The sequence below is a fragment of the Chryseobacterium pennae genome (assembly GCF_003385515.1).
Taxonomy (GTDB): domain Bacteria; phylum Bacteroidota; class Bacteroidia; order Flavobacteriales; family Weeksellaceae; genus Chryseobacterium; species Chryseobacterium pennae.
On sequence record NZ_QNVT01000036.1, the window covers coordinates 1 to 55140 of the forward strand.

Annotated in this window: 52 protein-coding genes and 4 tRNA genes; 36 read left to right on the top strand and 20 right to left on the bottom strand. The window is 35.9% G+C overall.

The features are described from left to right. Nucleotides 1–281: 281 nt before the first annotated feature. The 3 genes from DRF65_RS25375 to DRF65_RS25385 all read right to left on the bottom strand — a co-directional run bounded on the left by DRF65_RS25375 (nt 282) and on the right by DRF65_RS25385 (nt 561). Nucleotides 282–355 (bottom strand) — tRNA-Arg (locus DRF65_RS25375). 31 nt (nt 356–386) lie between these two features. Next, nucleotides 387–461: transfer RNA gene (locus DRF65_RS25380), tRNA-Pro, on the bottom strand. Between the two features lie 13 nt (nt 462–474). Then, nucleotides 475–561: transfer RNA gene (locus DRF65_RS25385), tRNA-Ser, on the bottom strand. A gap of 137 nt (nt 562–698) precedes the next feature. Between DRF65_RS25385 and DRF65_RS25390 the strand changes: the two genes are divergently transcribed. The 4 genes from DRF65_RS25390 to DRF65_RS25405 all read left to right on the top strand — a co-directional run bounded on the left by DRF65_RS25390 (nt 699) and on the right by DRF65_RS25405 (nt 5282). Beyond that, nucleotides 699–1724: an N-acetylmuramoyl-L-alanine amidase gene (locus DRF65_RS25390; protein WP_115973503.1), complete on the top strand. Its 1026-nt coding sequence runs from the start codon at nt 699–701 to the stop codon at nt 1722–1724. 72 nt (nt 1725–1796) lie between these two features. Further along, entirely contained in the window at nt 1797–3197 is a 1401-nt protein-coding gene (gene aspA / locus DRF65_RS25395) for an aspartate ammonia-lyase (RefSeq protein ID WP_115973504.1), read from the top strand. Nucleotides 3198–3270: 73 nt separating this feature from the next. Continuing rightward, nucleotides 3271–4125: a glycosyltransferase gene (locus DRF65_RS25400; RefSeq protein ID WP_115973505.1), complete on the top strand. Its 855-nt coding sequence runs from the start codon at nt 3271–3273 to the stop codon at nt 4123–4125. A 110-nt stretch (nt 4126–4235) separates the two neighbouring features. Beyond that, the gene (locus tag DRF65_RS25405; protein WP_115973506.1) at nt 4236–5282 is read left to right on the top strand and encodes a hypothetical protein; all 1047 of its coding nucleotides are present in this window, start codon (nt 4236–4238) and stop codon (nt 5280–5282) included. A 39-nt stretch (nt 5283–5321) separates the two neighbouring features. On the opposite strand, the gene DRF65_RS25410 is transcribed toward DRF65_RS25405, so the two are convergent. The 7 genes from DRF65_RS25410 to DRF65_RS25440 form a co-directional block, all read right to left on the bottom strand. Continuing rightward, nucleotides 5322–6800, bottom strand: coding sequence for a lipopolysaccharide biosynthesis protein (locus DRF65_RS25410; RefSeq protein ID WP_115973507.1), 1479 nt, complete (start codon nt 6798–6800; stop codon nt 5322–5324). Nucleotides 6801–6809: 9 nt separating this feature from the next. Then, nucleotides 6810–7604 (bottom strand): FkbM family methyltransferase, encoded by a 795-nt coding sequence (locus DRF65_RS25415; protein ID WP_115973508.1) that lies wholly within the window; start codon nt 7602–7604, stop codon nt 6810–6812. A gap of 336 nt (nt 7605–7940) precedes the next feature. Further along, entirely contained in the window at nt 7941–8609 is a 669-nt protein-coding gene (locus DRF65_RS25420) for a DUF2461 domain-containing protein (protein WP_115973509.1), read from the bottom strand. 100 nt (nt 8610–8709) lie between these two features. Further along, nucleotides 8710–9939: an ABC transporter permease gene (locus DRF65_RS25425; protein ID WP_115973510.1), complete on the bottom strand. Its 1230-nt coding sequence runs from the start codon at nt 9937–9939 to the stop codon at nt 8710–8712. A 20-nt stretch (nt 9940–9959) separates the two neighbouring features. Continuing rightward, nucleotides 9960–10709, bottom strand: a complete 750-nt coding sequence (locus DRF65_RS25430) for an ABC transporter ATP-binding protein (RefSeq protein WP_115973511.1) — start codon at nt 10707–10709, stop codon at nt 9960–9962. A 55-nt stretch (nt 10710–10764) separates the two neighbouring features. Beyond that, a complete protein-coding gene (locus DRF65_RS25435; RefSeq protein WP_115973512.1) occupies nt 10765–12033 on the bottom strand; it encodes an efflux RND transporter periplasmic adaptor subunit in 1269 nt (422 codons plus the stop codon). 3 nt (nt 12034–12036) lie between these two features. After that, a complete protein-coding gene (locus DRF65_RS25440; protein ID WP_115973513.1) occupies nt 12037–13347 on the bottom strand; it encodes a TolC family protein in 1311 nt (436 codons plus the stop codon). Nucleotides 13348–13574: 227 nt separating this feature from the next. On the opposite strand from DRF65_RS25440, the gene DRF65_RS25445 reads away from it, so the two are divergent. From DRF65_RS25445 to DRF65_RS25480, 8 genes are all read left to right on the top strand, one after another. Next, entirely contained in the window at nt 13575–15281 is a 1707-nt protein-coding gene (locus DRF65_RS25445; protein WP_115973514.1) for a DEAD/DEAH box helicase, read from the top strand. Nucleotides 15282–15432: 151 nt separating this feature from the next. Then, nucleotides 15433–16071 (top strand): DUF47 domain-containing protein, encoded by a 639-nt coding sequence (locus DRF65_RS25450; RefSeq protein ID WP_115973515.1) that lies wholly within the window; start codon nt 15433–15435, stop codon nt 16069–16071. A gap of 23 nt (nt 16072–16094) precedes the next feature. Next, on the top strand, nt 16095–17237 hold the full coding sequence (locus DRF65_RS25455) for an inorganic phosphate transporter (protein ID WP_115973516.1): 1143 nt from the start codon (nt 16095–16097) through the stop codon (nt 17235–17237). A gap of 103 nt (nt 17238–17340) precedes the next feature. After that, nucleotides 17341–18312, top strand: a complete 972-nt coding sequence (locus DRF65_RS25460) for a polyprenyl synthetase family protein (RefSeq protein ID WP_115973517.1) — start codon at nt 17341–17343, stop codon at nt 18310–18312. Between the two features lie 74 nt (nt 18313–18386). Continuing rightward, complete coding sequence (locus DRF65_RS25465; RefSeq protein ID WP_115973518.1) at nt 18387–19340, top strand: GSCFA domain-containing protein; 954 nt, start codon at nt 18387–18389, stop codon at nt 19338–19340. After that, nucleotides 19337–19864, top strand: coding sequence for a DUF4269 domain-containing protein (locus DRF65_RS25470; protein ID WP_115973519.1), 528 nt, complete (start codon nt 19337–19339; stop codon nt 19862–19864). The genes DRF65_RS25465 and DRF65_RS25470 overlap by 4 nt, the downstream gene beginning before the upstream one ends. Nucleotides 19865–19867: 3 nt before the next feature. Then, the gene (locus DRF65_RS25475) at nt 19868–20638 is read left to right on the top strand and encodes a TatD family hydrolase (RefSeq protein WP_115973520.1); all 771 of its coding nucleotides are present in this window, start codon (nt 19868–19870) and stop codon (nt 20636–20638) included. Then, nucleotides 20638–21804 carry a hypothetical protein gene (locus tag DRF65_RS25480; protein WP_115973521.1) on the top strand — a complete coding sequence of 389 codons (1167 nt, stop codon included), beginning with the start codon at nt 20638–20640 and terminating at the stop codon, nt 21802–21804. The genes DRF65_RS25475 and DRF65_RS25480 overlap by 1 nt, the downstream gene beginning before the upstream one ends. A 37-nt stretch (nt 21805–21841) precedes the next feature. Here the strand turns inward: DRF65_RS25480 and DRF65_RS25485 are convergent, their stop codons facing one another. From DRF65_RS25485 to DRF65_RS25505, 5 genes are all read right to left on the bottom strand, one after another. After that, on the bottom strand, nt 21842–23143 hold the full coding sequence (locus tag DRF65_RS25485; protein WP_115973522.1) for a DEAD/DEAH box helicase: 1302 nt from the start codon (nt 23141–23143) through the stop codon (nt 21842–21844). A 334-nt stretch (nt 23144–23477) separates the two neighbouring features. Continuing rightward, nucleotides 23478–23966, bottom strand: a complete 489-nt coding sequence (locus tag DRF65_RS25490; protein WP_115973523.1) for a DUF6438 domain-containing protein — start codon at nt 23964–23966, stop codon at nt 23478–23480. 163 nt (nt 23967–24129) lie between these two features. Beyond that, the gene (obgE, locus tag DRF65_RS25495; RefSeq protein ID WP_115973524.1) at nt 24130–25113 is read right to left on the bottom strand and encodes a GTPase ObgE; all 984 of its coding nucleotides are present in this window, start codon (nt 25111–25113) and stop codon (nt 24130–24132) included. 65 nt (nt 25114–25178) lie between these two features. Continuing rightward, nucleotides 25179–25757 (bottom strand): adenylate kinase, encoded by a 579-nt coding sequence (locus DRF65_RS25500; protein ID WP_115973525.1) that lies wholly within the window; start codon nt 25755–25757, stop codon nt 25179–25181. 123 nt (nt 25758–25880) lie between these two features. After that, the gene (locus tag DRF65_RS25505) at nt 25881–26435 is read right to left on the bottom strand and encodes a phosphoribosyltransferase (RefSeq protein ID WP_115973526.1); all 555 of its coding nucleotides are present in this window, start codon (nt 26433–26435) and stop codon (nt 25881–25883) included. Nucleotides 26436–26630: 195 nt separating this feature from the next. On the opposite strand from DRF65_RS25505, the gene DRF65_RS25510 reads away from it, so the two are divergent. Then, nucleotides 26631–28223 carry an ABC-F family ATP-binding cassette domain-containing protein gene (locus DRF65_RS25510; RefSeq protein WP_115973527.1) on the top strand — a complete coding sequence of 531 codons (1593 nt, stop codon included), beginning with the start codon at nt 26631–26633 and terminating at the stop codon, nt 28221–28223. A 69-nt stretch (nt 28224–28292) separates the two neighbouring features. Here the strand turns inward: DRF65_RS25510 and DRF65_RS25515 are convergent, their stop codons facing one another. From DRF65_RS25515 to DRF65_RS25535, 5 genes are all read right to left on the bottom strand, one after another. Further along, nucleotides 28293–28865 carry a hypothetical protein gene (locus tag DRF65_RS25515; RefSeq protein WP_115973528.1) on the bottom strand — a complete coding sequence of 191 codons (573 nt, stop codon included), beginning with the start codon at nt 28863–28865 and terminating at the stop codon, nt 28293–28295. A 16-nt stretch (nt 28866–28881) separates the two neighbouring features. After that, nucleotides 28882–29400: a HEAT repeat domain-containing protein gene (locus tag DRF65_RS25520; RefSeq protein ID WP_115973529.1), complete on the bottom strand. Its 519-nt coding sequence runs from the start codon at nt 29398–29400 to the stop codon at nt 28882–28884. 11 nt (nt 29401–29411) lie between these two features. Continuing rightward, nucleotides 29412–29675, bottom strand: coding sequence for a zinc ribbon domain-containing protein (locus DRF65_RS25525; RefSeq protein WP_115973530.1), 264 nt, complete (start codon nt 29673–29675; stop codon nt 29412–29414). A gap of 237 nt (nt 29676–29912) precedes the next feature. Then, on the bottom strand, nt 29913–30593 hold the full coding sequence (locus DRF65_RS25530; RefSeq protein WP_115973531.1) for a helix-turn-helix transcriptional regulator: 681 nt from the start codon (nt 30591–30593) through the stop codon (nt 29913–29915). A 265-nt stretch (nt 30594–30858) separates the two neighbouring features. Continuing rightward, nucleotides 30859–31791, bottom strand: coding sequence for an alpha/beta fold hydrolase (locus tag DRF65_RS25535; protein WP_115973532.1), 933 nt, complete (start codon nt 31789–31791; stop codon nt 30859–30861). Nucleotides 31792–32431: 640 nt separating this feature from the next. On the opposite strand from DRF65_RS25535, the gene DRF65_RS25545 reads away from it, so the two are divergent. The 23 genes from DRF65_RS25545 to DRF65_RS25655 form a co-directional block, all read left to right on the top strand. Then, nucleotides 32432–33718 carry an adenylosuccinate synthase gene (locus DRF65_RS25545; RefSeq protein ID WP_115973534.1) on the top strand — a complete coding sequence of 429 codons (1287 nt, stop codon included), beginning with the start codon at nt 32432–32434 and terminating at the stop codon, nt 33716–33718. A 159-nt stretch (nt 33719–33877) separates the two neighbouring features. After that, nucleotides 33878–34168 (top strand): hypothetical protein, encoded by a 291-nt coding sequence (locus tag DRF65_RS25550; RefSeq protein WP_115973535.1) that lies wholly within the window; start codon nt 33878–33880, stop codon nt 34166–34168. 197 nt (nt 34169–34365) lie between these two features. Beyond that, complete coding sequence (locus tag DRF65_RS25555; RefSeq protein ID WP_115973536.1) at nt 34366–35205, top strand: hypothetical protein; 840 nt, start codon at nt 34366–34368, stop codon at nt 35203–35205. 163 nt (nt 35206–35368) lie between these two features. Next, nucleotides 35369–36142 carry a ParA family protein gene (locus DRF65_RS25560; RefSeq protein ID WP_115973537.1) on the top strand — a complete coding sequence of 258 codons (774 nt, stop codon included), beginning with the start codon at nt 35369–35371 and terminating at the stop codon, nt 36140–36142. Between the two features lie 70 nt (nt 36143–36212). Then, nucleotides 36213–37103 (top strand): ParB/RepB/Spo0J family partition protein, encoded by an 891-nt coding sequence (locus DRF65_RS25565; RefSeq protein WP_115973538.1) that lies wholly within the window; start codon nt 36213–36215, stop codon nt 37101–37103. Beyond that, on the top strand, nt 37104–37745 hold the full coding sequence (locus DRF65_RS25570; protein ID WP_115973539.1) for a DUF5683 domain-containing protein: 642 nt from the start codon (nt 37104–37106) through the stop codon (nt 37743–37745). 58 nt (nt 37746–37803) lie between these two features. After that, a complete protein-coding gene (gene dapB, locus DRF65_RS25575; RefSeq protein WP_115973540.1) occupies nt 37804–38505 on the top strand; it encodes a 4-hydroxy-tetrahydrodipicolinate reductase in 702 nt (233 codons plus the stop codon). A gap of 123 nt (nt 38506–38628) precedes the next feature. Further along, nucleotides 38629–40278 (top strand): signal peptidase I, encoded by a 1650-nt coding sequence (gene lepB / locus DRF65_RS25580; RefSeq protein ID WP_115973541.1) that lies wholly within the window; start codon nt 38629–38631, stop codon nt 40276–40278. Nucleotides 40279–40335: 57 nt separating this feature from the next. Beyond that, entirely contained in the window at nt 40336–40953 is a 618-nt protein-coding gene (locus DRF65_RS25585; RefSeq protein WP_394337830.1) for a WbqC family protein, read from the top strand. An 80-nt stretch (nt 40954–41033) separates the two neighbouring features. Then, entirely contained in the window at nt 41034–42707 is a 1674-nt protein-coding gene (locus tag DRF65_RS25590) for a S8 family serine peptidase (protein ID WP_115973542.1), read from the top strand. A gap of 226 nt (nt 42708–42933) precedes the next feature. Then, nucleotides 42934–43425, top strand: coding sequence for a lipocalin family protein (locus DRF65_RS25595; RefSeq protein ID WP_115973543.1), 492 nt, complete (start codon nt 42934–42936; stop codon nt 43423–43425). Between the two features lie 25 nt (nt 43426–43450). After that, complete coding sequence (locus tag DRF65_RS25600; RefSeq protein ID WP_115973544.1) at nt 43451–44140, top strand: OmpA family protein; 690 nt, start codon at nt 43451–43453, stop codon at nt 44138–44140. A gap of 108 nt (nt 44141–44248) precedes the next feature. Next, nucleotides 44249–45136 (top strand): decaprenyl-phosphate phosphoribosyltransferase, encoded by an 888-nt coding sequence (locus DRF65_RS25605; RefSeq protein ID WP_115973545.1) that lies wholly within the window; start codon nt 44249–44251, stop codon nt 45134–45136. After that, a complete protein-coding gene (locus tag DRF65_RS25610) occupies nt 45133–46452 on the top strand; it encodes an FAD-binding oxidoreductase (RefSeq protein ID WP_115973546.1) in 1320 nt (439 codons plus the stop codon). The genes DRF65_RS25605 and DRF65_RS25610 overlap by 4 nt, the downstream gene beginning before the upstream one ends. Further along, nucleotides 46452–47177 carry an SDR family NAD(P)-dependent oxidoreductase gene (locus DRF65_RS25615; RefSeq protein WP_115973547.1) on the top strand — a complete coding sequence of 242 codons (726 nt, stop codon included), beginning with the start codon at nt 46452–46454 and terminating at the stop codon, nt 47175–47177. Before DRF65_RS25610 ends, DRF65_RS25615 begins: the two co-directional genes overlap by 1 nt. A gap of 3 nt (nt 47178–47180) precedes the next feature. Further along, the gene (locus DRF65_RS25620) at nt 47181–47768 is read left to right on the top strand and encodes an HAD family hydrolase (RefSeq protein ID WP_115973548.1); all 588 of its coding nucleotides are present in this window, start codon (nt 47181–47183) and stop codon (nt 47766–47768) included. A gap of 24 nt (nt 47769–47792) precedes the next feature. Further along, nucleotides 47793–48266 carry a hypothetical protein gene (locus DRF65_RS25625; RefSeq protein ID WP_115973549.1) on the top strand — a complete coding sequence of 158 codons (474 nt, stop codon included), beginning with the start codon at nt 47793–47795 and terminating at the stop codon, nt 48264–48266. 2 nt (nt 48267–48268) lie between these two features. Then, nucleotides 48269–49444, top strand: a complete 1176-nt coding sequence (locus DRF65_RS25630; RefSeq protein ID WP_115973550.1) for a cysteine desulfurase family protein — start codon at nt 48269–48271, stop codon at nt 49442–49444. An 83-nt stretch (nt 49445–49527) separates the two neighbouring features. Continuing rightward, the gene (gene trxA / locus DRF65_RS25635; protein ID WP_047099031.1) at nt 49528–49845 is read left to right on the top strand and encodes a thioredoxin; all 318 of its coding nucleotides are present in this window, start codon (nt 49528–49530) and stop codon (nt 49843–49845) included. A gap of 132 nt (nt 49846–49977) precedes the next feature. Further along, nucleotides 49978–50051 (top strand) — tRNA-Asp (locus DRF65_RS25640). Between the two features lie 250 nt (nt 50052–50301). Continuing rightward, entirely contained in the window at nt 50302–51525 is a 1224-nt protein-coding gene (locus tag DRF65_RS25645) for a site-specific integrase (protein WP_115973553.1), read from the top strand. Nucleotides 51526–51675: 150 nt separating this feature from the next. Then, nucleotides 51676–53088 (top strand): sacsin N-terminal ATP-binding-like domain-containing protein, encoded by a 1413-nt coding sequence (locus DRF65_RS25650; protein ID WP_115973551.1) that lies wholly within the window; start codon nt 51676–51678, stop codon nt 53086–53088. A 158-nt stretch (nt 53089–53246) separates the two neighbouring features. After that, nucleotides 53247–55140, top strand: a 1894-nt coding sequence (locus DRF65_RS25655; RefSeq protein WP_115973554.1) for a type VI secretion system Vgr family protein, incomplete at its 3' end; no start/stop codon positions are given.

The window sequence follows — 55140 nt, forward strand, 5'->3', positions numbered from 1 at the left end:
AAAATCAAAAACTTTAGATTACAGCTCAGAGGAGTAAAAGATAAATCTTTTTTTCTTTTTAGATTAACCAAACTTTTTGCGTAATCCACAACTTTTGGTACTGATCCGTTTATTCTTTGGACTATTGTGTATTGATACCTTCCTGCATTATCGTGTATCACTTTATTTTGCAGATTTGCAAAGCCTTCTGAGTTGAGTTTGATCTTTCTATTTTCTTAAAAAGGCTGGTTTGAAAGAAAAATAAAAACAAAAAACCTCATCATAAAAATGATGAGGTTTTGTGAGCGCGAAAGGATTCGAACCTTTGACCGTCTGCTTAGAAGGCAGATGCTCTATCCAGCTGAGCTACGCACCCATTTGTAATTTTGAGAAAATTACTAAAACAGTCGGGGCGGCAGGATTCGAACCTGCGACCTCCTGGTCCCAAACCAGGCGCGATGACCGGACTACGCTACGCCCCGAAAATAATAAAAGCGGAGAGTAAGGGATTCGAACCCTTGGTACCGTTTCCAGTACGCATGTTTAGCAAACATGTCCTTTCGGCCTCTCAGGCAACTCTCCTTTATTATTGTATTTTTTAAAGATCTTTGTTCCGTTATTGCGAGTGCAAATATAGAATAGATTTCTTTATTTACCAAATAAAATTCAAGAATTTTTTGTGTATTTTTGAGGTAATAAATTGATAAAAAACCAAACTGATGCGTAAGACATTATATATCATCGGATTAAGCACTTTAGTTTTTTCATGTGCTTCTCAAAAAAATGTAAAAAAAAATACGTACCAAACGAAAAATCCAGTGGTACAGCCAAAACCAGTAGCTAAAACTCAAACACCAGAAGCTCCAAAACCAAAAATTGTGAGCGATCATGGAGTAGACTTTTTTACTACTAATATAGCAGACCCAGCAAAAAATGATAATACGGCAAGTTATGGTTCTATTGTATCTGCAAAACCTGTAGGATATAAAGTGGTGAAAACTTATTTTCCTGCCATGGCACAGAATTTCAGACAGCGTTATCTGATCATGCATTATACTGTACTTCCTGATGACAAGTCCATCACTGTTCTTACCCAGCCGGGAGTAAGTGCTCATTACCTGGTAAACAATACCGGAGATAATGAAATCTATCAGTTGGTAGATGAGAATAAGCGTGCTTATCATGCCGGAGTAAGTTCATGGAGAGCTGACAAGAATCTTAATGATACTTCCATAGGAATTGAAATTGTAAATCCAGGCTTTACTACTGATGCAACAGGTAAAAGACTTTTCGTTCCTTTCAGTGATGCACAGGTAAGAAAAGTAGCAGCGTTGGCAAAAGATATTGTGACAAGATATCAGATTCCGGCTACCAATGTGATTGGCCATGCAGATATTGCACCTACAAGAAAGCAGGATCCCGGGCCAATGTTCCCTTGGAAAAAATTATATGATGAATACCAGATAGGAATGTGGTATGATGAAGCAGCCAAACAAAACTACTTCGATCTTGCACAGACAGAGCTTCCGGCAAAATATAATGATACAGTCTTCATTTTTGCTATACAGACTGCATTACAGAAATTCGGTTATGGAATAGAGCTTAGCGGAAAATGGGATGATGCTACCAAGAAGACGATTGAAGCTTTCCAGTATCATTTCCGTCCACAAAATTATGACGGAATTATGGATGCCGAAACATGGGCTATACTGCAAGCTTTAAATGTAAAATATTCAGTAAAATAATTCAAATTAAAGCGCATCGGATCGATGCGTTTTTGCTATCTTTAAACGATCAAAAACAGTAAAATATCTGTAATGGAAAATTTCAGAAAAGAAAGTGATCTATTAGGCGAACTGAACGTGCCTTTAGACGCTTATTATGGAGTGCAGACCCAAAGAGCAATCAACAACTTCAAAATTTCCGGACAACTTCTGTCAGCGTATCCGGATTTTATCAAAGGACTGGCTTTCGTAAAGAAAGCAGCCGCAAAAACCAACTATGAATTAGGACTTCTTGATGAAAACCTATATTTCAAAATTGCAGAAGCATGCGATGAGATCGTAGCAGGAAAATACCATGAGCAATTTCCGGTAGATATGATACAGGGAGGAGCAGGAACTTCAATCAATATGAATGCGAATGAAGTAATTGCTAACATTGTATTGGGAAAATTAGGAAAAAATAAAGGCGAATATGAGTTTTGTTCACCTAATGATCATATCAACCTTTCACAGTCAACCAACGATGCTTATCCTACCGCAATCAAAATGGGATTGCTGCATATGAATATCGGTCTGGTAGAAAGACTGGAGAAAATCATTGAAGCTTTCCGTGCAAAAGGACAGGAGTTCCATGATGTTATCAAAATGGGACGTACACAGCTTCAGGATGCTGTTCCTATGACATTAGGACAGGAGTTCGAAGCATATGCTGCTACACTGGAAGAAGATATTTCCAAACTGAATAATAATGCAAGCCTTTTCGTAGAAGTAAACATGGGAGCTACTGCCATAGGAACAGGACTGAATGCCCCGGTTGGATATGCTACACTTTGTGCTAAAAATTTAGCTCAGATCACAGGATTCCCGATTGTTTCCGCACCTAACCTTGTAGAAGCTACACCGGATACAGGATCTTATGTGATTTATTCTTCAGCGACGAAGCGTCTTGCAGTAAAATTATCAAAGATCTGTAACGATTTAAGACTGCTTTCATCAGGACCAAGAGCTGGACTGTTCGAAATCAACCTTCCGCCAATGCAGCCGGGATCATCTATTATGCCAGGTAAAGTAAATCCGGTTATTCCTGAAGTGGTAAACCAGGTTTGTTTTAAAGTATTTGGAAACGATCTTACAGTAACCTTTGCCGCAGAAGCAGGACAATTGCAGCTTAACGTAATGGAGCCGGTACTTTCTCATGCTATTATGGAAAATATCAATTTCCTTTGCAATGCACTAGATACCCTTCGTGATAAATGTGTGGTAGGAATTACTGCCAACAAAGAAGTATGTCTGAATATGGTAAAACACAGCATCGGAATTGTTACAGCATTAAACCCTTATATCGGTTACAAACAATCCACACAGATTGCCAAAGATGCATTGGAAACCGGAAAAAGTGTATACAATCTTGTTTTAGAAAGAGGAATTCTTTCTCAGGAAAAACTTGATGAGATCCTTGATCCGAAAAACATGCTGAAGCCGCACAACAAGTAAAATAAAACAATGAGTGGTAAATGATGTGAAAGCACCATTTATCACTTATTATTCATCATTTATAAAATAATCCGTGAGGTTTTTAATTATTATTCCTGCCCATAACGAAGAGCAGAACCTCTCATTCACTCTGGATTCCCTGCAACAACAAAGTAGTAAGGGCTTTAAGGTAGTAATCGTTAATGACGGTTCCATAGATGCTACTCCTGAGGTGATCAGGAAATATACAGAGACTGATTCCCGTTTTGAAACAATAAACCTTCAGAAATCAGAACATCAGCCTGGTTCAAAGGTTGTTCATGCCTTTAAAAATGGTTTGCAGACACAATCTGTAAATGAGTTTGATATCATCTGTAAATTTGATGCTGATATTATTCTACCTGAAAACTATCTGGAAACTGTAAAAGAAGCTTTTGCTAATAACCCTGAATATGGATTGGTAGGAGGTTTACTTTATGTGGAACAGGAGGGGAACTGGGTGTACGAAGGAAACTCCAATAAACATCATGTAAGAGGACCTATGAAAGCTTACCGAAAGGAATGCTTTGTTCAGATGGGTGGTTTAAGGGAAACATTAGGTTGGGATAATATAGATTCTATTGTATTGGAACATTTGGGATGGAAGGAAGTGGTCCTGCCGGAACTCCATGTAAAACTCATCAAAGTAAAAGGAGCCGATTATACCATCAAACCGGCTGATTATTACGGCCGTTATTTCTATTTTTTAGGATTAAACAGGTTTCTGGCTTATATAGCCTCTTCAAAGGAAGCAATGAAAAGCAAATCGCCATCATTCTTTTTTGATATTGTAAAATCCTATGAAGCTTGTAAGTCAAGAAAACTGGAGCTTAAAATTACAAAAGAAGAACAGAAGGTAGTCAATGATCAGCGTTGGAAAATGCTGAAGAAAAAATGGCTGAAAATATAATGCTGTAATCCAAAATAAACATCAATAGGAATGGACTTTAGCCCATTCGCAATGAAAAATAAAAATTAAATCGGCTTTAGCCAAAACCTAAAAATAACCGCTATCAGCTAGTGAAAAAAATAGCCTACATAGAAATAGACACCCACGCAGAAATAGCACAGGCTTTCATAAATATTATGGAAGGATCTCAGAATTTCAGTGTAGATTATTATTTTTCAAAAAAAATTAAAGATCAGATCGGCGAAACAGAATCAAATGTTTTTTTGTCTGATAGTTCTATGATTTTAGATCAGCTTAAGACCAAAGAGTATGATTTGGTTATTGTAGGAACCGTTCACCGTTTCTTTAATACATTTCTTGCTGTAACAAATAAATACAATACAGCTGTTATTACCCATAACCTCAATTTTACCAGGGCTTCAAAATTTGATTTGATCAAAAGTGTATTTAAAGGAGATGTTATCTACCGGATGAAGTTGTGGTTAAAAGAAGGGTTGCTGTATGCCACTAAAGTATATCAGGAATCAAAATCCCTGATGGTGCTGGATGAAGCATTGACCTCTGACAGACATCAGTTTTTACCTCTTTTTTATGCCAGAGACTTTGTGAAATCTAAGAATGAAAGTCTTATGATTGTCATCCCCGGTGGTGTTTCACAAAAGAGGAGAGATTATAACCATATTTTCACTACTATTCAGCAGATCAGAACAGATCAGAAATGTGAATTTATTTTTCTTGGAAAGGCTAAGGATAAAGAATTGAAAAAGCTCGAAGATTTATCTTCAAAACTGCCGGAGAATATTTCTGTAACCTATTTTTCAGAAAGGGTTTCTGCAGAAGATTTTGAGAAGTGGATGAAGAAAGCAGATGTGCTTTGGTGCCCGATTCAGCAGGGGACGGAATTTTTCAGCATACAGGAAACATATGGACAAACCAAGATGACAGGAAACCTGGGTGATTCAATTGCCTATGGGAAACTGGCTGTTTTTCCAAAGAATTATCCTTCAAAACTGAATTTCATTGTACCTGAAAAAGAGAATATTCTCGAACAGCTGAAAGAGCTTGCCGAAACTCATTTCGATTTTCAGAAAAGTTACGGTAGGGCAGAAGTTCAAACAAAAGTAGAACAGTTATTAAACGGTTTTATTGCCGGTTAAAAAACTGCATTTTTGTTCCTTTATTTTTCTTTCTAAGTTTTATTTAAACTTAAAAATACTCTTAATAAACTTTGCATTCAGGTAATCCTCGATCGGGAAAATTTTTGTAAAATAGTTTCCGATATAAATTAATGCAAGAACTACGGCTGGCTTATAGATCAGATTGATGAAGTTGTTGTCAAAATTAGGCAGAACAATTGCTACAGTAATCGCCAGGGTACAAATGATAGATACGAAGATCATTTCAATAGTTAATGGTGAAACTTTGAAAACAATGTAGTTGAATAAAATTTTAAGAACATTATAGATGGTAAGGGAAATAGCTGTAGATAAAGCAATTCCGATAAGCTTCAGATCAGTGTTTTTGATGAAATAGAAATTCAGTCCAATTGTTAATCCTGCCAATAAAAGCATTAACAGAATATTGAATCTGTAATACTTTGAAAGAGAGATGATATTCCCGTTAAATCCTGTTGCCAGATCAATTAAAACTGCAGAGCCCCAGATCCATACAACCGGTTCGTATTCTCTTAGCATAACACCGTTTTTAGGCATAAACTGAGTTAGGTAAGGAAATCCAACCATAATACAGGAAAACAATACAGCTCCCAGAAAATATAAGGTTAATGATGTTTTTTTATGAAACTTATCAAGGCCTTCCATATCACCATCGGCAAGATGCTTACTGATAATAGGGGCCGAAATATTAAATAACCCCAATTGTGGAATGGAAATTAAAGAGATAAGAGCATACAGTACCGAATAAATACCATTTTCTTCCATGCCCATAAATTCTCCAATCATAAAACTATTGATTGCCAGATAATTTCCAAAGGTCCCCAGAAAACCAAAAAAACTGTAGTTTAAAAACTCCTTCCAGAAATTATTCTTTTTAAAATAATCTGTGCTGATATCAAAATGAATTTTCTCAAGCTTATTCGTGTAATAAATATATCCGAAAAGCATTAAAGTAAACATTCCGAAGAAAAAGGCTAATGCTATATTCTGAGACAGAGCAAAATAAGAGAAAAGACAGAAAGCTCCCAAATTGGCTATTTTAGGGAAGAGATTGTCAAAGATATTAGAAACAACAATTCTTTTATAATTAGACGTGTATTTATTGAAAATAGCACAAAGAGATAAAACCAGAATAAGAGGTAGGATAATTCCCTTAATTTTCCAGGCTTCCGAATGCATGAACTTGGGATAAAAGTAAGGAAGAATAAAAAATACAATAGAAAATATCAGGAAGTTAATTAAAATCGTAACAAGCGATAGGGAGAGCATGTTCTGATTTTTACCGTCTTTTTGTAAAGAATGAAAAAATTTTACATTAGCGTATGAAATTCCAAAAACCACAAAAGGAACAAGCATTTCTGCAGTCTGCATACTGTAGCGGAGTTTTCCATAAAATTCAAAATCATTTGGAAAAATGAATATTGCAGAAACTGTGCCCAGCAAAAAACCAATATAGCCAATAATGGAATATTTGAAGCCTTGTCTCGCTACTACACTCATAAAGTTGTTTTAAGGGTTTTTAGGTATAAAAATAATATTGTTGATGTACTGAGTTTTATTTTTTTCGTCGTTTGTATTTTGTAATAGAATATCCTCTGTAAGTGGCTCAAGGGTAAAGCTGTTCCTGTTCAGGTATTTCACTTCATATCCCCAGCTTGCTACTTCAGAGATTTCATTCCATATTGGTGTTTGGTGATGCCTTTGTTCCATCTCAACCATTAAGGTAGGCATAAACTGTCTGATGGTTTCTTTTGCTCCCGAAAGAGTTTTTATTTCATTCCCTTCAACATCTATTTTAATAAAATCTAATCTGTTGAAGTGCTCAAGGGCTGCCCATTCGTCCAGTTTGATAACCTTTACTTTCTCAGTATAGCTTTTCTCTTCGCCTTTTTCTTTGTAAGCAGTGTTCAAGGTTCCACGGGAAGCAATCGTTTTTCCGTTGATAATGGGAACTTTGAATTCCGCTATTGTATTTTCGTCAGAAAGAGCCAAAGGAAGTACCCGCATTGTAGGGAATAGTCTTTTCAGTCTTGTATAAAGCTTTTTATTAGGTTCGAAAGCATAGATATGCTCATGATTTAATTTGCTTTCCAGCTGATATAGAAAAGTTCCTACGTTGGCACCAATGTCCAGTATTACAGCACTTTTGGGAAGGTATTCTTTGATCCATACCAGTTCCGGTTCTACATTGCGTTCCGAAAAATTATCTTTATTAAGATGGTTTAAGGTCTTAAAGTATCTTTTTTTATAAAAATCCGGACTTATATATTGTAGTTTTTCTGCAATTTTTTGGTATAAAGACATCCTTAGCTTTTTGACGAACAGCAAAGATAAACAAAAATGTAAAACTTATCTTAAAAAATGTTAAATATAATAAATTGATTTTCAGGAGATAGTCTTTATTGGATGTTTTGTAAGGGACTGAATTGTAATATATTTTAAGTTTGTCACAGAAACGCCTTATGCAAGCTTTTTATTTTAAAGAAGAGGTAAGTGCAAAATATAACCCAAGAACTTCACAGGCTTTTAAACACAAATAACACGAATGTTTTCATAAATAACATAATTTACATTCTCAAAGCATTTACCCATAAGAATCTGTGTATTCAAGGAGATCTGTGGGAGAAAAATCAGGAATTTTTAAGCCTGGAAAGGTGTATTCAGAAAATCATTAAATGGTTTCATCAGCTTAAAAATCTTAGTCATATTCTTTAGAGCGTTTTGATCTAAAACCTCTTCATCTTTGAGTGAGTACACTACAATAAAATTCTTAAGTTTTAAATATTCAGCCATAGGATCTTCCTTTTCAAAACCCTGAGGAACCTTTTTCAGTTTATCATCCTGATCCAGTTCCGGAAAATGTTTTTTGAAGTCTTTATTATCTAGAATTTTAAGAAAATCATTACCGTAGAGCGATATCTCTTTTCGTACTTCCTTCAGTACTGAGGACTCAGGCATGTAGATTCCGCCGGCTAAAAAAGATTTTCCCGGTTCCATATGAAGGTAGTATCCACCTTTCTGATGTCCTTTTCCCATTCCTAGTGAAGCTCCGAAATTGGTTTTATAAGGGGATTTATCTTTTGAAAATCTGGTATCACGGTAAATTCTGAAGAGTGATTTTTTGCTGTCGATTTTAGAAAGTTCTTCATCAAAACCAGACATTTCCCTGATCAGGTCATCCAAAAACTCAATAACATTTCCCTGAGATTCTGTATACAGGTTTTTATGCTCATTGAACCATTCACGGTTGTTGTTTTTGCTTAATTTCTTTAGAAAATCAAAGGTTTTGGAAGAAATGCTGGCTGACATACTTTTGTTTGGTATTTAATTGTTTTAGTTGTTTCAGGGTTAAGATATAAACTTATGTCTGATATCTCAAAGCCGCAACGTTATTCAAATTTACACAAAACTATTCATATCTCAATGCGTCAATAGGATCCAGTTTTGAAGCCTTCAGGGCAGGATAATACCCAAAAAATACTCCGGTTACAGCACAGACAATAAACGAAATAATAATTGACGATTCTGTAATAAAAGTAGGCCACGACAAGAAGAAGGTGACCAGCTCCGAAGTGAGAATACCTAAAATAACGCCAAGTATTCCTCCGGTAATACTGATGAGAACGGCTTCAATCAAAAATTGATACAGGATATCCTTTCCTCTTGCTCCGATAGACATTCTAAGGCCGATTTCTTTAGTTCTTTCCGTAACGGAAACATACATGATATTCATAATTCCGATTCCGCCCACAATAAGAGAAATTCCCGCAATAGCTGAAAGCAGTACTGTCAGAAGCTGGCTGGTGGAACTCATCGTGGAAATCAGTTCAGCCTGAGTTCTTACGCTGAAGTCATCATTGCTTCCATCCAGGGGTAACTTATGCTGTTTTCTCAGGATCTCTGAAACCTGATCGGTAGCCTGTTGTGAAGTATTCTCATTCGTAGAAGATGCATAAATGGTCTGTACATACGTTATTCCTAAAAATCTTCTCTGAACAGTATTAAAAGGTGCAATAATCACATCATCCTGATCCTGCCCGAATGCATTGGAGCCTTTGGGAGCAAGGATGCCAATGATTTTCATAGGAACTTTATTGAATCTGATAATACTCCCCACCGGATCTTCACCATTAGGAAATAGATTATTATAAACAGTTTGTCCCAGAAGGCAGACTTTGTTGGAAGAAGTGACATCTTTTTTGGAAAAAAGGTTGCCGCTGGAAATATTCCAATCCCTGATCTGAAAATACTCTTCATTTACACCCTGCAATTGAGTAGGCCAGTTATTGGGCCCGTTGATAGACTGTCCATTGGTCTGTACAGCCGGAGAAACGGAAGAAACATCCGCAGCGCCTTTGGAAATGGCTTCAGCATCCTGTGGTTTTAAGGTTTGTAATCCGGAAGCTCCTATTCTTGCTCCACCTGAAACATTCACGTTACTTGAAGGACGGATCGTAATCATATTGGAACCCATTGAAGAAAGCTGGTCACTGATGCTTTTTTTAGAACCTTCACCAATAGCTGTCATGGCAATTACCGAGGCAACACCAATGATAATCCCAAGCATGGTTAAAAATGCGCGTAGTTTATTTCTTAAAAGGGCTTTCCAGGCAATTCTGAAGAGATTGGAGAGATTCATTGCAATGGGTTTTGGATTAGCTATTGATAGTCATCATTTACCGGAAGGTTATCCAGAGCTTCTCTGGCAGACTTTATATTGTCATTTTTAATATCCTTGATAACCTTCCCGTCCCGTAGTGTTACCGTTCTGCTGCTAAAAGTAGCAATATCAGGTTCGTGTGTTACAAAGACAATTGTACGTCCCTGTTTATTGAGATCCTGCATAAGAGCCATTATTTCATATGAAGTTCTTGTGTCAAGGTTTCCTGTAGCTTCATCAGCTAAGATCATTACAGGTTCATTGACTAAAGCCCGGGCAATAGCCACTCGTTGCTGCTGCCCACCGGACATCTGATTAGGGAGGTGATCTATTCTGTTTTCCAATTTTACAGCAGCAAGTGCTTCTACTGATCTTTTATATCGTTCCTCCGTTGAAATTTTGGGATTATAAAGAAGGGGAAGCTCTACATTTTCCCTTGCAGTAGTTCTGGCAAGAAGATTATAGGCCTGAAATACAAAACCTATTTTTTGGTTTCTTAATATGGCCAGTTCATCGCGGTCAAGGTTTTTAACATTGACTCCATCCAGAATATAATCCCCGTTTGATGGTTTATCCAGACAGCCTAAAATGTTGAGCAGGGTAGATTTTCCCGAGCCACTGCTTCCCATGATGGTTACGAATTCACCTCTTTCTACTGAAAAAGTAACTCCTTTCAGCGCATGAACGATTTCTTCACCCATCCTGAATTCTCTTTTCAGATCCATGATTTCCAGAATTTTTTCTGTCATGACTTTTATTTTAGAATTGCTGATTCTCTTAATTTAAATTTTAGATAAGGTACTATTACTGTCTTGGTCCGCCACCACTGCTGCCTTTAGTATTTCCACCACTTCTTCTTTGAGGCATAAACGGGCTTTTTGCCTGCCCGCCTGAAGATTTTTTAGATAAAAGCTTATAACCGGTGATAATATTGTCATTTTTATCCAAGCCTGAAATTACCTGCATTTCAGTATCATTATCCATTCCTGTTTTAATCTTTTTACGGGATATCGTACTGTCTTTGGCAATGACCCATACACCCATCTCATTCTTTTTATCCATCCCTTTCGTTTTCTGCTTTTTCCATTGTCCTTTTTCATGTTTTTTGCCATTGGCAAAAGGAGAGTTGATTTTATATTTCTGAATAACAAGGCTGTCGGGCCTAAAACTGGTTGCAGCAACCGGAATCTTCATTATGTTATCTATAATCTGCGTATAAATTGTGATATTAGCTGTCATTCCCGGCTTTAATTTTAGTTCGGGATTATCAGCATTGATAATGGTTGTATAGTTTACAACATTCGACGAGACAGTAGGGTGGAGCCGGACTTCGGAAACTTCACCGTCAAATGTTTCGTCAGGAAAAGCGTCAACTGTAAAAGTAACTTTCTGCCCAACTTTCACATTTCCGATATCAGCTTCATCTACTGAGGCGCGAACCCTCATCTTCGTAAGGTCCTTTGCTATACTGAATAGAGTAGGTGTACTGAAGCTTGAGGCGACAGTCTGTCCTTCACTTACATTCCTGTTAAGAACCGTGCCGTCTATCGGAGAATAGATGTTCGTGAGTGAAAGATTTTTATTGGCGGTAGAAAGCTGAGCAGTTACAGTACCTACCTGTGCTTTTGCTATATTATATTGATTGGTGGCATTGTCATAATCCGCCTTACTGATAGCACCTACTTTATAAAGCTGTGACTGTCGGTTGATATTGATTTCATTATAGGCAAGGTTACTTTTTGCATTTTGTAGATTAGACTGATACTGTTCAGATTGAAACTTGAGGAGATCCGGATCCAGAGTAGCTAAAAGCTGCCCCTTTTTCACTGTAGAATTAAAATCTACATAAATATTTTTGATGATACCTGATACCTGAGTCCCTACAGCAACGGTATCTACCGGCTGAATAGTTCCTGTAGCTGTAATAGAATTGGATATTTCTCCCATTTCGGGTTTTACAGTTTCCAGTTGGATTTTTATCTCTTTTTCTCTGATGAAGAAAAACCAGACTGCACCTAAAACAATGATGCCGCCTACAACCCAATACAACCATTTTTTATTCTTTGTTTTCATAGTTTACTTTAGATTTATAGGGTTACCTGCGTAAAATTCGTAGATCTGTTTATTAAGAACTGCAGTGTATTTTGCCTGCAGGTAATTTTGAATAGATTGAATGTAAAGCAATCGCTGCTGTTGAAACTGTACATAGTCGATACTGCCTATTTTCATTTGAGCATTTACAATATCATAGCTCTGTTTACTGATGTTCATTTGTTTGGAAGCGGAATCGAATTGTGACAGGGCGTTTTGCAGATTGATATATGATTGCTCGATTTGTTGGTTCAGAATTGTTTTTGTGTTTTGCAGATCAAGATTGGCCTGTTCTATGGCAATCTTCGATTTTTCAATCTGAGTTTTGTAGATTCTGTTGTTGTAAATTGGAATTCCGAGGCTTAATCCGATAGGCATGTAGAAATTGTTACCCAATTGATTGAAATAATTTCCATTTCCGTTGGAATAATTGGTTGAAATGTTTCCTACCACACTTAAGGTTGGTTGAACAGAAGCCTGTGCCATTTTAAGATTGGTATTGGAATTTTCCACATTCAATTCTCCGTATTTGACCTCCGGACGTTGGCTTTGAGCGAGATTCTGAACGTCCGGTAATGGTTTTAGCTGATCATCTACAATAATGCTGTCAGGTTTTGCAATCTGAAAGTCATAATTGGTTGGTAATTGCAGGAGTTGCTTTAAATTGACAATATTAGTCCGTAAATTATTCTGGGTTGAAGTCAGATTATACTCATCCTGAGCAACCTGTGACTGAATCTGTAGGTAATTGAGTTTTGACAGGCTTCCTGCTTTATAAAGCTGATCTCCCTGTTTTAATTGAGTTTGGGTTGTTTTCAGAACATTTTCCAGGGAAACGATATTTTCTTCATTCATCAGAATATTCAGATAAGCCTGTGTGATGCTTAGGGTGATGTTGTTTTGGGATTCCTGTACAGATAAGTCAGCCATCTGGACCAGCAGGTTTTTTGATGCTTCATTATTTTTAATATAATTGGCATGATAGATCGTCATGGAAGAATTGGCTCCAATGCTTTGGGTTTGTGCACCCGTTACATGAAGTCCATCGTTACTATTCAGTGCAAAAAGTCCTTGTGAAACCGTTCCGTTGAGGTTAGGGTATTTTGCTTCTTTAGCTTGGAATAAATCCTGTTGGGCCGAATTTTTAGAAAGCCTTAATGAATTGATAGAAATATTATTTTCCTTTGCATATTCAATACATTTATCCAGGGTCCAGCGGGTGGGATAATTAGGTGTCTGGGCCAATATTTCAAGCGTTATCAATAAGAATATCAAAAAGAAAAATTTGCGTTTCATAGTTTTGTTTTTGAAAATTCATAAATAATCCAGAAAAAATTAATCCAATTTAATAAAAAAAACTAATGTTTAACAGTTTTTTAATATAAAGCTTGTTTTTTTATGTTTATTTTTTCAAATATTAAAAAAGTATTATAAGATTCTGAATTTAACTTTGTATATTTAAAACTTTATTCAAAAACAAGTCAAATATTTATTGTATCTTTGCAAAAATTTTAAAATAGTTAATGAATTTATTTACGGAAACCAATTTAAGTCCTGATATCCTTAAGGCAATTGGCGAACTGGGCTACGAAAGCCCAACAGAAATCCAAAAACAGACTATCCCTTTTATTCTTTCAGATATTCGCGACTTGATCGCACTTGCGCAGACAGGGACAGGCAAAACAGCAGCGTTTTCGCTTCCGATTTTGGATATGATTGACGATACGAGTCGCAAAATCCAATTATTGGTGCTTTGTCCGACACGGGAATTATGTCTTCAGATTTCTAAAGACATAAAGAATTACTCTAAGTACATGAAAGACATCAAAACTACAGCAGTTTATGGTGGAAGTAGTATTGTAGATCAGATGAGATCTTTAAAGGATAAGCCACAGATTATTGTGGGAACTCCTGGTAGAGTAATTGATCTTATCAACAGAAAAGCACTTGACTTTTCTGCTATTCATTGGTTAGTATTAGACGAAGCTGATGAAATGCTTTCTATGGGATTCAAAGACGAGTTGGAAACCATCTTAAGAGAAACACCGGAAACTAAACAAACTTTCTTATTCTCGGCTACGATGAATAAAGAAGTGGAAAGAATTTCCAAAAATTACCTTACAAAGCCACACCGTATTTCAGTAGGTTCTATCAACGAAGTGAAGAAGAACATTACACACGAATATTATGTGGTAGGGTACCGTCAGAAAAAAGAAGCATTAAAGAGATTAATTGATGCCAACCCGAATCAGTATTCCATTATTTTCTGTAGAACAAGAATGGAAACTCAGGAGGTAGCTGATTTCTTGATGCAGAACGGTTACGCAGCTGATGCCCTTCATGGAGACCTTTCTCAAGCGCAAAGAGATACGGTAATGAAGAAATTCAGATTGAAAAACATTGATATTCTTGTAGCCACAGACGTTGCAGCAAGAGGATTGGATGTAAACTCTTTGACTCACGTTATTCATTTCTCTTTACCTGATGATCCTGAAGTATTTGTTCACAGAAGTGGTAGAACAGGTAGAGCTGGAAAAAATGGTATTTCTATGGCTTTAATCAAGCCTGAAGAAAGCAGAAAACTGAAGCAGATTAAATCTGCAACAAAAATTGAAATTAACGAAAAATTCATTCCTACAGGTGAAGATATTATCAAAGCTCAGGTAGGAGGTGTATTCGAAAAATTATTGACGGAGCACGAAGATATTTTCGAATTTGATAATAGCTTAATCCCGGATTTGAGCAATTTCACAAAAGAAGAATTGGTACACCAGTTACTGCAATTCCAATTGAAAGACCTTGCTTTATATTACAAAGACAAGCATGATCTTACTGAGCAGAAATTGAGCAGCAGAGATGATGATTACTCAAGAAGAGACAGAGGACGTGACAGGGATAGCAGAGACCGAGACAGAGGTCGTGATAGAGACAGAGATCGCGGAAGAGATAGAGATCGTAGCAGCAAACCAAGAAGAAGAGATGAAAACATGGTTAGATTCTTCTTTAATCTTGGAAAAAAAGATCATTTGAAGAAACTTGATGTTTTAGATATTATCAATAAGGCAACTGATGATGGAAAAAGCAAAAGAAGAGCTGAAATCGGTGATATTGAGATTTTAGAGAAATTCTCTTTCTTTGAAGTTGAAAAATCCTTTAAAGATAATGTTTTAAGTAACATTCAATCGATGAAATTCAAAGGGAAAGATATGAGAGCTGAAGTAGCTAACTAATCCCTTTTTATACTATATAAAACCGGCAGTAATGCCGGTTTTTTTATTTGGTAATCAGCAGGTAAGCGAATGTTAACAAAACTTAATGTTATATAGTTTCACGTGCGATCCTTTTTTAGGAAATTTGCACTCGAATTATAAATACTAAAAAATGGGAATTGGTAATATTTTCCACGCTTTTCAACCAAAAGATAAAATCTTCTTTGTACTTTTTGAAAAGGTAACTGAAAATCTAGTTGCAATGTCTGAAGATTTCAACGCTGGAATCAAGGATTTCGATCTTAATGACGATTCAATGTTGAAAAAAATGAGTGATTTCGAACATAAGAATGACGAGCTTACTCACGAAATCTTTGTAGAACTTGGAAAAAACTTCATCACTCCTTTTGACCGTGAAGATATTCACACACTGGCAACAGGTTTAGATGATATCGCTGATTATATCTACGCGTCTACAAAATATATCTTCCTATACAAATCTCCTGAGATGAAAGCGTATTCAGATTTCTCTCTATTGATTCACAAGGCATGTCTTGAAATCCAGAATGCAATGAAAAACCTTAAAGGATTCAAGAACATGGAGCAGGTGAAGGAAGCTTGTATTAAAGTAAACTCTATTGAGAACATTGCAGATGACCTGCTTTCTAACTCAATGGTAGAGTTATTTGAAACCAACGATGCCATCAACATCATTAAGGTTTCTTCTGTATTGAACTATCTTGAAATCGTAACTGATAAAGCTGAAGATGTTGCCAATACAATTGAGAACATCATGATTAAATACGCCTAAAAGATAACAATACCTAGCAAAAAATGGAATTTCCGATTTTACTGATAGTTATTATTGCGTTGGCGCTGATCTTTGATTATATCAATGGTTTTCATGATGCAGCCAATTCGATTGCAACTATCGTTTCTACAAAAGTTTTAACTCCATTCCAGGCTGTACTTTGGGCAGCACTTTGGAACTTTGCGGCTTTCTTTATTGCTGCTTATATTATTGGAGAATTTAAAATTGGTAATACAATTGCCAAAACAGTTAACGAGAATTTTATCACGCTTGAAGTTATATTTTCCGGTTTGATGGCAGCTATTGCCTGGAACCTTCTGACATGGTGGTTTGGGATTCCTTCCTCATCGTCGCATACACTGATCGGAGGATTCCTGGGAGCAGCTTTAACGCATGCTTTTATGATGGATTACCATGATGTGGCGGCAGCACAGCCAGGACTTGGGATGTGGGAAACTATTAAAGAAGCTTTCATTCAGGTAACTCATCAAGGTGTAGTGAAGTTTGATAAAGTTATTCCTATCTTCTTGTTCATTTTCATGGCACCAATTATAGGGATGATTATTTCAATCATTATTACATTAATTATTGTACACCTTTATAAAAGATCAAACCCACACAAAGCAGACAAATCTTTCAAAAGATTGCAACTGGTTTCTTCAGCCTTGTTCAGTTTAGGACATGGTCTGAATGATGCTCAGAAAGTAATGGGAATCATTGGAGCGGCGGTAATTTACTATCACGTTAATATGCTTCAGGATACACAGTATTTGGATATTCCTTCTGCGGGACGTTTTGATTACTTTGCACAACATTATATTTGGGTTCCTTTAGTTTCATTTATTGCCATTGCTCTAGGAACTATGAGTGGGGGTTGGAAGATCATCAAAACAATGGGAACAAAGATCACTAAAGTGACTTCATTGGAAGGAGTGAGTGCAGAAACTGCGGGAGCTATTACTTTATTCATCACAGACCACTTCGGTATTCCTGTATCTACAACGCATACGATTACAGGATCTATCATCGGAGTTGGATTAACGAAAAGAATTTCAGCAGTAAGATGGGGTATTACCGTAAGCTTACTTTGGGCTTGGGTATTAACCATTCCGATCTCAGCAATCGTAGCTGGTATCACTTATCTTCTTGTAACTTTCTTATTTTAAGATAAAAAATCACAATTATCATATAGACTTTGTCCATTTGGGCAAAGTTTTTTGTTTTATAAAGCCTTGAAAAATTGTATTTTTGTTCAAATTATAAGATTTTATGGAATTTTTAGACAGATACCAGCAGATTGTTGGGGAAGCCATCAATAAGTATACTTTTAAAGATAAGCCTACGGAGTTATATGAGCCGATGAACTATATCATTTCCCATGGTGGAAAACGTCTTCGTCCCATTATGGTGCTGATGGCCTGTGATCTGTTCGGTGGAGACCTGAAGCAAGCTATAAAGCCGGCTTTAGCAATCGAGTTTTTCCATAATTTTACTCTGATCCATGATGATATTATGGATGAGGCTCCTTTAAGAAGAAATAAACCTACCATCCATACACTACACGGGATCAATGTGGGAATTCTTTCCGGGGACGGATTGATGCTTAAAGCTTATAAATTCTTTGAAGACCTTGAACCTGAAATTTTCAAGGCTTGTATCAGAATATTTACCCATACTGGACTTCTTTTATGTGAAGGACAGCAGTATGATATCAATTTCGAAACTCAGGAAAATGTAACCTTTGATGATTACATTAGAATGATTACCTACAAAACCGGAGTATTGAGTGCTTCTTCTTTTGAGATCGGAGCATTAATCGCGAGAGCTGATTTTAAGGATGCAAAAGCAATCTTCAATTTCGGAAAACACATCGGAATTGCATTCCAGATTATGGATGATTATCTTGATGTATTCGGAGATCAGGCACAGTTTGGGAAAAAACATGCCGGAGATATCTATGAGAACAAGAAAACAGTTCTTTACCTGTTAGCAAGAGAACATGCTACAGATGAAGAAAGAAAAGAACTGGATTACTGGTATTCTAAAAAGACAGACAATATTGATAAAATCTACGGGGTTGAAAAGATCTTCAGAAGAACAAAAGTAGATGAAAAAGCACTTCGTCTGATCGAAAAACACAACGAAATCGGTCAGAGCTATCTTAAGAAAATTGATATTCCGGAAGAAAAGAAAAAGCCGTTCATTGAGCTGGCAAACTATCTTTTAAGAAGAGAAAGCTAAATAAGGTTCCAGATGATAGGTGGTAGGTCGCAGAATTGCCTGCTACCTATTACCTGTCACCTAAAATCTATACAATGAAATTCAGAACAGAAGTCGATATTCCGAAATCAGAGAAAAAGATTGAGATTGAAGACAGAATATTTTCAATCGGTTCCTGCTTTGCCTCTGAAATGACAGAATTGTTGAAAGAGGGCCAGCTTCAGACCCTCAACAATCCTTTTGGGACGATTTTTAACCCCTTTTCTATCAATAATGCAGTAAAAAGACTCCATGATTCGGAGTTTTATGTAGAGGAAGAACTGATTATCTATAATGAAGAATATATCTCGCTGGATCACCATACAAGCTTTGATACAAGATATATTCACCAGACGTTGGATAAGATCAATAAAGCCATTGAAGAAGGAAATGCCTTTCTACAGGAAGCAGACTGGATCATTATTACCTATGGATCTTCCTTCATTTACGAATTCGTACCCAAGAATAAATTAGTAGCCAATTGCCATAAGATTCCACAGAAGTTTTTTGAAAAAAGGCTGCTTTCCCATCAGGAGCTTACAGGTTCTATTTACAATACCATTCTGGAGCTTAAAGATATCTGTAAAGAAGGAGTTCAGATTCTGTTTTCTGTTTCGCCGGTAAGGCATACCAAAGACGGAATGGTGGAGAATCAGCTGAGTAAATCTAAGCTGATTACAGCCATTCATGAGTCTATATCTATGTTTGAAGACTGTCATTATCTTCCGGTTTATGAGATTTTGATGGATGATCTGAGAGATTACCGTTTCTATAAAGAAGATATGATTCATCCGAGTGCCCAGGCCGTTAATTATATTTTTGATAAGTTTGGAGACTCTTATTTTTCAGGGGAAACCAAAGACTTTATCAAAGAAAACTTTAAGATCATGAGAGCGTTGGAACACAAAACCAATGATTTGAAAGATCCTAAGTTTATAGAATTCAGGGAGAAACTGGATCAGAGAATAGAAAATCAGCGTACAAAAGTAAAACATACAATATTCAAATGATTGACTTTACGGAGATTGAATACTTAAAGTTGGGAAATGAAAGACAAAAAAGAGCCTATGAAGTCCTTACTCAATATAAGATCTTTGAAAAGCTGAGTAAATATTCTCCATTACTAGCAGGAACAATTCCGATTGAAATTGATGTTGAAAACAGTGATCTGGATATTATCTGTGAGGTGGATCTGAGATTTGAAGAAGACTTTTTAAAGGAGATTATGTTCACAGAACTTATACCCGCCGATGTAAGAGTTTCCGTTGAAAAAACGATTATAAACGAAGAAGAAAGTATTACACTGAACTTTATGCTGGAAGAATTTTCTATCGAGATTTTCGGTCAGAATAAGACTCCAATAGAGCAGAATGCTTATCGGCATATGGTTGCTGAACACAAAATATTACAGGAAAAAGGAGAAGATTTTAAACAAAAAATAATAGAGCTTAAGAAACAGGGAATCAAAACAGAACCGGCATTCGGAATACTGATGCATCTGGAAAATCCCTATGAAGATCTGTTAAAATTATAAAAAATGATTGATACACATACCCATTTATACGCAGAAGAATTTGATGAAGACAGAAAAGAAGCCATTCAGAGAGCTTTAGATAAAGGAATTACGGAGTTTTATCTTCCGGCAATTGATTCCGAATCCCATGGGAAAATGCTTGAGCTGGAAGCAGAATATCCGGGACAGATTTTTTCAATGATGGGGCTACATCCTTGTTATGTAAAGCCTGAATCCTGGGAGAAAGAGCTTGAGATCGTTAAAAGTTATCTTGACCAAAGGTATTTTCCGGCAATAGGAGAGATCGGTATTGATCTGTACTGGGATAAAACAACCCTGGACATTCAGGTAAAAGCTTTTGAACAGCAAATCGACTGGGCGATAGAAAAAGACCTTCCTATCGTTATTCATACCAGAGAAAGCTTTGATGAAACATTCGAAGTTCTGGAAAGAAAGAAACATCTTAAATTAAGAGGAATTTTTCATTGCTTTTCCGGAAATCTGGAGCAGGCACAGCACGCAATGGACCTGAATTTTATCTTGGGGATCGGTGGAGTAGTGACCTTCAAAAACGGGAAAATAGACCAGTTTCTGAGCGAAATCCCTTTAGATAAAATCGTATTGGAGACAGATTCCCCTTATTTAGCTCCGGTTCCGCACAGAGGAAAAAGAAATGAAAGTTCATATCTTGATCTGGTAGCCGGAAAGCTGGTAAATATTTACGGTAAAGACTTCTCTGAAATAGACAGAATCACTACCGAAAATGCACGGAATCTTTTTAAAACCGAGGTATAATGGATGGAATTCTAAAGTTTGTAAAAGATAACCGGCTCAATAGTATTATCCTGTTTGCTGTTTATTTTGTTATTAATCTTTTATTCCTGACAAAGTATGGGATCAGGCAGTCTTTTATACCTCTCAGTATTTTAGTGGCTGTTTTCGCTGTAGGAAACGCAGTGATGTTTTTTTTAGGGAAATGGTCAGGATTTAAGAAAATAGTGTCGGCAAAACTGGTTTATATCCTGATAGGATGCATTGCTGTTGCTTATATTGCCATGTGCCATGTGATGAAAGATCCTTACAAAATGAATATAGACAGATGGCAGACTTTAGAGTTTTCTTTAGAATACTGGATCAAAGGAAAGTATATTTATGATACTCCGAACTTTATGGGGAATCTGTCCTCTTACCTTCCGGGGCAGCTGCTTATTTCCAGTATATTTTATTTTTTAGGAAATGTAGGATACCTTCAGGTGGGTGCTTTTTTACTCTTTTCATATACGATCTGCCTGGAATTTAAAAGCAATTTCATTCGGTTTATAGCAGTATTGATGCTGGGAGTATCATTGGCCTATATTTATGATGTGGTCTGTAAAAGTGATTTTATTGCTTCCTTTATTGCTGTTGCTGCGTTTATGCTCTTATGGCATAGCAGATTTAAACATGATTATTTTCAGAAACCTCTTCTGCTGGGAGTAAGTATAGGCATTCTGTGTCTTACAAGAAGTGTAGTGATTATTCCATTAATTATTTTTCTGTTAAGACCTTTTTTGCTGACTCGCTGGGAAAAGAGAATAAAGTTTGGGATAAGCTTTTTACTAACAGTAGGAATATTACTGGCAACGGTCTTTCTGCCTGCCAAAAGCCTTGATCACTTGTTACACTATAACCCCTTAACACTCCAGGGACAAAGTAACAAATACGTGATGCTATTTTTCATTGTACTGGCAATCATTTCCTCATTGTATGCTAAAAGAATAGAAATGGTGTTTTATTTTTCAGCTTATATCACTTTTTTAGTGATGGTAAGCTTTGTGACTGAGAAATATCTGATTTTAGGATTTTCTTTTCAGAGTAATTTTTTTTCTACCACATATTTAGCAGCCTGTTTGCCTTTCTGTATTATCGGATATTGCTATACAAAACGGAAAGAATCAGACGCAATAGATCAACCTCAATAAAAAATAAACCCCTCTCATTTTGAAAGGGGTTTACTATTTATTTTTTTCTGGTGAAATTTTTGTTCTTAGGTTTTTTAAACCCAACCGAAGCTCCTCCAGCCGGTTTCTTTTTATTTGGTCTGGAATTGTTACTGTTATTAGAAATTCTGGGCCTGTCGGTACCCGCAGAAGCCGGTTTGTTATTAGAATCTCTTTTCTGAGCTATAAGATTATCCGTATGGAACGGGTGATTTTTGATGACAGGAATTTTCTTTCCAATCAGCTTTTCTGTGTTTTTCAGGTTCGTAAGATCAAGACCATCTACAAAAGATATAGAAGATCCTTCAGCTCCCGCTCTTCCTGTTCTTCCGATTCTGTGTACATACGTTTCAGAAACATCAGAAAGCTCAAAATTGATCACGAATTTTAATTCATCAATATCAATACCTCTTGCTGCAATATCTGTAGCGACAAGAATCCTTGTTTTTCCTGATTTAAAATTATTAAGGGCGTTCTGTCTTGCATTCTGAGATTTATTCCCATGAATCGCCTCAGCAGAGATATTGTCCTGCTGAAGTTTTCTTGCAATCTTATCAGCGCCGTGCTTTGTTCTGGAAAATACCAATACAGAGTCTGAAATGTCATTTTGTAGGATATGAGATAACAGATTTAGCTTGTTTTCCTTTTCTACAAAGTAAACGGATTGCTTAATGGTATCTGCAGTAGAAGAAACCGGAGTCACCTCTACTTTTACCGGGTTGTTCAGAATGGAATTAGCCAGTTTCTGAATCTCTACGGGCATCGTTGCAGAGAAGAACAGAGTCTGTCTTTTTTGTGGTAAAAGTTTGATGATTCTTTTTACATCATGTACAAATCCCATATCAAGCATTCTATCCGCTTCATCAAGAACAAATATTTCAAGATTTCTTAAGCTGATAATACCCTGAGCAATAAAGTCAAGAAGTCTTCCCGGTGTAGCCACCAAAATGTCAACCCCTCTTTTTAAAGCAGCTTCCTGATTTCCCTGTTTTACTCCTCCGAAAATAACAAGTTCCTTTAGCGGAAGATATTTACCATAAGCATTAATGTTCTCTTCAATCTGGATCGCCAATTCTCTGGTAGGCGTAAGGATTAAAGCTTTAATATTTTTATTTGGTATTTTATTTTTAGATAGATTCTGTAAAATAGGAATAGCAAATGCTGCTGTTTTTCCTGTTCCTGTCTGTGCACAGCCTAAAAAGTCTCTGCCTTGTAAAATATCAGGAATAGATCTTTCCTGAATGGGTGTTGGAGTCGTATATCCCTGTTCCTGAATTGCCTTGGCAATAGGTTCTATTAAGTTTAAGTCTGTAAAATTCAAATGAATTATTTTAAAATTTTAAATAAAAAATTCCCTCTGTTTGAAAGAATTACATTTTGCAAAGGTAGGTTAAAAAAAATTAAGATTTTCACAATGATGAAGTAGGCTTTATCTGCCCTGATTAATTCATTATAAGGCTCATACCCATATTTGTTAATTGGTGAATGTATTTAATTATAGTTAATGGCTTTTTCTTAAATGAGATTATCAATATTACAACTGAAAAAGGTTCGGTTACAAAACAGTTTATTAAAAAATAAATACGATTATTTTATATAAAGAATGGCTGCCTAATCTAAGGCAGCCATTTATATTTATTGTATCAGATGAGTGGTTATTTCACCTTGATCCATTGCTGGTTCTTTCTAAGATTTTCAAAAAAGTGATACATTTCTGAAAGCTTTTCGCTTCCCCGTTTCCCATAATCTTCCACATTTTTTGAAGTACCATCTGCAAAATTGATTCTTAAATAAGAGGTAGGTAAGTCTGTAATGTTTTTTTCTCCGTATTTGTCATTTAAATTTTTTACCTCTAAACCGTCCAGTAAACTGATGAGCTTATTGTAATCTGCCTCTTTAATGGTTCCTTTAAAAGTTCCTTCTCTGGGCTTGGAGAATTCGTCTTTTGAAGGTTTATCGGTGAAATTAAAATGTTCCGCTTCAAAAACTGCTGTTCTGTCCGGATTGATGGTCATGGTGAAGACAGGGCAGAACCCAAAACACGGGGTGGCCTGATATTCTATTTTAGAATATTTTGAATTGACTTTCTGAGAAGTACAGGAAAATAAAAATATAAAAGCACAAAGGCCTAGTATATATTTCATAGCTTACAATTTCTTTAGACACTTTCAATAACCATTCCAATCTAAAACATACGGAAAATAAAATTGGAAAAATAGGAGAGTATTATTAAAGGCTAAAAAATAAAGAGAAACAAAACTGCTCCTCTTTATTAATATTTTTTAAAATCAAATTCTCAATCTGAAATTATCCGTGTAGCTGTTTCCAGATAGCATCCTTCAGTTCTACAAGACCTTCTCCGGTAACTCCTGAAAAGAATAAAGGTTGTTTATTCTCCGGGAACTCCGCTGCAATTTCCTTTTTAAGTTCATCATCCAAAAGATCGGATTTTGAAACAGAAATAATGAAGTCTTTATCTAAAAGCTCAGGATTATATTCTTTTAATTCATTTTCCAGTACCTTAAATTCCTGGAAGTGATCTTCAGAATCTGCAGGAATTAAAAACAACAGGATAGAGTTTCTTTCAATATGTCTCAGGAATCTGTGTCCTAATCCTTTTCCTTCTGCTGCTCCTTCAATAATTCCTGGAATATCGGCCATTACAAATGATTTGTAATTTCTGTAATCCACAATTCCAAGGTTTGGAGTCAGGGTTGTAAAGGCATAGTTAGCAATTTTAGGCTTTGCTGCAGAAACAGAAGCTAGAAGTGTAGATTTTCCGGCATTCGGGAATCCAACCAATCCTACATCGGCCAAAATTTTAAGCTCAAAGACTACATAGCCTTCCTGGCTATCCATTCCTGGTTGAGCATATCTTGGAGTTTGATTGGTAGAAGATTTGAAGAATTCGTTTCCTTTTCCTCCTTTTCCTCCTTCCATCAAAATGATTTCCTGCTTGTCTTCAAGGATCTCGCCGATAATTTCTCCTTCTTCATTTTTAGCGATTGTTCCAATAGGAACATCAATATAAATATCAGAACCATCAGCACCGGTAAGCTGGTTTTTGGCTCCGTTTTCACCACGCTCAGCTTTTATGTGGCGGGTGTATCGAAGCGGAAGTAAAGTCCATTCCTGAGCATTTCCTCTCATAATGACGTGTCCACCGCGACCTCCATCGCCACCATCGGGACCACCTTTAGGAATATACTTTTCACGGCGAAGGTGGGCAGAACCAGCACCTCCGTGTCCGCTTTTACAATGGATTTTTACGTAATCTACAAAGTTAGACATATAGTATTTGTTACGAGTTGCGAGCTACGGGACGAAAAATACGTATCCCGTATCCCGAATCTCGATTATTTAATTTTCTCTACCTCAGCGAAAAGTTTCTGGGAAATTTCGTTAATTTCACCTACACCGTTTACTTCAACATATTTACCTTGTTGCTTGTAAAGTTCGGCTACTTCTGCTGTTTTAGTATAATATTCTTTAATTCTGTTTTCAATGATCTCTACATTGCTGTCGTCTGATCTTCCGCTGGTTTCCCCTCTTTTCAGAAGTCTTTCCACCAAAATTTTATCCTCTACGATTAATGAAAGACAAATGTCAATATCATCATTAAGTTCTTCTTTAACGATTTTTTCCAACGCTTCTGTCTGAGCAGTAGTTCTTGGATATCCATCAAAGATAAAACCATTAGTGTCGGTAGGTTTTCTGATCTCATCAATCAGCATATCTGTTGTTACCTGATCCGGAACCAATTCTCCCTTATCGATGTAAGACTTAGCCAGTTTTCCTAGTTCGGTGTCATTTTTCATGTTGTATCTGAAAAGATCACCTGTTGAAACCTGTTTTAAGTTGAATTTTTCGATTAGATTCTGAGCTTGTGTTCCTTTTCCACTTCCTGGAGGGCCGAACAGAACAATGTTTATCATAATGTTGTTTCGCTTCCGGCAATTGGCAAGTGCTTCTTGCTTTTAGCTTTATTTAGTTAATATTTTACTTTATTTCGATTTAATATTTAAAGCTAAAAGCCAGTAGCTGATAGCTATAGGCATTTAATGATTAATTTGTCCGTCTTCTAATTGGTACAAATTAGGTAGGTTTCTTCCCAATTCATCGTAATCCAATCCATAACCAAGAACAAATTTATTTGGAATCTCTCTTCCAATATAGTCCAGTTTGAAGTCCTTCTTGTAAATCTCAGGCTTCAGTAAGAAACTAGCCAGCTTTACAGATTTAGGACGTTGTGTTTCCTGAAAATATTTGAACAGACTTTCAACCGTATTTCCTGTATCAACGATATCTTCTACAAGAATAATGTGACGGTCTTTTACATCTTTTGTCAGCTCCATTTTTTGATAAACAATCCCTGTAGACTCAGTTCCTACGTAAGAACTCATTTGAAGGAAAGCGATTTCGCATTCCCCAGGATAATATTTTAAAAGATCTGAGAAGAACATGATAACCCCATTCAAAACACCAATGAAAACAGGAACTTCGTCTTTGTAATCTTCATAAATTCTTAATGCTGTCTCTTTTACAATTTCCTGAATTTCGGCATCCTTTAAATAAGGAACGAAAGTTTTGTCGTGAACTTTAATACTTTCCATAAAAAATTTTAGTAGTTGGCAAAGTTACGGATTTTAGATTTTTCATTAAAATCTTTTTGTGTTTAATCACCGTTTTATACTATATTTGTTCTTTCGAACCCATAAATACAGACATGTAGGATATAATTTCTTTCAGATTCAATGAAGCGGTAGCCCATGAGTTACCGGTGTTTAACCTTTATTAAGAAAGAAATCATGATTTTACTGCAAAATATATCCTTTGGGTTTCCGGGAGGAGATCTCCTTTTTAATCATATCAATTTAACAGTACCATCTCATACCAAATCAGCTTTGGTAGGAAGCAACGGCATGGGAAAATCTACCCTGCTGAAAATTATAGCAAATGAAATACAGCCATTAGAGGGAAGTGTAAACATTCAGGGTGAAATTTTCTATGTTCCCCAAATGTTCGGAAATTTTAATCATTTAACGATCGCAGAGTGTCTGAATATAGATCAAAAGCTTTTTGCCCTTGAAAAAATAACAAGTGGGGAAGTGGATGAACATTATTTTGAACTACTGAATGACGACTGGGATATTGAAGAACGCTGTCAGAATGCACTACAATATTGGAATCTTCAGGATTTTGACTTAAACCAAAAACTAGAGGGATTGAGTGGCGGACAGAAGACCAAGGTTTTTCTTGCCGGAATTCAGATCAATCAGCCTGAGATTATTATTTTGGATGAACCTACCAATCATCTGGATCTGGAAGGAAGAAAACTCCTGTATGACCTGATTGAAAAAGTAAGTGCTACCGTTGTTATTGTAAGCCATGACCGGACATTGCTGAACCTTGTCGATACAATTTTTGAACTAAGTAATCAGGGAATTGCTACCTATGGCGGAAATTATGATTTCTACACAGAGCAGAAGGAAGTGGAGGATGAAGCTTTACAAAATGATATTCATGCCAAAGAACGGGCATTGAAAAAAGCAAAAGAAAAAGAACGGGAAACTCTGGAACGAAAACAAAAGCTTGATGCCAGAGGAAAACAGAAACAGGAAAAATCCGGCGTGGCCAGAATTATGATGAATACACTTCGGAACAATGCAGAAAAAAATACCTCAAAACTGAAAAGTGTACATACAGAAAAGATCAGTGGTATCTCAGGAGATCTGAGAGATTTACGTTCCTCTGTAAAGAATACTGATCAGATGAAAGTCAATTTCAATGATTCCGGTTTACATTCCGGGAAGATTTTAATTACAGCAGAGCATATTAATTTTAGTTATAGTGAAGAAAAGCTCTGGAAAGAGAATCTTGATCTTGAAGTACGAAGTGGAGACAGAATTTCAATTAAAGGCTCCAATGGTTCAGGAAAAACTACTTTGATAAAGCTTCTTTTGGGAAGTATAAAACCTTCCATCGGAAATATCAGTATTACTGAGTTCAACAGTATTTATATCGATCAGGAATATTCATTGATTGATAATGAGCTCACATTATATGATTTTGTACAAACATTCAATGACAGCGCTTTGCAGGAATCGGAAGTGAAGACCTTATTGTCACGGTTTTTATTCAGTAAAGAAACCTGGGATAAAAAATGCGGTGTTTTAAGTGGAGGAGAACGGCTGAGACTGCTTCTTTGCGGGCTTTCCATCAGTAATAAAGCTCCGGATATGATGATTCTTGATGAACCTACCAATAATCTGGATTTGCAGAATGTAGAAATTCTGACCAACTCTATTAAAGATTATCGCGGGACGCTGCTGGTGATCTCGCATGATGAAGTGTTTCTTGAAGAGATTGGAGTGAGCCGTGAGATTTTATTGGGCTCATAAAATATTTATATATTATTTGTCATTCTGCAGAAATCTTTATGTGTAAAAGATTTCTGCGGGACGACAAAATTATTTAGCTTCTGACAATGTCCAGTTGAAATAGATATCTGTGTTAATAAGATCAATAAGAACATCAGCCAAATCATGAGAAAAATATTTACCTAAGTTGATAGGAGTCTGTTTTAAAATTTCTTCCAATTGTTCTTTAGTGTAATAATGAAAATGTGTTTTATTGTTTTCATCCAGAGTAGAATATTCAATTCTGTTTCTTAATAAAACGGTGATCAGGTTATTAAGATCTTCACCATCATCATCTCTGTATATATCATTGATTATTAAATGGTAATTGTTGTTTTGGATATTATATTCTTTATAGAAAATTTTTATTAACCTTTCCTTATTTAATTTGGTGACTACCTCAATAAGAGCTTGTTTTACTCCTGTAGCACTTCCATATTCAAATATTCTTCCATCCTTTTTTACAAGAAGTATTGGCCCTTGACCTATTAACATTATTTTTTTATCTTTTGCTTGATAACCGAAGACAAAGATGTCATCATAATCTTCTGTGTAACTAACTTCAACATGATCCCCTGCATTATTCAGGACATATTCTTCGGCTGTTTTTATAAACTCATTCATGTTTTTTTATAGCATTTTATTTTTTGGTTTTCTTAATCGCATCCAGATAAATTTTCTTGATGCTGTTCTTTTCCTCTTTTTCACTAATATTCTCAAGTGCAGGAAGAAGAGTCTTATTGTGTGGAGTTTTCAGTTTCAGTATTTCTCCCAATGCAAAAGCAGCGCTCCAACGGACAACTGTTCCTTCATGCTCAGTGTTTGCTGTCAGATTGGTGATGGCCATGTCCAGATTCTCGGGGAATAACTGAGCGGTGTTACCAATCACTTTAGCGCTTTCCCATTTTATTCTGGGAGCTTTTTCAGTAAGGGTATTGGTGATAAAAGTGAATACGGTTTCGTCTGCCAGGTTAGGGTTTTGCTTGGTAGCATATTCCATAGCTTCTATGCAGGTCCCTTTTACCGGGTCTTTTGCTTTCTCAGCAAAAGCAATCAGTTCATCTGTTGGCAGAGAAGTATCAATAATCCATTTGCTGATGATTTCTGTTTTTTCCTTTGCTTTGGAAGTCTTGTCTTTAAAAAGTTCTTCTATAGTCATGGTGTTGATTTTTAATTTTTCCAGCGTTCTAATTTAGGAATTCCTTTTGAAAATAAACTGGCCAGAAAACCGGGAAACCCTATATCCTTCATTTTATTTTTTACAAATTCCTGCATTTCCGGTGCTGTGATATTTGATTGTTTGAACTGTCCTTTTTCATAGCAATAATCACAATATTTTGTGCTGATAGAACCGTCAGTATTGGTTCCGCCTCCGTTGGGTGATTTTTTCAGAGGCATCCCACAGCTCTGGCAATTTTTGTATACTTTATCCATGTTGTATTATATGTTGGACAAAGGTAAATAAGGCAACTGTCAACCCTATGTCAGTCTGTTTTTTTATTTGAAAGGTAGTTGGGTGCTGGGAGATGGAAGTTGTGGAAGCCGGAGGCTGGGAGTAGATGTATATAGCTATTTATTCAGTTTATTTTTAAGAATAATTACAAAGGCTTTCAGAAGTTATTCACCTGGGAGAAACTTCCAGCATCCCTCTTCCTGCTCCCATCCTATAAACTACGTCAAAGAATTAATATACTCCTCAAGGGTAAAATGCATCTCTTTTTTGAATGGCTGATCCGCATTCTTCAAGTCCTGAATCTGCAAAACCTTAAAATCCCGGTATTCCTTTCTTTTCCAGCACCATGCAATCAGATGCCATTGGTTGGTGTAAAAGCTCATACCGATAGGTTCAATTTCCCTTTCACTGGTTTCGTTTGAATTGTTGAGATAGCTTATTTTTAAAATCTGCTTATCAACAATAGCATTCTGTATGATGGTAAGATAATCCTTGCTATGGTCGGTATCACGAGAAACATAAATGCCGATCTTTTCCTGTAACTGATCAGCTTTTTCCTTCTCGCTATATCGTAAGACCGATTTTATCTTGTCTATTGCATTGCCAACATTTTTCTGTATCGTTTTGTCTGTATAACGCTCAGAAAGTTTGGAAATTATAATTAAAGCATTGGCTTCATCACTGGTCAGAAGAACAGGAGGAAGAAAGAAGCCCTGCAAAACGGTATAGCCTTTCTGCGGTTCATAATCAATAGGAACTCCAATTTCACCCAAAGCTTTAATATCCCTGTAAACCGTTCTGATGCTGATTTCATATTTGTCAGCAATATAATCAGCGGTTACAAACTTTTTAGATTGCAGGGTGGTAAGCACGGAAATCAGTCGGTCAATTCTGTTCATTATTTAAAGCATGAGATTCAAAAATATAAAATTATTGAATATGGTGACCATTTCGGGCGCAGCGCAGCAATCTCAGCACATACAAGTTCTCCCAGATCTTGCAAATATATCCATAGACATCAGCGAAATCTGTATAATCTGTAGGAATATCATGAATATTAAACTTTTTGAATGGATTATTGAAAGCAATGGAGGGTAAAACTTGGTTAGAATAAATGTAAATAGCTTTTGTAACTAAGAAAAAATCTGCAAAACCAGCGAGAGTCTATTTACAATGTTTCAAGATCCAATCATAAATCCCGTTCAGTACCTGCTCCCATATTTCCTCATTTAAAATCTCATGACGCATTTCTGGATAGACCTTCACATTTACATCCTGAAAGCCATCAGCTTTTAAATTGTTAACAGTAACTATCACTCCCTTGCTGAAATCACCAATCGGATCATTCTGCCCGCTTACAAACAGAAAAGGAAATGACGGAGAAATAGCAGCAGCCCAATCCCTTGAGGTCGCTCTTTTATAAACCGTAAACAGAGTATAAAAAGCATTGTGAGTAAAAGGAATTCCACACAACTCATCTTGTTCGAAATTTTTTCTGTTCTTAGGATTAACACTGAGCCAGCTTGTATCACCAAAGTCTTTATCATCTTTAAAATGCTTATTGTTTACCTTGGTAAAAACAGAATTTAAAAAAGTACGATGTCGTGGAGCGATCATATTGGCCAAAGATAAATATCCTCTTAATAGGTCAATTCCCGGTAAAGGTCCACCAGTTCCTGTGATGATTGCTCCAGCAAATTTATGACTGGCCTTCTGAAGTAGACAACGCGTAATAAATGATCCCATGGAATGCCCCAAAATAAAATGGGGAACATCCGGATATTGTACTGCAAGATGATCTGCCATCATTTCTGCATCAGCAATCAATCTTTCATCCGGTTTTTCAAGCTGGAAGAACCCGATATCCTTTTTCTCTTTTACAGATTTGCCATGGCCTAGATGGTCATAAGTCAGTACTGCAATTCCGTGATTGGCAAAATATTCTGCTATTTCAGCATATCTTCCACTGTGTTCCTGCATGCCGTGAACGATGAGGAGAGTGGCTTTTGCTGTTTGTGGAATAAACGGAGTGTAGTAAAGCTGGGAGGCTTTGTTGGAGTTGGAGGGAATGTATGCTGATTTTTGAGATACTGGCATAATAGCTTATTTAGATGCTAATCAAAGATAAGGAATAAAAAATGTTTTAATTAATGGAAACTATTCCTCTTTTTTTATTGATGTTGCCCACAATTTTTTATTCAGCATATATTTTTTTTCTATACTTAGATTTGGAATAGTCCAACCGAAATCAGTTTGGCTTTTGTCAATGAGACTTAGTGAGTAAATTTTATCTTTTTCAAAAAAATGATTCCCATAAAGTTCTGGGCATTTAACTATAATGGGAATTTTTTTATCTGTATAGTTTTTTAAATTTGAATTAATAATTTCAAATTCTATAATTGTAGCATAAGCTATATATATCCACAATTTGGAGGAAGAGAAATATTATTAACTATTCTTCCTGTTACTTCATACTTTCGGACTGTAGTTCGTTTGGTGGAAAAACTCAAAGAAATCACTAGAATAAGTGTGAGAGGGAGTAAAATAATATTTTTCATTTTAAATATTTGATAGTAAATATAGGCGGTTTTAAGAAGATGCAAAAGTAAAATAACCATAAATAAGATAATGTTCAACCTCATGATTTTCACCCCACCCCAAAATAAATATCCCCTATAATTTGGCTGTCATTTTTTTTAAAAGTAATTTTGCACGAATCTTAAAACAAAAGTAAAATATGTCAACTTATGTAGTTGTAGGTCTTCAGTATGGAGATGAAGGTAAAGGTAAAATCACGGATGTTTTATCAGCAAAATCTGACTATGTAGTGCGTTTCCAAGGGGGAGACAACGCTGGTCACACGGTATATGTTGGTGAAGAAAAATTCGTTCTACACCTTCTTCCTTCAGGAGTTCTTCAATGCAAAGGGAAATGTATCATTGCGAACGGAGTAGTGGTAAACCCTAAGTCTTTTATTAGAGAAGTTGGTCAGATCGAGAGCAAAAACTTGAGAACAGATCACATTTTTATAAGCAGAAGAGCGCATGTTATCATGCCTTACCACATCCTTTTGGATACTTACCGTGAAGAGGAACACGGCGGAACTCAGATCGGAACAACCAAAAAAGGAATCGGACCTTGCTATGAAGATAAAATCGCAAGAGTCGGAATCAGAATGGTTGACCTATTGAACCCTGAAATTTTAAGAGATAAAATTGAGAAAAACTTAAAAGTTAAGAACTCTCTTTTTGAAAAATATTACGGAAAACCGACATTAGACGTTGAAGAAATCTATAACGAATATTTAGAAATCGGAAAACAGCTTCAGGACAGAATCGTTGATACTGAATTAGAGCTAAACGAGGCAATCAGAGACGGTAAAAATGTTTTATTTGAAGGAGCACAGGCATTAATGCTTGATATCGACTTCGGTACATATCCGTATGTAACTTCATCTTCTCCATCTACAGGAGGGGTTTGTTCAGGAGCAGGAGTTCCACCAACATCACTTCAAAACCTGATCGGTGTAGCAAAAGCATACTGTACAAGAGTAGGAAACGGACCTTTCCCATCTGAATTAGACAATGAATTAGGAGAAAAGATCAGACAGATCGGTGGTGAATTCGGAGCTACTACAGGGAGACCAAGAAGAACAGGTTGGTTAGACCTTGTTTCTTTAAAGCATGCTTGTATGATCAACGGGATCAATAACCTTGTGATTACTAAACTTGACGTTCTTACAGGAATTGAAAACCTTAAAATCGTTACGCATTACAAAACTGAAGACGGGAAAATTATCGATTACTTTACTTCGTCAACAGAGAAGCTATACAACTATGAGCCAATCTACCAGGATTTACCAGGTTGGGCGGAAGATATCACAAAAGCTAGAAGCTATGATGAACTTCCTGATAACGCTCAGAAATACATCGAGTTTATCGAAAAATATTTAGGAATTAATGTATACTTAGTTTCTGTAGGTCCTGAAAGAAGTCAGAACATCATCAGAAAAGAATTATTCTAATATTCTTAGAACATATATAAAAAGAGACTGTCAGATTTGATGGTCTCTTTTTTTGTTTGCTATCTATGTCAGGGTTTTAAACCTTGACATGGATGATTATGTATTTTCGAAATATTGAAGTTATTAAAAACTCTTATATTTAATCTTATATATAATCGGATGGAAAACAATAAATTGCCTCAATCTGCCATGAACAATATTGTAATTAGCTTATACTTTACCATTGCATATGCTGTTTTACTAAGTGTTTATTTAGGATTTCCAATAAATATCCGCAGTAATTTTTTGCTGATGTTATTTGTTGTTTGCAGTTTACTGTTTAGTGTTGCTGCTATATATTTTGCTGCTAAAAGTTATAAGGAAGCAAAGATCAGTTCGGTCATTCTCATTATTATCAATGCACTGGGGCTATTAATACCATTGATAATGTTGCTGATGATTTTTACATAATCCAATACTTTGAACGATTTTAAGCGTATATTTTTACTATTTGAAATGTTAAATTTTAAACATTTTCATAAAATTTTATAATATTATGTTGTTTTGGTAAAATTCTGGCAAATATTTTGATATTGAAACATTGCTTATCGATAAGAACTAATCAAACTAATAATCACATTTTTTTAACAGTTTAAATAGTAATAGTGATGAAACACCAGAACCAAAACCAGGAGTTTCGTTTTAACGAAGTCCTTTTTGAGCACCGAAATAAGCAATACGGTGCTTATGTATTAAGAAACGAATCAGATAGAATATTAACCAAAGCACTTTTTATAGGAGTAAGTTTAATGGCTGCCGTCTCTATTACACCAGTTGTAATATCAGCTTTTAAAGGCCCGGAGATTTTGCACACTTCTTGTGATGTTGGTCTGATTAATATTCAAAATGTAGATACTCCAGAAGTAGCGCCTCCTGTAGAAATTATAAAACCAGCAACTGCTCCCGATAAAAGAACATTTGACAGTACAGTGCCTACACCATCAAGTACAGCACAGGATAATGTGAAAAAAGATGCTGTTCCTGATGATGCTGTGGCAGGCTTTACAGATCATTTTAAAGGAGATGTAGTAGCTCCGAATATGCCAACAACGGCACATGTGGGATCAGGGCCGGTAATCAATACTCCACCGCCGGTAATTTCAGAGCCGGTAGATAAAAGCAAAATCGTAGATGCAGGCGATCTTGGAGTGGAAGCAAATTTTAAAGGAGGGATAGATTCTTTCAGAAATAAAGTCATGAACAGCTTCGACGGTTCAGGAATTGAATCAGAAGAAATAATAAAAACTACGGTTACATTCATTGTAGAAATGGATGGAACAATTTCAGGGGTAAAAGCTAACGGAACCAACGCCGATTTTAATAATGAGGCAATCAGAACAGTGAAGGCAATTTCAAACAAAGGAATCTGGATTCCTGCCAAAAACAAAAAAGGTGAATTTGTAAGAAGTTACTTCAAATTTCCAATCTCCATGAAGTTTGATAATTAATATCAAAAATCAATTTTTAATAGTTATCCACAAAGATTTTTTTTTGTGGATAATTTTTTTTATTGTTAAATTGCTTATTAACAGTATTTTAACTCAATTTTGATTTTCTCTATCTATCGGGAGCAAAGAAAAAAGTGTATTTTTGAAACTTAAAGTTCTAATAATGGCAAAAATCATAGGTATTGCTAATCAAAAAGGTGGGGTAGGAAAAACTACTACCGCTGTAAACTTAGCAGCAGCATTAGGAGTATTGGAAAAGAAAATATTGATCATTGACGCTGACCCTCAGGCCAATGCTACATCTGGCTTGGGAGTAGAAGATGTTCAGTATTCCACATATAATCTACTGGAGCATAGTGCAGATACAAGAACCTGTATCAAAAGAACGGCAACGCCGAATCTGGATATTATTCCATCACACATTGACCTGGTAGCAGCGGAGATCGAATTGGTAGACAAAGAAGATCGTGAATATATGCTGAAAAAGGCTCTGGCCAGTGTAAGAGATGACTATGATTACATTATCATAGACTGTGCGCCGAGTTTAGGTCTGATTACAGTAAACGCTCTTACCGCAGCAGATTCTGTGATTATCCCCATTCAATGTGAGTACTTTGCATTAGAAGGACTTGGAAAACTTTTGAATACCGTTAAAAATGTTCAGAAGATCCATAACAAAGATCTTGGAATAGAAGGTCTTCTTTTAACGATGTATGACAGCCGATTAAGACTGTCTAATCAGGTAGTGGAAGAAGTCAATCTTCACTTTCCGGAAATGGTTTTTGAAACCATCATCAGCAGAAATGTAAGATTGAGCGAAGCACCGAGTTTTGGAGAAAGTATCCTGAACTATGATGCAGAAAGTAAAGGGGCTGTTCAGTATATTCAGTTAGCTGAAGAAGTTCTTTTAAAGAACGAAAACTTAATAAAGAATTAAATTTAATAATAAATGGCCAATAGGTGAGAGGTAATCATCACTTAGCAAACATCATTTATCAATTATATCTATGAAGGACAAAAAAAGAGCTATGGGACGCGGCTTGGGCGCCATTTTAAGTGCAGAATCCAAAGCAACTGTCAATTCCGCTACAGATGAGGGAGCAGATAAGTTTGTGGGAAATATTGTAGAAGTTGCGCTTGAAGATATATATCCGAACCCGACGCAGCCGAGAACTTATTTTGATGAAAAAGCATTAGAAGAATTAGCACAGTCTATTAAAAACTTAGGGATAATCCAGCCGATTACGTTAAGAAAAGACGGTGAGAAATTCGAGATCATATCAGGGGAAAGACGTTACAGAGCAAGTAAAATTGCAGGTTTAGCGACTGTTCCTGCGTATATTCGTTTGGTAAACGATCAGGAGCTTCTTGAGATGGCTCTTGTAGAAAATATCCAGAGAGAAGATCTTGATGCCATCGAAATTGCCCTTACTTATCACAGGCTTTTGGAGGAGATCGGTCTGACTCAGGAAAACCTGAGCCAGAGAATAGGGAAAGATAGAAGTACTATTACCAATTCAATCAGATTGTTAAGGTTGAATCCGGATATCCAGAATGCTATCAGAAGTGGTGAGATTTCCGCTGGACACGGCAGAGCGATCATCAGTCTGGAAAGTGAAGAAGATCAGCAGGTTTTGTTTGATCTGATCATTAAAGAAAAATTGAATGTGCGTCAGGCTGAACAGGCTGCCGCTGCATTGAAAAATCCAAAATCTCAGGCTGCTAAAAAAGTAAATGCCGAGTTATCCAATAACTATAAAAGAGCCCAGAAGACCATCGCTGACATCCTGGATGTAAAAGTGGAGATCAAGGCTTCTGGAAATGGTAAAAAAGGTAAGATTGTTCTGGACTTCAAAAATGAAGAAGAGCTGGAATATATTTTATCCCATATTAAATAAATGAAGAAAATATTTTTCACATTTTTCTTGTGTATTGCTGTATTAGCTTACTCACAAGTTGCGCCTATTGATACTGTTCGGGTACAGACACCTCCGAAAGAGGAATTTCGTTTGACGAAACCTGCTACCAAAACAGAAGCCAAGATCATTGAAGATCTTGAAAAAGCCAATGGGCCTACCAGAAAAACAATAAAGCTTAATCCAACCAAAGCAGGACTGTATTCTGCAGTATTGCCGGGATTAGGCCAGTTTTATAATAAAAAATACTGGAAAATTCCAATTGTTTGGGGAGCTGTTGGAGCGGGAGTAGGTATTGCTGTATGGAATGATAATCAATACAGAAAATACCGCGAATATTATGTAGCCAAATTAAACGGGACACCTAATGAATTTGTGGATGCCCGCCCGTGGTTAGACAAGAAAGCCTTAGGGAATGCTCAGGACAGGGCAAAAAGACAAAGAGATTATGCGATTGCCATTACAGGATTGATCTATATTTTAAATATTGTAGATGCAGTAGTGGATGCCCATCTTTATGAGAGCCGCCATGATCCTGATTTAACCTTTAAGCCTTCAATGATCCAGGATCAATATGGTTTTGATACACCTAAAACAGGATTCGCTCTAAGTTATAGATTTTAATAGACAATACATACAAAAGCCGAAAGGTTGAATGTAACAATAAAATAAAAAAGATTACATGAAAATAGCATTAGTTGGTTATGGTAAAATGGGTAAAATCATTGATGAGATCGCACAGAAAAGAGGTCATGAAGTGGTTGCCCGACTGAAGGAAACCCCAACTGCTGAAAATCTGAACAATCCGGATGTTGTTATTGAATTTTCTTTACCGGAAGTTGCCTATGATAACATCAAAGCTTGTCTTGAAAATAAGATCCCTGTAATCTGTGGAACAACAGGCTGGCTGGAGAAAAAAGATGAAATAGAAAAACTTGCTGTAGACAACAATACAGCCTTTTTATATGGTTCTAATTTTAGTTTAGGCGTTAATTTATTCTTTGCTCTAAATGAAAAATTAGCTGATCTGATGAAGAATGTAAATGAATATTCTTGTCAGCTGGAAGAAATTCACCACATCCATAAAAAAGATGCCCCAAGCGGAACTGCAATCTCTATTGCAGAAGGAATCATTCATAATAATCCGAAATTTGAAGCTTGGAAACTGGAAGAAACAGAAGGTAAACAGCTTGGAATTTTCGCCGTTCGTGAAGATGAAGTTCCGGGAACTCACAGCGTTTACTACAGAAGTGAAGTGGATGAAATTGAGATCAAACATACTGCATTCAACCGAAATGGATTTGCATTAGGAGCAGTAGTCGCTGCCGAATGGATCAAAGATAAAAAAGGAAACTTCGGAATGAAGGACGTTTTAGGGCTTTAATTGTAACAAATTCTGTAAATTGCAGACCAATATGAAAATGATGAATAGTAAATAGCAGCGTGCTGTAATCGTTTATTACTCATCATTTATCATTTATATATTTAGAACAGGCACAAAAAAATTATGAATTATTTTTTAACTTATACAGTGTATGTCCTCATTTTATCTGTATTGATGGGGATTTCAACTTGGAAGTTGTTCAAGAAAATGGGCTATAGCCCTTTATTTGCATTTATACCTTTTTATAACTATTTCATTATCCTGAAAGAAACAAAACATCCGAAATGGTGGGCAATCCTTTCCTATCTTCCGATTGTAGGACCTATCATGATGTCTGTTTTCCATCTTTATTTAGTAAAGAAATTCGGGAAAACCCTTTTCAAGGATCAGATTCTTACTGTAATCCTTCCGTTCATTTATATGGCAACAATCAACTATTCCAAAGAAGTAGAATTAGAAGATGAAAATGCCAATGAGCTGTTTCTTACCGATGAAGAAAAAGAAGCAAAAAAGAAAGATACATTTTTGGGTTCTATTACGTTTGCAGTAGTATTTGCAACTATTATTCACGTTTTTGTAACGCAGCCGTTCGGGATTCCTACAGGTTCCATGGAGAGAACACTATTGGTAGGAGACTTCCTTTTCGTAAACAAATGGAGCTACGGATACAGACTTCCGATGCGTCCTGTAGCAATACCTTTCCTTCAGGGAACGATCATGGATACCGGACAGAAAGGAAACCCAAAAGATGATCCGAAATCCTATGTAGACGGAGTAAAATTACCTTATACAAGAATATTACAGTTCAGTAAACCTCAGAAAAATGATGTAGTTGTTTTCAACTATCCTCAGGATTCTGTTCATACAGCAATCGACAGAAAAGACCCTTATGTAAAAAGATGTGTGGCTACAGCCGGAGATACTTTTGAAATGAGAGCCGGAAGACTTTTTGTAAACGGAAAGCCGGAAACTGTTTTGGGAGATCAGGAAGTACAGCACAGATATATTGTGACTACTGATAGCCAGTTAGATATTCCTACACTATATAAAGCTTACGGGTTTTTACCGGTAGTAGAACAGCAGCAGAATAACGGAGGATTTATTTATGCTTTTCAGGGTCTTACAGATAAAACGGCTAAAGATATTAAAGGACTTCCTCACGTAACTGATATAACGGAAGATGTTTCCGTAAAAGGAGAAGCAGCAATAGCTTACAGAGATGAAGCCAGAACAAAAATCGATACTACACAGTCTATTTTCCCGGTTAACAAACCTTGGAATCAAGACTGGTACGGACCGGTAAGAATTCCTAAGAAAGGAGATGTGGTAGCAATCAACAATGAAACCCTTCCAATGTTCCAGTGGATTATTTCTGAATATGAGCATAACAGCTTAGAAAAGAAGAACGGAAAGATCTTTATCAATGGTAAAGAAGCTAATCAATATACTATTCAACAAGATTATTATATGATGGTGGGGGATAACAGAGATGCTTCATTAGATGCAAGATTCTTTGGCTTCGTTCCGGAAGAAAATATTGTCGGAAAGCCGATGTTTACATGGATGAGTGTTCAGGGAGCTTTTGCTGACAGCAGCTCCAGCTATCAGGCGCCATTCAAGATCCGTTGGGACAGAATGTTTAAAGCAACCAATACAGGAGAAGCTAATAAAACTTCATACTGGTGGATTGCTGCAATGATTTTAATATTATTCTTCGGTTGGGAATATTTTGTGAAATTATTCAAAAAGAATAAGACAGAAGACGAGTTATAAATAAAATTAAACTTAAAATAGAATGAAGTATTTGAAAAAATACTTCATTTTTGTATTATGAATATGAAGAATGTTTTATTACCGGTATTTTATATGCCACCGGTTTCATGGTTTTCAGTGTTTTTAGATCCTGAAAATGAAGTTGTTTTTGAACAGTTCGAAAACTTTCCGAAGCAGACCTATAGAAATAGAGCTAATATTTATGGAGCGAATGGGAAATTATCTCTGATCATTCCTATCAATCATAACGGGAAAAGAGAGATGAAAGATATAGAACTTTCTTACAGAGAAGATTGGAGAGGTCTCCACTGGAAGTCAATCAAAACCGCTTATCAGAGCTCTCCTTACTTCGAATACTATGAAGATAAGTTCAGGAAAATTTTTGATCTTAAAGAAAAGTTTCTTTTGGACTTTAACCTTAAAGGGTTAGAAGTTATCCAACAGATATTGAAAACAGAAAAGGCACACTCTTTGAATGAAGAATATATCAAAAATCCAGAAGGAATCAGTTTCAGAGAAAAGTTTTCTGCAAAACTTCCTTCAGAATTTGAAATGGAAAGCTATTATCAGACCTTCTCAGACAAATTAGGATTTTTAGAAGATTTATCGGTTCTGGATCTTATCTGTAACAAAGGCCCTGAATCGCTTGTTTACATAAAAAATATAAAATATTAATATGCGATCGTCACTGTCGGATTTTTATTGAAAATAAAACACATGACGACTGTATATGACTTTAAAACAAATATCAATATATGAAAAAGGTATTATTAGCTGCAGTTTTTTTGACCGGTTTTGGATTCTCCTTTGCACAGGAGTCAAAAGCTAAAAGTATTGACCCGAATGAAGATAAAAACCTGATGATGTGGTATCATAAGGATTTTGCAACTTCAAAAACTTATGGAGTGAATACAGAAAATGCATATAAATATCTGGAATCAAAAGGTTTAAAGCCTAAAACAGTAATCGTTGGAGTTTTAGACAGTGGAGTACAGGTAGATCACCCGGGATTGGTGAAAAACATGTGGACCAACCCTAATGAAATCCCTGGAAACGGTAAAGATGATGATGGAAACGGATATATCGATGATATTCACGGATGGAATTTCATTGGAGGAAAGAATGGGGATGTTGATATCGATAATATGGAAGTAACAAGAGTTGTTGCCAAATATAAACCCGTTTTTGAAGGTGATGATTCTGCAAAGAATAAAGCTAATCAGGCTAAAATGCCGGAAGACTTTGAAATGTATATGAAAGCTAAAGACCTTTTCACAAAGAAAAGTGTTGAAGCTCAGCAGAATTTCAGAACATATTCCATGATAAATGAGCTGATTCCTAATATGGTAAAGCTATTGGCAGGAAAGCCAGTGACAACAGAAACTATTTCAGCCATTAAGAAACCTACAGATCAAAAGGAAGCAATCGCTCTGGAGGTCTTGGGTAATATCTCTCAAAGTCCGGATTTTAAAGGAAAGTCCTCTGCAGAATTTGAGACCAGAATGAAAAAGGATATGAAAGAGGCTATCGATCATTTTGCACCAGCAGCAAAACAATATGATCTTTCATATGACCCAAGAAAAGAAATTGTAGGAGATAACTATGATGACTATTCTGAAAAAAACTATGGAAACAACCATTACGAAGGGCCTGATGCAGAACATGGAACCCACGTATCCGGAATCATTGCAGGGCTTCCACAAGGGAAGGAAATACAGCACGGTATTGCTTCAAGAGTTGCTAAAATTATGACGGTAAGAGCTGTACCTAATGGAGATGAAAGAGATAAAGACGTTGCCAATGCAATCAGATATGCTGTAGATAATGGTGCTAAAATCCTGAACATGAGTTTTGGTAAACCTGTTTCCCCAGGTAAAAATGTAGTTTGGGATGCTTTCAAATATGCTGAAGATAAAGGCGTTCTTTTAGTAAAAGCAGCAGGTAACGAAAATGAAGACGTAGCAGAACATCTGGCGTATCCTACCAACTACAAGAATGTTAATGATGAAAAACCATTTGTGAATAACGTGGTCGTAGTAGGAGCGAGTACCAATGATAATAATGCCCTTAGAGCTAATTTCTCCAATTTCAATAAGAAAATGGTGGATGTTTTTGCTCCCGGAGAAAGAATCTACTCAACCGTTAAAGGAAGTAAATACGAATATTTAGATGGAACATCTATGGCATCTCCGGTAGTATCAGGAGCTGCAGCAGTTCTGTTAGCGTATATGCCGAATCTTAAACCTGATCAGATCATTGAATCATTGAAAAAATCAAGCAATCTGAGCTCAGCGAACGGTTTTACAGATTTCTCTGCAGCAGGAGGAGTTATAGACGTGAAAAAAGCAGCTGAATATGCTTATAATAACTTCTATAACGGAAGTAAAACTCCTGTTGTTAAAAAAGCAACTAAAGCTGTTAAAAAATAATTATTTATAAATGATTATGATATCCATTTTATAAATGAAGCACTTGGAAATATCAGGAATAAACCGCCATACAGTGCAGTTTTGTTTTCTTTAAAAAAAATGTTAAAATATTCATTTTTAAATAGCTAATAAAAAAGTCCGAAATTTTTCGGACTTTTTTATTTTTTAAATACAATTTTGGCACGGTTTTTTGTAACTTTATTGTAACAAAATAATAAACAACAAAATGAAAAAGTTACTACTTGCAGGGATGTTAGGAACATCACTTTTTGCAGTGTCTTGTTCCTCTGTGAATAACGCAGCTACATCTCAGAATCAAAAGGCTGAGTTTCTTAAATTAAAAGGAGACTGGCAGATTGTGAGCATAGACTACGATAAAGGGTATAAAATTAAGCCTTTTGACGAAGGGGCAGATGCACAGTGTTTCGTAGGAAGCCACTGGAGATTGATCCCTAATAACTGGACAGGTGCTTACACTCTGAACGGAGGAGGAAGCTGTCCGGCCATTACACAGCCTATCAAGTTTGAAATCAAGAATGGTGATACATTTATGTTTAAAAAAGTTCTTGCAGGTACAAAAGCAAAACAGAATATTGCAGGATATACTTTATCGGTAATCAACCAAAGTACAGATCAGTTTTCTCTTCAGCAAGACGTTCCGTTTGAAGGTGGAAGTGTAAAAGTTGTTTACAACTTCGAAAGAACCGGAATGAAATAATTGAATAACATAAAAGATAAAAAAAATGAAATTTACTAAAACATACGTAGGAGCTCTTTTCTTGTCATCAGCATTATTACTGACAAGTTGTGAAGCCGTTCAGAATTCAAATAACCAACAAAGAGGTACAGCTGTAGGAGTTGCTTCAGGAGCTGTATTAGGAGGTATCCTTGGAAACAATGTAGGAAGAGGTGGAAATGGTGCTATTGGTGCTGTACTAGGTGGTATTATCGGTGGTGTTGCAGGTAACGTTATCGGTAACAAAATGGATAAGCAGGCAAAAGATATTAAAGAAACTTTACCAGGTGCTCAGGTAGAAAGAGTAGGAGACGGTATCAAAGTAACGATGAATGAAAGTATCGTAAACTTTGCTTTCGATTCTTCAAATCTTACTTCTGTTGCACAAAATAACTTAGATAAATTAGCTAAAGTATTGGTTGATAATCCGGATACTAATATCAATATCTATGGTCACACAGACAGCGTAGGTAAAGATGCGTACAACGTAGGACTTTCTCAAAGAAGAGCAGATGCTGTAAAAGCTTATTTAGTAGGAAAAGGATTAGCAGGAAGCAGAATGTTCACAAAAGGTGAAGGTAAAAATATGCCGGTTGCCAGCAATGACACAGACGAAGGAAGAGCTAAAAACAGAAGAGTTGAATTCGCTATTACTGCAAATGAAAAAATGATTAACGATGCCAAACAAGGGCAGTAATTAATTTAACATATAAATATTTTCGTAAAAGACCGCTCCGGCGGTTTTTTTTGTATTTTTATGGCTGTCAATTTTGAATTTATTATTTTTGTAATCGAAATAACATAAATGAAAAAATATTTAAAACTGCTCCGGGTGGAGCAATGGGTAAAAAACCTTTTTGTATTTGTCCCTCTATTTTTCTCCGGTAATATTACCAATCTTGATTTACTTACCAAAAGTATCTTTGCTTTTATCATCTTCTCATTCGCTGCAAGCATTGTTTATATTCTGAATGACTATAATGATATTGAGGCAGATAGGAAACATCCTGAAAAAAGAAGACGTCCCTTGGCAAGCGGTGCGATCTCAAAATCTACAGCAATAGGAATTCTCATTGGGCTGGTGATTGCTGATATTGTTTTTGTAGGTTTTGCCCAGATGTATTTCCAGCAGCCGCTATGGAAATTTGCTACCATTATCGCTTTTTATGTAGTGATGAATCTGGCGTATACCTTTAAACTGAAACATGTGCCGATCATTGATATCTTTATCATTGCTATAGGATTTGTATTGCGGGTTCTGGCTGGTGGTTATATCACAGGGATCAGTATTTCCCAATGGGCAATCTTACTGACTTTTGTATTGGCTTTAGTATTAGCCATTGGAAAAAGGAGAGGAGAGCTTATCAATGCTCAGGTTTCAGGTAAAACAAGGAAGGCTTTGGATGGGTATAATGTACAGTTTGCTGACATTGCTCTGTCTATTTCCATTACATTGGCTATTGTTTGTTATCTGATGTTTACCCTTTCACCTGAAGTACAGGCAAGATTTCATGAAAGAGTTTTTTATACAGTGGTTTTCGTTGTATTTGCTCTTTTAAGATATCTGCAGCAGACACTGGTGTACAACAGAACAGAATCTCCCACAAAAATTGTGTACAGAGACCGTTATATACAGGTTACTTTATTACTTTGGGTGGCCACATTTTTAATTCAAATTTACTTTAAGAAATGAAGCCGAATTTCACACAGAAAGTTACAAACTGGGGCAATTACCCGGTAGTGGAAAAAGAAATGAGATCTGAAGATAGCTTCAAAAACATAAAAGAGTTCGTACTCAATCACAATGAAGTTATTGCAAGAGGAAACGGAAGATGTTATGGAGATGCTTCATTGGGTGAAAGCATTTTTTCTACCAAAAAATTAAATAAATTCATCAGCTTTGACCGCCTGAACGGAATTATAGAGTGCGAATCCGGAGTTCTACTATCGGAGGTGCTTGAAATATCAGTTCCACAGGGATATTTCCTTTATGTAACACCAGGAACGAAGTTTGTTTCTGTTGGGGGAGCTATTGCTTCTGATGTACACGGAAAGAATCACCATGCAGAAGGTTGTTTTTCAGAATATGTGATTGAATTTAAACTGATGATTGAAAACGGGGAAATCATTACCTGTTCAAGAGAAGAGAATTCAGATAAGTTCTGGGCTACCATTGGTGGAATGGGGCTTACAGGAATTATCCTTACAGCAAAATTTAAGCTTAAAAATATAGAATCAGCCTATATCCGTCAGGAAAGTATCAAAGCTGATAATCTTGATGAGATCTTTAAGCTGTTTGATGAAAGTGAAAGCTGGACATATACCGTAGCATGGATCGATTGTCTTCAGAAAGGAAAAAATATTGGAAGAAGTATTCTGATGAGAGGAGAACATGCTTTTCAACATGAATTGCCGCAGACTATGACAAAAAATCCTTTAAGATTAAAGAAAAAATTACAGCCAACTGTACCTTTTTACTTTCCGGGATTCGTATTGAATGCTTTGACAGTAAAGATTTTCAACTGGCTCTATTATAAAAAACAGTCTAAAAAAGAAGTTAAGAATTTCATCGATTATGAAACCTTTTTCTATCCCCTGGATGCCATTAACGAATGGAATAAGATCTATGGGAAATCTGGTTTCATACAATATCAGATGGTGATCCCAAAAGAAGCAGGAAAAGAAGGAATGAAGAGAATTCTTGAAACCATTGCCAATAGTGGAAACGGTTCTTTCTTAGCCGTTTTAAAACTTTTTGGAAAGAATAATCCGGAGGCTTACAATTCATTCCCTGTTGAAGGGTATACATTGGCGCTGGATTTTAAAGTTAATTCAAAACTGAAAAAACTGGTAGATCAGCTGGATAGTATTGTTCAGGAGTTTGGAGGAAGAATTTATCTCACCAAAGACAGTATGAGCAGATCCTCGCTTACCAATTACCTGAAAAACATTCGAAGTCCTAAATTTGTGTCTTTACAGCACAAAAGAATCTTAAATAATAACTCATAATGATAGTCCTGGGAAGTACATCTGAAGTGGCACAGGCTTTTGTGGAAAAAGCACTTCAGGAAGGAGAAAAGTTTGAAAGAATTTATCTTTTTACCTCAAATAAAGAAACTACGGAAAGGTTTGCAAGACATATTGATGTAAAATTTCTACAACAGTCTGAAGTGATAGAGCTTGATCTGATGAAAGAAATTGATTACAACAAATTTGATTATATCAATTCAAATGTATTATTTTGTGCCGTAGGATATTTGGGTGAAGGAACAGAAGAAGGATTATATGATAATAAGAACACGGAACGTATCATTAATATCAATTATTCTAAGCTGATTCCGGTAATGAACTATTTTGCCCATAAATTTGAAAACAGAAGATCAGGAACGATCATCGGACTTTCATCGGTGGCAGGAGACAGGGGAAGACAGAGTAATTTTATCTATGGAAGTGCAAAAGCCGCTTTTACGGCTTATCTGAGTGGGTTAAGAAACTATCTTTTCAGTAAAAAAGTACATGTACTGACGGTAAAACCAGGGTTCATGGCAACCAAAATGACAGAAGGCCTGCCTTTGAATCCTAAGTTAACAGCAACACCAAAACAGGCTGCTGCCTGCATTTATAAAGCGTTCAAAAAGCAGAAGAACGTGGCATATGTTTTGCCGGTTTGGAGTATTATTATGATGATTATCAGGAATATCCCTGAATTTATATTTAAAAAGTTAAAGCTTTAAGAAATGAAAAAATTGTATTGTTTTGATTTTGACGGAACCCTGACGTATAAAGATACCATGTTTATGTATCTTAAATTCTATGATTCTACAAAATATAGAATACAATTTTTAAGACATGTACCCCTTTTTATTCTGCTGAAGCTTAAACTGGCAGAAACAGAAAAAGTAAAGAAAAGCTTTATCGGGTCTATTTTAAAAGGACAGTCACAGGAAAAAATAGAATTGAAATCCAAGCAGTTCTTTGAATTGCATTACCCTAAAATTGTAAGAGAGAATGCCTTGGATTTTATTCAAAATATCGATAGGAATAATACACAGAGTTTATTGGTAACAGCTTCTCTGGATATCTGGGTGAAACCTTTTGCCGAAGTTCTGAAAATGCAGCTTGTTTCTACGCGGGCAGAGTTTAAGAACGGTGTCTTTACAGGAAATTTTGTAGGAAAAAATTGTAACGGAAAAGAAAAACTGGTGCGGATAAAGGAAGAAATTAATAATTCCAGGTATGATAAAATTATTGCATTTGGTGATACTTCCGGGGATAAGCCAATGTTGAAATGGGCAAATGAAGGACATTACCAATTTTTTCACTAATTTTGGGTGATAAAAGTGTAAAAAATGAAAATTTTGTTAACTGCAATTGCAGCCACCCTGATGAGCTGTGCAAGTACAACATCATCCCAACAAAATTCTTCTGATATGCAGCAGAAAGCAGAGTTTATTGTATCCGGTTCTCAGGGAGGTACAATGGAGCGTGGCTTCAAAATCATTAAAGATGAAAAAGAATTTCATACTGTGGTTAAAAGTGGCTCCGGACTTATAGAAGAAGGAAAAAATTCCACTGCTGATTATCCGGAATTTCCCAAAGATAAAAAGGTTGTTGTATACAATCTGGGAAGCTTCAGATCAGGTAGCCACAGTATCAATGAGATCAAGGGGATATCTGTAAAGAATAATGTCCTGTATGTAGAAGTTCCAGCTGGAGAACCTTCAGGTGGAATGGAAATTCAGATGCTTTCCAATCCTTGGTTCGTTTTTGCTGTTCCTGCAAATTACCAGTTTACCTCCGTAGAATTAAAATATTCAAAATAACAATGAATAAAATATATTTAGATAATGCCGCAACCACTCCGCTTGCAGAAGAAGTTATAGACGCAATGGTTGGTACGATGAAGATGAATTTCGGAAACCCGTCTTCAACTCATAGCTTTGGACAGGAAGCCAAAATCCTTATTGAAAATGTAAGAAGACAGGTTGCAGACTATCTTCATGTAACTCCTGCTGAAATTATTTTTACTTCCTGTGGAACAGAATCCAATAATATGATCATCAAATCCTCGGTGGAACACCTTGGAGTAGAAAGAATCATTAGCTCGCCTTTAGAACATAAATGTGTTTCTGAAAGTATTCTGGATATGAAAGCGAGAAAAGGAGTAGAGGTAAACTATATCCGCCCTAATGAAAAAGGAGATATTGACCTTGATAAATTAGAAGAACTTTTAAAAGCTTCAGATAAAAAGACTTTGGTAAGCTTAATGCATGCCAATAACGAAATTGGAAATATCGTTGATATTAAAAAAATTGCAGCATTATGCAAAGCGAATAATGCCCTTTATCACTCTGATACAGTGAAGACAATGGCTCATATGAAATTTGATTTCTCAGATATCCTTGTAGATTTTGCTTCTTGCAGTGCTCATAAATTCCATGGTCCAAAAGGAGTAGGTTTTGCTTTTATTAGAAAAGCAACCGGCTTGAAAGGAATTATTACAGGTGGACCTCAGGAAAGAAGTCTGAGAGCAGGTACTGAGAATGTTGCTGGTATTGTAGGGCTAGGTAAGGCTTTAGAGCTTTGCATCAACAATATGGAGGCTTATGCTGCCCATATCAGAGAAATTAAAGAATACGCAATCGAAAGATTATCTGCGGAGGTTCCCAATATTAAATTCAATGGACGAAGTGGTGAGATGGAAAATAGTGTTGACAGTGTTTTAAGTGCATTGCTTCCATATAAAAACCCATTAATCGGACTTCAGCTGGATATGAAAGGAATTGCCATTTCTCAGGGAAGTGCATGTTCTTCCGGAGCATCCAAGCCATCAATGGTGATGATGATGGTGCTTTCTGAAGACGAAATGGATCATTGTACGCCATTACGTATTTCTTTCAGTCATCTAACGACAAAAGCTGATATAGACGCACTGGCAGAGGCATTAAAGGAGATTTCGAAAGATTACACTATAGAAAAAACTAATGTTGAGCATAGATAGTCTTATGATGTAAAAATCGTAATTTTGAACACTCAATAGAATTGAAAAAAGAAAATAATATTAATTAAAATAAAAGAAACAAAATGGCTTTAGAAATTACAGACAGCTCATTCCAGGATACGGTTTTAAAATCAGATAAACCAGTTTTAGTTGACTTCTGGGCAGTATGGTGTGGACCTTGCAGAACGCTGGGACCAATCATCGAAGAAGTAGCATCAGATTTTGAAGGAAAAGCAGTAGTAGGGAAAGTGGATGTAGACAACAATCAGGAAATTTCAATGCAGTATGGTATTAGAAATATCCCTACAGTTCTTATTTTTAAGAACGGAGAAGTTGTAGATAAACTAGTAGGTGTAACTCCAAAAGAGGTTATCGCTGAAAAATTAAGCGCTCACTTGTAAAAAAATAAGTTTGATAATGAATGCCTTCCACGATTGGGAGGCATTTTTTTTAAAAATAGTTTGCAGGTAATAAAAAAAGGTGTAATTTTGCAACCACGAAAAAGAAACGAAGTTCTTTAACAAAAAAAACAAGATCCGGTAGTTCAGCTGGTTAGAATGCCGCCCTGTCACGGCGGAGGTCGCGGGTTCGAGTCCCGTCCGGATCGCAACTATTCAATTAAAATAGTACAAAATGCTGTAAAATAGATGTTTTACAGCATTTTTTGTTTTGTGTCTGTTCCAAATGGAGCTAAAAATCCACAACCTGAAAGTGACCTATTCAGTGACCTGTTAGAAAGGTTGAAAAAAGGTCACTGAAAAGTAAGAAGAAAGCCTGTTCATGGGCTTGTTCAGAAATTGAACATCTTGTGGGAAGTTTTTAATGAATTTAATTTAAAATTTTTAAAAACGGCACATATGAATAAGACATTCAACCTGCTTTTTTATCTCAAAAAAGCTAAAATTAACACCCAGGGAGAAGCACCCATCTACATGAGAATTACTATTGACGGAAAAATTTCTGAAATCAGTACAAAACGCACCGTATTGCCTTCAAAATGGAACTGCCAAGCTCAAAGTGTAAAAGGGTCTTCAGAAGATTGCAAATCACTTAATTTTTATCTTAAGACATTTGAGCAGAAAGTTTATGATACTTATCATACACTAATAAGAGAAAGTGAACCGATAAGCTGTGAAATTCTTAAGAACAGGCTATTGGGCAGGGATCAAAAAAATCGAATGCTGATTCCAATATTTCAGGATCATAACGACAGGATGGAGAAATTAGTAGGGAGGGAGTACGCTAAGGGAACCTTAACCCGCTATAAAACCTGCTTAAGCCATACCAAAGAATTTTTGCAGTGGAAATATGATATTTCCGATATTGATATTAGGAAAATTAATTATGCCTTTCTCAATGATTTTGAATTTTTTCTGCGAACTGAAAAACTTTGTGGTAATAATACAGCCGTAAAGTATATTATGAACTTTGGGAAGATCATCAGAATTTGCTTGAATCATGGTTGGTTGGAAAAAGATCCATTTATGAATTATGATTCAAAATTTGATGAAGTAACAAGAGTATTTCTTAATGAGCAGGAGTTAGAAAAACTTTTTACCAAAGATTTCAAAAATATGAGGCTATCATTGGTCAGAGATGTATTTTTATTTAGCTGCTATACGGGGCTGGCATATATTGATACTCGAAAGTTAACTACCAACAACATCAATATTGGATTAGATGGAACCCGATGGATTTTTACCAAACGACAAAAAACGAAGACAACCTCTAACATACCATTGCTTGCTCAAGCTGAGTGTATCATTGAAAAATATAAGAACCATCCAACCTGTATAAATAGTGGAAGATTACTTCCTATTCTAAGCAATCAAAAAATGAATGCCTATCTGAAAGAAATTGCTGATCTGTGTGGTATCAATAAAGAATTAACCTATCATATAGCACGTCACACCTTTGCGACAACAGTTACCTTATCAAATGGGGTTTCCATCGAGAGCGTGAGTAAAATGCTCGGTCACAAAAATATGAGAACAACTCAGCACTATGCCAAGATTCTGGATAGTAAAGTGAGTGAAGATATGATTTCTTTAAAACAAAAATTCCTTGATAAGATTGTTTAATAAAACTACAATATTATTAATCACTTAAAAGGTCGTGCTTAATGTAGATTTCGAGAATAAAGAGGTAAAAAGGAGAAGATAGGTGTGAAAAAATCTAATTCACTATAATGTTATTTGTAAATTTGGCTAAAACTTTTAATCTATAAATTAATGTCTTACAAATCGAGATTTGACTCTTTAGAGCAGAAAGCACATCATCAAATAATAGCAACTAAAATTTCCAAAGAAATGGGTGAATTACGCTCACTCGTAGAAAAATCCCCTATTACACCTAAAAGATGGATTTGGGAATTAATTCAAAATGCAAAAGATGTACATTTGGACAAAGGGGTTAAGATAAGAATAGATTACCAACCGGAATATGTCAGTTTTAAACACAATGGTATGCCCTTTACTGCAGATAATATTCGATTTTTAATAGAACAGATATCTACTAAAAGCAGAAGCAGACCAGAAGAAGGTAAGAGTAAGACTACAGGAAAATTCGGCACAGGATTTTTAACAACTCATTTATTGTCAGAAGTCGTAACCGTCAAAGGAGTTGCTAAAGAACCTGATTTGGATTACAGAAAATTTGAGTTGCAATTAGATAGAAGTGGTTTTGAATTAGAAGATATTACTGAGGCGGTCAAAAAATCTAAAGAATCTGTAGCAGATTTAGATAGTTCTCCTATTTACTTGGAATACCTTGAAGGGGATTTCAATACGGAATTTGTATATCCGTTACTGGATAAAATTAGTGTTAATGTTGCCGAATCAGGCCTAAATAATTTAGAGATTTGTCTTCCCTACACTCTTCTATTCGTCCCAGAGATAGAGAAAGTTGAAATAGTATCATCTTCTCATTTATTTATTAGAAGTAAAGAAATTGAAAAAATTAATGATGAAATTAGTTTACATACCGTAAAACTAATTGATACTGATTTGATTGAGGAGAAAATTTATTGCATAGCTGTTTGTTCTTTTGGACTAACTTCTATTGCAATGCCTATACAAAAGGATGCGGATTCTATTTCATTGCTACCAATCGATGAACAAGTACCGAGATTGTTTTGTGATTTTCCGCTGGTAGGCACTGAAAAATTCCATGTGCCAATAATTATCAATAATCCTAATTTTAACCCAACAGATCCGCGGGATGGTATTTACTTAACGTCTTCTGAAAGAGTTAATCCACGAATTGATGAAAATAAAAGCATTATGAATGAAGCAAAGTCACTTTATTTCAAGTTGCTAGATTTTGCTGTTACGAATAACTGGAAAAATCTTCATTTACTTGCACAAATAAAAGCAATTTCGGAGGATTATGATTGGGTAGATAATAATTGGTTTATTAAAGATGTAGTTAATCCCATTCGTGAAAAATTGCTTCATATACCCATTGTAACAAATGCTGATGGAAGTCTTATTTCGATTTTAAATGAAGAAGAAAAAATACATTCTTGGTTTCCCAATTCCGGAAGTAGAGAGGTAAGAAATGAAATTTGGGAGATATCAAATTATTGGTTCCCTTATCGTTTACACACTTATCAAACATTAAGAGCTCAATACTGTAGAATATAAAATAACATAAGTTTAAATTAAGAACTTATATCTTAATTCTATTTCCCTTTATTTAAGTCGTAGCTCTACTACAATTTTAAAAATTATGTCAAAAAAAATATACTTTGGCACTGTTTTTATCTACATTTGGTGATATAATTAAAAACACACATAATCCTATGAAAAAAAATATATCAAATTCAGAGAAAATTTCTGAAAATCATATTTCGGGCATCAATCGAGTAATTAAACTTGATATTATAGCTGGCGGAAAACCCATTCATCATTTTAAACATTTCCGTTTACAACAGAGCGCTAAAACTCATCATAACTTTGAACTTATTTTGGCTCATGATTCCTTGAATGAAACCCAAAACTACAATCTTGAACAGGCAAGACAGTTCATGGGAAAGCGATTGACTGTTACATTCAAATACAAAGATCCAGAACATGAAAACCCAGAGAGAACGTTTGTAGGAATTATTACAAATGTATCATTCAGCAAGGAAAAAATGAGCTTGGGAAATATTGTACTTAAAGGTTACAGTCCCACAATTCTGATGGATTCTGCTCCACACACACAAAGTTTTGGAGGAGGTCAATCTGTAAATACTTCCATTATTGCAGACAGGGTTATCAAGGAAGCGTTGGGTACAAATGATTTTGATTTCAGAGTAGACGCTCAAAATAACAGTTATATCAATTACAGTGCTCAATATTGTGAGACTCATTATAACTACCTTGCCAGAATTGCAGAAGCCTATGGAGAGCAGTTTTATTATGATGGAGAAGTTCTACATTTTGGAAAGCTCCCACCTAATGAAAAGTCTATTAAGCTTATTGATGGTAGTAATGTAAATGATGTTACTATTGAACTAAAGGCAGTACATACAAAACCTGAATACTTTGGTTACAATAGTAGTAGTCATACAAAAATGTTGGGTGTTGACAATCGTATTAAGCATTTAGGAGAGTTATCAGCAAAAGCTTATGAATTGAATGATACTATCTTTAAAACCCGTTCACTAACACCTACTCCCATTAATGCGAATATGTTTCGTGACGTAGATGATTCCCAAAAGAGTGCAAGAGGAAGTAAGGCCGTAGATGTTTTTACAGTTTCAGGAGAAACAACAGTTCCGTTTTTATACATTGGTTGTGTTGCTGACTTAGCTATGAGAAAGCCAGACAGCAATCAAACCTCTCATTTTACTACTTTAATGATTACAGAAGTAAGTCATGAAGTTGATGCAAGAGGATATTACACAGGAAGTTTTGAAGCGATTGCTGAAGGAACAGGTTTTATGCCAAAGCCTAATTTTGAAATGCCTAAAGCTGAGCCACAAGTAGCAACTGTTATCTCGAATGTTGATCCTTTAAATCAAGGGAGAATACAGGTACAATTTGATTGGCAATTAAATGATACAACAAACTTTATCAGAATGATGAGTCCTGATGCGGGAGGAACAGATGCTATAAGTCAGAACAGAGGGTTTGTAGCAATCCCTGAAATTGGAGATCAAGTAATGGTTGGTTTTGAATATCATAATCCAGATTTTCCTTTTGCCATGGGCGGAATGTTTCATGGAAATATTGCTTTAGGAGGTGGAATCAATAATCACCTTAAATCTATTCAAACCAGAAGCGGAATCCGTATTTTGATGAATGATGCTGAGGGTAGTGTAAATATTATTGATCCAAGTGGTAATACTTATTTTATGGATGGACAGGGAAATATTACGGTGACTGCACCTAAGAATATGACTTTCAATGCGGGGGAAAACATTAGTATGACTGCAGGAATGAATATTACATCTAATGCAGGGATGAATATTTCTGAAACCGCAGGCGTGAATCACAGCAGTATTGCAGGAGGAATGATGCTGCAAAATGCAACTTTAGATTATTCTTTGGTAGCAAAAAATATTATGGAAATTGCACAAGGAGATAGAAAATCTCTTTCAAAAAAAGTACATGATCAGTCTCAGGAAAAATCAATATCTTCTGAAAATAAAAATGAAATTCACACCAAAGGAACTTTTGATAATAACAGTGGTGAAAACTCTAAACATC

Coding starts and splice junctions, on each gene's coding strand:
- DRF65_RS25460 (WP_115973517.1), top strand. CDS start 17,341: ATGGAATTTTTAGACAGATACCAGCAGATTGTTGGGGAAGCCATCAAT.
- DRF65_RS25535 (WP_115973532.1), bottom strand. CDS start 31,791: ATGCCAGTATCTCAAAAATCAGCATACATTCCCTCCAACTCCAACAAA.
- DRF65_RS25425 (WP_115973510.1), bottom strand. CDS start 9,939: ATGAATCTCTCCAATCTCTTCAGAATTGCCTGGAAAGCCCTTTTAAGA.
- DRF65_RS25390 (WP_115973503.1), top strand. CDS start 699: ATGCGTAAGACATTATATATCATCGGATTAAGCACTTTAGTTTTTTCA.
- DRF65_RS25505 (WP_115973526.1), bottom strand. CDS start 26,435: ATGGAAAGTATTAAAGTTCACGACAAAACTTTCGTTCCTTATTTAAAG.
- DRF65_RS25440 (WP_115973513.1), bottom strand. CDS start 13,347: ATGAAACGCAAATTTTTCTTTTTGATATTCTTATTGATAACGCTTGAA.
- DRF65_RS25470 (WP_115973519.1), top strand. CDS start 19,337: ATGATTGACTTTACGGAGATTGAATACTTAAAGTTGGGAAATGAAAGA.
- DRF65_RS25610 (WP_115973546.1), top strand. CDS start 45,133: ATGAAGCCGAATTTCACACAGAAAGTTACAAACTGGGGCAATTACCCG.
- DRF65_RS25465 (WP_115973518.1), top strand. CDS start 18,387: ATGAAATTCAGAACAGAAGTCGATATTCCGAAATCAGAGAAAAAGATT.
- DRF65_RS25615 (WP_115973547.1), top strand. CDS start 46,452: ATGATAGTCCTGGGAAGTACATCTGAAGTGGCACAGGCTTTTGTGGAA.
- DRF65_RS25430 (WP_115973511.1), bottom strand. CDS start 10,709: ATGACAGAAAAAATTCTGGAAATCATGGATCTGAAAAGAGAATTCAGG.
- DRF65_RS25510 (WP_115973527.1), top strand. CDS start 26,631: ATGATTTTACTGCAAAATATATCCTTTGGGTTTCCGGGAGGAGATCTC.
- DRF65_RS25595 (WP_115973543.1), top strand. CDS start 42,934: ATGAAAAAGTTACTACTTGCAGGGATGTTAGGAACATCACTTTTTGCA.
- DRF65_RS25455 (WP_115973516.1), top strand. CDS start 16,095: ATGGAATTTCCGATTTTACTGATAGTTATTATTGCGTTGGCGCTGATC.
- DRF65_RS25560 (WP_115973537.1), top strand. CDS start 35,369: ATGGCAAAAATCATAGGTATTGCTAATCAAAAAGGTGGGGTAGGAAAA.
- DRF65_RS25480 (WP_115973521.1), top strand. CDS start 20,638: ATGGATGGAATTCTAAAGTTTGTAAAAGATAACCGGCTCAATAGTATT.
- DRF65_RS25590 (WP_115973542.1), top strand. CDS start 41,034: ATGAAAAAGGTATTATTAGCTGCAGTTTTTTTGACCGGTTTTGGATTC.
- DRF65_RS25445 (WP_115973514.1), top strand. CDS start 13,575: ATGAATTTATTTACGGAAACCAATTTAAGTCCTGATATCCTTAAGGCA.
- DRF65_RS25530 (WP_115973531.1), bottom strand. CDS start 30,593: ATGAACAGAATTGACCGACTGATTTCCGTGCTTACCACCCTGCAATCT.
- DRF65_RS25550 (WP_115973535.1), top strand. CDS start 33,878: ATGGAAAACAATAAATTGCCTCAATCTGCCATGAACAATATTGTAATT.
- DRF65_RS25515 (WP_115973528.1), bottom strand. CDS start 28,865: ATGAATGAGTTTATAAAAACAGCCGAAGAATATGTCCTGAATAATGCA.
- DRF65_RS25620 (WP_115973548.1), top strand. CDS start 47,181: ATGAAAAAATTGTATTGTTTTGATTTTGACGGAACCCTGACGTATAAA.
- aspA (WP_115973504.1), top strand. CDS start 1,797: ATGGAAAATTTCAGAAAAGAAAGTGATCTATTAGGCGAACTGAACGTG.
- obgE (WP_115973524.1), bottom strand. CDS start 25,113: ATGTCTAACTTTGTAGATTACGTAAAAATCCATTGTAAAAGCGGACAC.
- DRF65_RS25555 (WP_115973536.1), top strand. CDS start 34,366: ATGAAACACCAGAACCAAAACCAGGAGTTTCGTTTTAACGAAGTCCTT.
- DRF65_RS25645 (WP_115973553.1), top strand. CDS start 50,302: ATGAATAAGACATTCAACCTGCTTTTTTATCTCAAAAAAGCTAAAATT.
- DRF65_RS25450 (WP_115973515.1), top strand. CDS start 15,433: ATGGGAATTGGTAATATTTTCCACGCTTTTCAACCAAAAGATAAAATC.
- dapB (WP_115973540.1), top strand. CDS start 37,804: ATGAAAATAGCATTAGTTGGTTATGGTAAAATGGGTAAAATCATTGAT.
- trxA (WP_047099031.1), top strand. CDS start 49,528: ATGGCTTTAGAAATTACAGACAGCTCATTCCAGGATACGGTTTTAAAA.
- DRF65_RS25570 (WP_115973539.1), top strand. CDS start 37,104: ATGAAGAAAATATTTTTCACATTTTTCTTGTGTATTGCTGTATTAGCT.
- DRF65_RS25630 (WP_115973550.1), top strand. CDS start 48,269: ATGAATAAAATATATTTAGATAATGCCGCAACCACTCCGCTTGCAGAA.
- DRF65_RS25415 (WP_115973508.1), bottom strand. CDS start 7,604: ATGTCTTTATACCAAAAAATTGCAGAAAAACTACAATATATAAGTCCG.
- DRF65_RS25600 (WP_115973544.1), top strand. CDS start 43,451: ATGAAATTTACTAAAACATACGTAGGAGCTCTTTTCTTGTCATCAGCA.
- DRF65_RS25475 (WP_115973520.1), top strand. CDS start 19,868: ATGATTGATACACATACCCATTTATACGCAGAAGAATTTGATGAAGAC.
- DRF65_RS25605 (WP_115973545.1), top strand. CDS start 44,249: ATGAAAAAATATTTAAAACTGCTCCGGGTGGAGCAATGGGTAAAAAAC.
- DRF65_RS25545 (WP_115973534.1), top strand. CDS start 32,432: ATGTCAACTTATGTAGTTGTAGGTCTTCAGTATGGAGATGAAGGTAAA.
- DRF65_RS25650 (WP_115973551.1), top strand. CDS start 51,676: ATGTCTTACAAATCGAGATTTGACTCTTTAGAGCAGAAAGCACATCAT.
- DRF65_RS25625 (WP_115973549.1), top strand. CDS start 47,793: ATGAAAATTTTGTTAACTGCAATTGCAGCCACCCTGATGAGCTGTGCA.
- DRF65_RS25420 (WP_115973509.1), bottom strand. CDS start 8,609: ATGTCAGCCAGCATTTCTTCCAAAACCTTTGATTTTCTAAAGAAATTA.
- DRF65_RS25585 (WP_394337830.1), top strand. CDS start 40,336: ATGAATATGAAGAATGTTTTATTACCGGTATTTTATATGCCACCGGTT.
- DRF65_RS25490 (WP_115973523.1), bottom strand. CDS start 23,966: ATGAAATATATACTAGGCCTTTGTGCTTTTATATTTTTATTTTCCTGT.
- DRF65_RS25435 (WP_115973512.1), bottom strand. CDS start 12,033: ATGAAAACAAAGAATAAAAAATGGTTGTATTGGGTTGTAGGCGGCATC.
- DRF65_RS25410 (WP_115973507.1), bottom strand. CDS start 6,800: ATGAGTGTAGTAGCGAGACAAGGCTTCAAATATTCCATTATTGGCTAT.
- DRF65_RS25565 (WP_115973538.1), top strand. CDS start 36,213: ATGAAGGACAAAAAAAGAGCTATGGGACGCGGCTTGGGCGCCATTTTA.
- DRF65_RS25520 (WP_115973529.1), bottom strand. CDS start 29,400: ATGACTATAGAAGAACTTTTTAAAGACAAGACTTCCAAAGCAAAGGAA.
- DRF65_RS25500 (WP_115973525.1), bottom strand. CDS start 25,757: ATGATAAACATTGTTCTGTTCGGCCCTCCAGGAAGTGGAAAAGGAACA.
- lepB (WP_115973541.1), top strand. CDS start 38,629: ATGAATTATTTTTTAACTTATACAGTGTATGTCCTCATTTTATCTGTA.
- DRF65_RS25525 (WP_115973530.1), bottom strand. CDS start 29,675: ATGGATAAAGTATACAAAAATTGCCAGAGCTGTGGGATGCCTCTGAAA.